At 41.2% G+C, this 57,671-nt stretch carries 61 protein-coding genes and 2 pseudogenes (2 of these 63 cut by a window edge); 17 read left to right on the top strand and 46 right to left on the bottom strand.

Going from position 1 to position 57,671, the window contains the following annotated elements:
• The 11 genes from EDD69_RS01540 to EDD69_RS01490 all read right to left on the bottom strand — a co-directional run.
• A protein-coding gene (locus tag EDD69_RS01540) for a FecCD family ABC transporter permease (RefSeq protein WP_132947198.1) crosses the window boundary here: on the bottom strand, positions 1–580 show its 5' portion. The gene continues 440 nt to the left of window position 1, outside the view; the window shows 580 of its 1,020 coding nt (coding positions 1–580); it begins with the start codon at positions 578–580; its stop codon lies beyond the left edge, outside the window.
• A complete protein-coding gene (locus tag EDD69_RS01535; protein WP_243643008.1) occupies positions 577–1,602 on the bottom strand; it encodes a FecCD family ABC transporter permease in 1,026 nt (341 codons plus the stop codon). The genes EDD69_RS01540 and EDD69_RS01535 overlap by 4 nt, the downstream gene beginning before the upstream one ends.
• A gap of 182 nt (positions 1,603–1,784) precedes the next feature.
• On the bottom strand, positions 1,785–2,753 hold the full coding sequence (locus tag EDD69_RS01530) for an iron-hydroxamate ABC transporter substrate-binding protein (RefSeq protein ID WP_243643007.1): 969 nt from the start codon (positions 2,751–2,753) through the stop codon (positions 1,785–1,787).
• Between the two features lie 231 nt (positions 2,754–2,984).
• Positions 2,985–3,287: an ArsR/SmtB family transcription factor gene (locus tag EDD69_RS01525; RefSeq protein ID WP_132947195.1), complete on the bottom strand. Its 303-nt coding sequence runs from the start codon at positions 3,285–3,287 to the stop codon at positions 2,985–2,987.
• Between the two features lie 153 nt (positions 3,288–3,440).
• Positions 3,441–4,301 carry a VOC family protein gene (locus EDD69_RS01520; protein WP_132947194.1) on the bottom strand — a complete coding sequence of 287 codons (861 nt, stop codon included), beginning with the start codon at positions 4,299–4,301 and terminating at the stop codon, positions 3,441–3,443.
• A 102-nt stretch (positions 4,302–4,403) separates the two neighbouring features.
• The gene (locus EDD69_RS01515) at positions 4,404–4,844 is read right to left on the bottom strand and encodes an Rrf2 family transcriptional regulator (protein ID WP_132947193.1); all 441 of its coding nucleotides are present in this window, start codon (positions 4,842–4,844) and stop codon (positions 4,404–4,406) included.
• Positions 4,845–4,942: 98 nt separating this feature from the next.
• A complete protein-coding gene (gene sugE, locus EDD69_RS01510) occupies positions 4,943–5,263 on the bottom strand; it encodes a quaternary ammonium compound efflux SMR transporter SugE (protein ID WP_132947192.1) in 321 nt (106 codons plus the stop codon).
• Between the two features lie 118 nt (positions 5,264–5,381).
• Positions 5,382–5,612, bottom strand: coding sequence for a thioredoxin family protein (locus tag EDD69_RS01505; RefSeq protein WP_132947191.1), 231 nt, complete (start codon positions 5,610–5,612; stop codon positions 5,382–5,384).
• Between the two features lie 15 nt (positions 5,613–5,627).
• A complete protein-coding gene (locus tag EDD69_RS01500) occupies positions 5,628–6,575 on the bottom strand; it encodes a permease (RefSeq protein WP_132947190.1) in 948 nt (315 codons plus the stop codon).
• Entirely contained in the window at positions 6,568–6,927 is a 360-nt protein-coding gene (locus tag EDD69_RS01495) for an ArsR/SmtB family transcription factor (protein WP_132947189.1), read from the bottom strand. The genes EDD69_RS01500 and EDD69_RS01495 overlap by 8 nt, the downstream gene beginning before the upstream one ends.
• A gap of 222 nt (positions 6,928–7,149) precedes the next feature.
• Positions 7,150–9,114, bottom strand: a complete 1,965-nt coding sequence (locus EDD69_RS01490; RefSeq protein ID WP_132947188.1) for a FapA family protein — start codon at positions 9,112–9,114, stop codon at positions 7,150–7,152.
• 190 nt (positions 9,115–9,304) lie between these two features.
• On the opposite strand from EDD69_RS01490, the gene EDD69_RS01485 reads away from it, so the two are divergent.
• On the top strand, positions 9,305–9,787 hold the full coding sequence (locus EDD69_RS01485; RefSeq protein WP_132947228.1) for a PCYCGC motif-containing (lipo)protein: 483 nt from the start codon (positions 9,305–9,307) through the stop codon (positions 9,785–9,787).
• A gap of 89 nt (positions 9,788–9,876) precedes the next feature.
• On the opposite strand, the gene EDD69_RS01480 is transcribed toward EDD69_RS01485, so the two are convergent.
• The 3 genes from EDD69_RS01480 to EDD69_RS01470 are packed head-to-tail and all read right to left on the bottom strand — an operon-like array spanning position 9,877 to position 12,394.
• Complete coding sequence (locus EDD69_RS01480) at positions 9,877–10,254, bottom strand: PH domain-containing protein (protein ID WP_132947187.1); 378 nt, start codon at positions 10,252–10,254, stop codon at positions 9,877–9,879.
• A gap of 12 nt (positions 10,255–10,266) precedes the next feature.
• A complete protein-coding gene (locus tag EDD69_RS01475) occupies positions 10,267–11,502 on the bottom strand; it encodes an ABC transporter permease (protein ID WP_132947186.1) in 1,236 nt (411 codons plus the stop codon).
• Positions 11,495–12,394 carry an ABC transporter ATP-binding protein gene (locus EDD69_RS01470; RefSeq protein ID WP_132947185.1) on the bottom strand — a complete coding sequence of 300 codons (900 nt, stop codon included), beginning with the start codon at positions 12,392–12,394 and terminating at the stop codon, positions 11,495–11,497. The genes EDD69_RS01475 and EDD69_RS01470 overlap by 8 nt, the downstream gene beginning before the upstream one ends.
• A 302-nt stretch (positions 12,395–12,696) precedes the next feature.
• Here EDD69_RS01470 and EDD69_RS15185 point away from each other — a divergent pair, with 302 nt between their 5' ends.
• From EDD69_RS15185 to EDD69_RS01460, 3 genes are all read left to right on the top strand, one after another.
• Positions 12,697–12,843 (top strand): hypothetical protein, encoded by a 147-nt coding sequence (locus EDD69_RS15185; protein WP_165871699.1) that lies wholly within the window; start codon positions 12,697–12,699, stop codon positions 12,841–12,843.
• A 317-nt stretch (positions 12,844–13,160) separates the two neighbouring features.
• Complete coding sequence (gene proB / locus EDD69_RS01465) at positions 13,161–14,285, top strand: glutamate 5-kinase (protein ID WP_132947184.1); 1,125 nt, start codon at positions 13,161–13,163, stop codon at positions 14,283–14,285.
• Positions 14,282–15,523: a glutamate-5-semialdehyde dehydrogenase gene (locus EDD69_RS01460; RefSeq protein WP_132947183.1), complete on the top strand. Its 1,242-nt coding sequence runs from the start codon at positions 14,282–14,284 to the stop codon at positions 15,521–15,523. The genes proB and EDD69_RS01460 overlap by 4 nt, the downstream gene beginning before the upstream one ends.
• 186 nt (positions 15,524–15,709) lie before the next feature.
• On the opposite strand, the gene EDD69_RS01455 is transcribed toward EDD69_RS01460, so the two are convergent.
• The 10 genes and pseudogenes from EDD69_RS01455 to EDD69_RS01410 form a co-directional block, all read right to left on the bottom strand.
• Entirely contained in the window at positions 15,710–16,198 is a 489-nt protein-coding gene (locus tag EDD69_RS01455; protein ID WP_132947182.1) for a DinB family protein, read from the bottom strand.
• Between the two features lie 359 nt (positions 16,199–16,557).
• Positions 16,558–16,935, bottom strand: a complete 378-nt coding sequence (locus EDD69_RS01450) for a hypothetical protein (RefSeq protein ID WP_132947181.1) — start codon at positions 16,933–16,935, stop codon at positions 16,558–16,560.
• Between the two features lie 79 nt (positions 16,936–17,014).
• Positions 17,015–17,800, bottom strand: a complete 786-nt coding sequence (locus EDD69_RS01445) for an SDR family oxidoreductase (RefSeq protein ID WP_165871698.1) — start codon at positions 17,798–17,800, stop codon at positions 17,015–17,017.
• A 48-nt stretch (positions 17,801–17,848) separates the two neighbouring features.
• Positions 17,849–17,995 (bottom strand): hypothetical protein, encoded by a 147-nt coding sequence (locus EDD69_RS15180; protein ID WP_165871697.1) that lies wholly within the window; start codon positions 17,993–17,995, stop codon positions 17,849–17,851.
• Between the two features lie 175 nt (positions 17,996–18,170).
• Positions 18,171–19,391 carry an IS110 family RNA-guided transposase gene (locus EDD69_RS01440; RefSeq protein ID WP_132947227.1) on the bottom strand — a complete coding sequence of 407 codons (1,221 nt, stop codon included), beginning with the start codon at positions 19,389–19,391 and terminating at the stop codon, positions 18,171–18,173.
• A 535-nt stretch (positions 19,392–19,926) separates the two neighbouring features.
• A pseudogene (locus tag EDD69_RS01435) lies at positions 19,927–21,082 on the bottom strand (IS256 family transposase).
• A gap of 183 nt (positions 21,083–21,265) precedes the next feature.
• Positions 21,266–22,456: a CaiB/BaiF CoA transferase family protein gene (locus EDD69_RS01425; RefSeq protein WP_132947178.1), complete on the bottom strand. Its 1,191-nt coding sequence runs from the start codon at positions 22,454–22,456 to the stop codon at positions 21,266–21,268.
• A 312-nt stretch (positions 22,457–22,768) separates the two neighbouring features.
• A complete protein-coding gene (locus tag EDD69_RS01420; protein ID WP_132947177.1) occupies positions 22,769–23,542 on the bottom strand; it encodes an enoyl-CoA hydratase/isomerase family protein in 774 nt (257 codons plus the stop codon).
• Positions 23,543–23,556: 14 nt separating this feature from the next.
• Positions 23,557–24,228 carry a methionine ABC transporter permease gene (locus EDD69_RS01415; RefSeq protein ID WP_132947176.1) on the bottom strand — a complete coding sequence of 224 codons (672 nt, stop codon included), beginning with the start codon at positions 24,226–24,228 and terminating at the stop codon, positions 23,557–23,559.
• A gap of 3 nt (positions 24,229–24,231) precedes the next feature.
• On the bottom strand, positions 24,232–25,245 hold the full coding sequence (locus tag EDD69_RS01410; protein ID WP_132947175.1) for a methionine ABC transporter ATP-binding protein: 1,014 nt from the start codon (positions 25,243–25,245) through the stop codon (positions 24,232–24,234).
• Positions 25,246–25,362: 117 nt separating this feature from the next.
• On the opposite strand from EDD69_RS01410, the gene EDD69_RS15630 reads away from it, so the two are divergent.
• Entirely contained in the window at positions 25,363–25,491 is a 129-nt protein-coding gene (locus EDD69_RS15630; RefSeq protein ID WP_279388119.1) for a hypothetical protein, read from the top strand.
• 23 nt (positions 25,492–25,514) lie between these two features.
• Here EDD69_RS15630 and EDD69_RS01405 read toward each other — a convergent pair whose 3' ends face one another.
• The 13 genes from EDD69_RS01405 to gabT all read right to left on the bottom strand — a co-directional run bounded on the left by EDD69_RS01405 (position 25,515) and on the right by gabT (position 37,521).
• Complete coding sequence (locus tag EDD69_RS01405) at positions 25,515–26,330, bottom strand: MetQ/NlpA family ABC transporter substrate-binding protein (RefSeq protein ID WP_132947174.1); 816 nt, start codon at positions 26,328–26,330, stop codon at positions 25,515–25,517.
• A 277-nt stretch (positions 26,331–26,607) separates the two neighbouring features.
• Entirely contained in the window at positions 26,608–27,114 is a 507-nt protein-coding gene (locus EDD69_RS01400) for a DoxX family protein (RefSeq protein WP_132947173.1), read from the bottom strand.
• 213 nt (positions 27,115–27,327) lie between these two features.
• Positions 27,328–28,200 carry a 5'-3' exonuclease gene (locus EDD69_RS01395; protein WP_132947172.1) on the bottom strand — a complete coding sequence of 291 codons (873 nt, stop codon included), beginning with the start codon at positions 28,198–28,200 and terminating at the stop codon, positions 27,328–27,330.
• A 79-nt stretch (positions 28,201–28,279) separates the two neighbouring features.
• A complete protein-coding gene (locus EDD69_RS01390; RefSeq protein WP_132947171.1) occupies positions 28,280–28,477 on the bottom strand; it encodes a hypothetical protein in 198 nt (65 codons plus the stop codon).
• A gap of 6 nt (positions 28,478–28,483) precedes the next feature.
• Positions 28,484–28,771 carry a ferredoxin family protein gene (locus EDD69_RS01385; protein ID WP_207893234.1) on the bottom strand — a complete coding sequence of 96 codons (288 nt, stop codon included), beginning with the start codon at positions 28,769–28,771 and terminating at the stop codon, positions 28,484–28,486.
• Positions 28,768–30,063 (bottom strand): FAD-dependent oxidoreductase, encoded by a 1,296-nt coding sequence (locus EDD69_RS01380; RefSeq protein ID WP_132947169.1) that lies wholly within the window; start codon positions 30,061–30,063, stop codon positions 28,768–28,770. Before EDD69_RS01380 ends, EDD69_RS01385 begins: the two co-directional genes overlap by 4 nt.
• Positions 30,056–31,105: an electron transfer flavoprotein subunit alpha/FixB family protein gene (locus tag EDD69_RS01375; RefSeq protein ID WP_132947168.1), complete on the bottom strand. Its 1,050-nt coding sequence runs from the start codon at positions 31,103–31,105 to the stop codon at positions 30,056–30,058. Before EDD69_RS01375 ends, EDD69_RS01380 begins: the two co-directional genes overlap by 8 nt.
• Before the next feature lie 12 nt (positions 31,106–31,117).
• On the bottom strand, positions 31,118–31,930 hold the full coding sequence (locus EDD69_RS01370) for an electron transfer flavoprotein subunit beta/FixA family protein (RefSeq protein WP_132947167.1): 813 nt from the start codon (positions 31,928–31,930) through the stop codon (positions 31,118–31,120).
• Positions 31,931–32,267: 337 nt separating this feature from the next.
• Positions 32,268–32,759, bottom strand: coding sequence for a hypothetical protein (locus EDD69_RS01365; RefSeq protein ID WP_132947166.1), 492 nt, complete (start codon positions 32,757–32,759; stop codon positions 32,268–32,270).
• Positions 32,737–33,081 (bottom strand): hypothetical protein, encoded by a 345-nt coding sequence (locus tag EDD69_RS01360; protein ID WP_132947165.1) that lies wholly within the window; start codon positions 33,079–33,081, stop codon positions 32,737–32,739. The genes EDD69_RS01365 and EDD69_RS01360 overlap by 23 nt, the downstream gene beginning before the upstream one ends.
• A gap of 175 nt (positions 33,082–33,256) precedes the next feature.
• Entirely contained in the window at positions 33,257–34,663 is a 1,407-nt protein-coding gene (locus EDD69_RS01355) for an APC family permease (RefSeq protein ID WP_132947164.1), read from the bottom strand.
• 60 nt (positions 34,664–34,723) lie between these two features.
• Positions 34,724–36,187: an aldehyde dehydrogenase family protein gene (locus EDD69_RS01350; protein WP_132947163.1), complete on the bottom strand. Its 1,464-nt coding sequence runs from the start codon at positions 36,185–36,187 to the stop codon at positions 34,724–34,726.
• The gene (gene gabT, locus EDD69_RS01345; protein ID WP_207893233.1) at positions 36,184–37,521 is read right to left on the bottom strand and encodes a 4-aminobutyrate--2-oxoglutarate transaminase; all 1,338 of its coding nucleotides are present in this window, start codon (positions 37,519–37,521) and stop codon (positions 36,184–36,186) included. Before gabT ends, EDD69_RS01350 begins: the two co-directional genes overlap by 4 nt.
• A 482-nt stretch (positions 37,522–38,003) precedes the next feature.
• Between gabT and EDD69_RS01340 the strand changes: the two genes are divergently transcribed.
• Positions 38,004–39,179 (top strand): CaiB/BaiF CoA transferase family protein, encoded by a 1,176-nt coding sequence (locus EDD69_RS01340; RefSeq protein WP_132947162.1) that lies wholly within the window; start codon positions 38,004–38,006, stop codon positions 39,177–39,179.
• Positions 39,180–39,182: 3 nt separating this feature from the next.
• Entirely contained in the window at positions 39,183–40,388 is a 1,206-nt protein-coding gene (locus EDD69_RS01335; RefSeq protein ID WP_207893232.1) for an acyl-CoA dehydrogenase family protein, read from the top strand.
• 127 nt (positions 40,389–40,515) lie between these two features.
• Here the strand turns inward: EDD69_RS01335 and EDD69_RS01330 are convergent, their stop codons facing one another.
• From EDD69_RS01330 to EDD69_RS01315, 4 genes are all read right to left on the bottom strand, one after another.
• Complete coding sequence (locus EDD69_RS01330) at positions 40,516–40,842, bottom strand: DUF3870 domain-containing protein (RefSeq protein WP_089097761.1); 327 nt, start codon at positions 40,840–40,842, stop codon at positions 40,516–40,518.
• 250 nt (positions 40,843–41,092) lie between these two features.
• Complete coding sequence (gene glsA, locus EDD69_RS01325; RefSeq protein WP_132947161.1) at positions 41,093–42,016, bottom strand: glutaminase A; 924 nt, start codon at positions 42,014–42,016, stop codon at positions 41,093–41,095.
• Positions 42,017–42,190: 174 nt separating this feature from the next.
• Positions 42,191–43,048, bottom strand: coding sequence for a Cof-type HAD-IIB family hydrolase (locus EDD69_RS01320; protein ID WP_132947160.1), 858 nt, complete (start codon positions 43,046–43,048; stop codon positions 42,191–42,193).
• Between the two features lie 172 nt (positions 43,049–43,220).
• A complete protein-coding gene (locus EDD69_RS01315; protein WP_132947159.1) occupies positions 43,221–44,531 on the bottom strand; it encodes a short-chain fatty acid transporter in 1,311 nt (436 codons plus the stop codon).
• Positions 44,532–44,813: 282 nt separating this feature from the next.
• Here EDD69_RS01315 and EDD69_RS01310 point away from each other — a divergent pair, with 282 nt between their 5' ends.
• Positions 44,814–45,578, top strand: coding sequence for an NAD-dependent protein deacylase (locus tag EDD69_RS01310; RefSeq protein WP_132947224.1), 765 nt, complete (start codon positions 44,814–44,816; stop codon positions 45,576–45,578).
• A gap of 78 nt (positions 45,579–45,656) precedes the next feature.
• Entirely contained in the window at positions 45,657–45,980 is a 324-nt protein-coding gene (locus EDD69_RS01305; protein WP_132947158.1) for a hypothetical protein, read from the top strand.
• 223 nt (positions 45,981–46,203) lie between these two features.
• Here the strand turns inward: EDD69_RS01305 and EDD69_RS01300 are convergent, their stop codons facing one another.
• On the bottom strand, positions 46,204–46,599 hold the full coding sequence (locus EDD69_RS01300) for a cytosolic protein (protein ID WP_132947157.1): 396 nt from the start codon (positions 46,597–46,599) through the stop codon (positions 46,204–46,206).
• Between the two features lie 847 nt (positions 46,600–47,446).
• On the opposite strand from EDD69_RS01300, the gene EDD69_RS15475 reads away from it, so the two are divergent.
• The 3 genes from EDD69_RS15475 to EDD69_RS01290 all read left to right on the top strand — a co-directional run bounded on the left by EDD69_RS15475 (position 47,447) and on the right by EDD69_RS01290 (position 49,463).
• On the top strand, positions 47,447–48,109 hold the full coding sequence (locus EDD69_RS15475) for an RNA-guided endonuclease TnpB family protein (protein WP_243643006.1): 663 nt from the start codon (positions 47,447–47,449) through the stop codon (positions 48,107–48,109).
• A gap of 29 nt (positions 48,110–48,138) precedes the next feature.
• Complete coding sequence (locus EDD69_RS15470) at positions 48,139–48,285, top strand: zinc ribbon domain-containing protein (RefSeq protein ID WP_243643005.1); 147 nt, start codon at positions 48,139–48,141, stop codon at positions 48,283–48,285.
• Between the two features lie 488 nt (positions 48,286–48,773).
• Positions 48,774–49,463 carry a transposase gene (locus EDD69_RS01290; RefSeq protein ID WP_132947156.1) on the top strand — a complete coding sequence of 230 codons (690 nt, stop codon included), beginning with the start codon at positions 48,774–48,776 and terminating at the stop codon, positions 49,461–49,463.
• Between the two features lie 52 nt (positions 49,464–49,515).
• On the opposite strand, the pseudogene EDD69_RS01285 reads toward EDD69_RS01290, so the two are convergent.
• The 3 genes and pseudogenes from EDD69_RS01285 to EDD69_RS01275 all read right to left on the bottom strand — a co-directional run bounded on the left by EDD69_RS01285 (position 49,516) and on the right by EDD69_RS01275 (position 51,198).
• Positions 49,516–49,841, bottom strand: a pseudogene (locus EDD69_RS01285) (pyrophosphohydrolase domain-containing protein).
• 22 nt (positions 49,842–49,863) lie between these two features.
• A complete protein-coding gene (locus EDD69_RS01280; RefSeq protein WP_132947155.1) occupies positions 49,864–50,850 on the bottom strand; it encodes an HNH endonuclease in 987 nt (328 codons plus the stop codon).
• A gap of 63 nt (positions 50,851–50,913) precedes the next feature.
• Positions 50,914–51,198, bottom strand: a complete 285-nt coding sequence (locus tag EDD69_RS01275) for a hypothetical protein (RefSeq protein WP_132947154.1) — start codon at positions 51,196–51,198, stop codon at positions 50,914–50,916.
• Between the two features lie 131 nt (positions 51,199–51,329).
• Here EDD69_RS01275 and dndB point away from each other — a divergent pair, with 131 nt between their 5' ends.
• The 5 genes from dndB to dndA are packed head-to-tail and all read left to right on the top strand — an operon-like array spanning position 51,330 to position 57,352.
• The gene (dndB, locus tag EDD69_RS01270) at positions 51,330–52,436 is read left to right on the top strand and encodes a DNA sulfur modification protein DndB (RefSeq protein ID WP_132947153.1); all 1,107 of its coding nucleotides are present in this window, start codon (positions 51,330–51,332) and stop codon (positions 52,434–52,436) included.
• Positions 52,427–53,809, top strand: coding sequence for a DNA phosphorothioation system sulfurtransferase DndC (dndC, locus tag EDD69_RS01265; protein ID WP_132947152.1), 1,383 nt, complete (start codon positions 52,427–52,429; stop codon positions 53,807–53,809). Before dndB ends, dndC begins: the two co-directional genes overlap by 10 nt.
• Positions 53,787–55,817: a DNA sulfur modification protein DndD gene (gene dndD, locus EDD69_RS01260; RefSeq protein ID WP_424565318.1), complete on the top strand. Its 2,031-nt coding sequence runs from the start codon at positions 53,787–53,789 to the stop codon at positions 55,815–55,817. Before dndC ends, dndD begins: the two co-directional genes overlap by 23 nt.
• 3 nt (positions 55,818–55,820) lie before the next feature.
• Positions 55,821–56,207, top strand: coding sequence for a DndE family protein (locus EDD69_RS01255; protein ID WP_132947150.1), 387 nt, complete (start codon positions 55,821–55,823; stop codon positions 56,205–56,207).
• Positions 56,204–57,352, top strand: coding sequence for a cysteine desulfurase DndA (dndA, locus tag EDD69_RS01250; protein ID WP_132947149.1), 1,149 nt, complete (start codon positions 56,204–56,206; stop codon positions 57,350–57,352). The genes EDD69_RS01255 and dndA overlap by 4 nt, the downstream gene beginning before the upstream one ends.
• A 124-nt stretch (positions 57,353–57,476) precedes the next feature.
• Here dndA and EDD69_RS01245 read toward each other — a convergent pair whose 3' ends face one another.
• Positions 57,477–57,671, bottom strand: partial view of a Rok-like winged helix domain-containing protein gene (locus EDD69_RS01245; protein ID WP_132947148.1) — the 3' portion only. 552 nt of this gene lie beyond the right edge of the window; only the last 195 of its 747 coding nucleotides appear in the window; its start codon lies off the right edge, out of view; it ends in the stop codon at positions 57,477–57,479.

The following is a 57,671-nucleotide window of genomic DNA, read 5'->3' as shown; positions in this document are numbered from 1 at the left end:
TTCCGGTCAACCATACCGCCACAAATTGATAAAGCTCTCGGCTCAACCGAAGAGAAAGAACCGTCATAAGCGCGCTCAACCCAGCCGCAACTGCCACTCCTGTTAAAACAAGACGCGTTGGCAACAACCCTTCATATTTTTCATAAGACAACCCAAACACAAGAGCAGCCGCTAACAAACCGCCGATAAACGCAAGAATCGGCAAAAATAAAACGGGAACGTCCAACTGTGTTGGGAAAAACGATAAATATAAAACGACCATTACCCCCGCTCCATGCGTAATTCCTAAAATGCTTGGATCGGCTAACGCATTGCGAGAAATGGTCTGCATAATGCAGCCCGATACGGCCAATCCGGCTCCGACAAGGAGGGAAATGACAATGCGAGGCAAGCGAAATTCAAACAAAATCAACTCTTGCTTTTCGGTTCCCATTCCAAATAGCGTTTGAAACACTTCAAGCGGAGATAGCCGACTGTATCCTGTGTTCATGCTGATCACAAACACAATGAGAATCAGAACAGAAAAAACTGCAAGTATGGCAAGACGCTGAACGTTCTTGCGTCGCTCCGTGCCATTCATGAAAATTCCCTCCTTCCTTTTCGCACTACATAAAGGAAGAACGGAACACCGATAAGGGCAAATAACACACCGATTGGCGTTTCGTAAGGAGGGTTGATCATTCTTGCACCAATATCAGCCATAATCATGAATACTCCACCGAGAACAGCCGAACAAGGAATAATCCAGCGATAGTCCACACCGACGAAAAAACGAGCAACATGTGGAACGACAAGTCCGACAAATCCAATCGGTCCGACCGCCGATACAGATACTCCTGCCAAAAGAAGCACAATCATCATGCTGAGCGCTTTGACCAAGCCCGTTTTTTGTCCTAGCCCTGTCGCTACGTCATCTCCTAGGCTCAGTAGCGTAATCGAACGCGACAAAAGCAATGCGCCTATTAAAGCCCCCGCAAGCCAAGGGAACATGATTTTCAGCTGGCTCCACTTGACTCCAGCCACTCCGCCTGCATACCAAAACGCTAATTCTTGACTTAACTGAAAATGAAGCGCAATTCCTTCGCTCAGCGCTGTTAACAATGCGCTTACGGCTGCTCCTGCCAACACAAGACGAACCGGCGTTAAGCCGCCTCGTGCCAACGAGCTAATCCCGTATACGAGCCCTGCTGCAACAGCTGCTCCTAAGAAGGAAAATAGAATCAAAGAATTATAGGACAATCCCGGGAAAAACGCGAAGCAAATGGCTACCATCAACGTCGATCCAGCGTTCAACCCCAAAAGTCCGGCATCTGCAAGAGGGTTTCGCGTCATTCCTTGCATGATTGCACCCGCTACCGCAAAGCTGGCGCCTACTAAAACATCCGCAAGCGACCGCGGAAGACGCAAATCTTGAATAATCGAATGTTCCGTTCGATTCGGATTGTAATGAACAAGCGCTTCCCATACGGTTGAAAAGTGAATGTCCGCCGCACCAACCGAAATCGATAACATGATCCCTAAAACGATCGCACCAAGTCCACCGACGAGTACCATCATCGCGATCCATGGCCGCGAATGCAGATTCACTGTATCGTTTTTCATGATTTTCACCTGTTTTCTCTTCATCTTATCTATAAGTGCAAAAAAAGAAGAACGCTTTTCTGCCAAGTTCGGAAAGAAAATCTTGTCGAACTGCAACAAAATCGGACAAATGAATTTGTCCGATTTTGTTCAAGAGATTGGCAGAAAAGTCTAAAAACTGATTTCATATCTATCATACCACATTATTTTTTATGATGGGAAAGCAATGTATCGACAACAAGATCAAGCTGATGTTCTAGCGAAATGGCGTCGGTAAACCATACATTTTCCATTTTCATTTCATATACATGATTGTTTTTGACGGCATTTAGATTTTTCCAGATGGCGCTATTTTTCATCTCCTTTTCTACTTGATCCGTTTCTTCTGTGCGGTATACTGTCCAAAACATATGATCAGCCGCATAATCAGGCAATGCTTCTAAGGAAATCATCTTCCATTGCTGCGGTCCTTCGATGACTTCTTTTTTAATCTTCTCCGGCGGAGTTAATTGCAACGCGTTATAAATGACTTGTCCTGCTCGTCCAAAATTATCGCCAAATATGTAAAAATCTTTTCCTTGCAGTTCATAAATGCCGACCGTCTCATCTTTGCCGATGACACCTTGTAACTTTTCACGAGCAGCAGCCGCTTTTTCTTCAAATTGTTTGATCCATTCTTCTGCTTCCTCTTTCTTTCCAAGGATGTCCCCAAACACACGAATTTCTTCTTGAATGCCTTTATAATGTCCAAACGGAATCACGACCGTTGGCGCAATTTTCGATAGCTGCTCATATTGATCATCTAAATATACAATAATTAAATCTGGGTTTAATTCTGTTACTTTCTCAAGTGAAATCGGATTTCCGACGTTTTCAATCCCTTTGATTTGATCTTTGATAAAAGGATTTTCCATCACCGCTTGCGTTGTTGCGATCGGTTTTACTCCAAGCGCCAACGCATTTCCTAAAAATTCATACGGCATCACGACTCGCTTTGGATGAGCTGGAATCTCCACTTCTTTTCCGTTTGCCATTTTAAATGTTCGTGTTGTCGCTTCTTCTGTTTTTGGCTGTTTTTGCTTATCAGACGCAACGCTCTCTTCTTGTTTTCCGCATGCGCCCATGAACAAAAGAAGTAAGAGTGAACATACTAGTAATAATCCTTTTTTCAAGTGTAATCCCCCTTTTTGTGTGATCACGATTATCAATCCCAATATAATGATAATGATTATCATTATATTTGTCAATCCATATAGCTAGATTTTCAAATTTAAGAAAATTCACCGACTTAGACAAATCGTTTCGCAAATGCATATCCAATCCCACTCGACATTCCTGTAATGAACTCTGTTTCATTTTTCATGTTGCATATAAATAAAAAATAAAATGCCTTTAGCGCACGGCTAAAGGCATTCTTGTTCAACGGATTGAATGAGTTGTTTCAACAGCTGCACAGCGTTGTCAAGCGAAAGCAAATAATAACGCTGCGTCCCTTTCTGTTCAACTTTCACAAGTCCGGCATCTCGCAAAATTTTTAAATGATGTGAAATGGCTGGCCTTGATAGGCGCGAATGCTCCGTAATCTCATTCACCGTCAACGCTTCGTGCTCCGCCAGCAACAAAATAATATCTTGCCGATGCGGATCGCTTAACGTTTGAAACAGCGGAATACACGCACGAAATAATTCCATCGCTTTTTCGCTCATCGTTTCATCTCTTTCTCGTTTCGTTTAAATGTTTAAACATTTTGTTTACCAGTGTACTCCCTCTTTTTCGATCTGTCAAGTGACATTCGATGTTTCAACGATGTCATGATGACGATCATACCGAGATGATGAGTAGATTTTCATGTGGATAAGCTACTGCTTAACTTGCAATTGAATTTGATTGCCTGATGGATCTCTGACGACTGCCTTTTCTTGCTCAAGCTCAACAGATGCACCAATCTTTTTCAGCCGTTCCACAACCTTTTTTAATTCTTCTTCATTCGGCAATAAAATCGAAAATAAACGTAGTCCCGTCGCATTCTCTGGCGGTTGAGGAGCACCGACTCCAGCCCATGTATTAACTCCAATATGGTGATGATAGCCGCCCGCAGATAAAAACAATGCGTGGTTCCCCATTCGTATCGTCGCTTCAAATCCTAATCCGTTACGGTAAAATACATCCGCTTCTTCAATGTTGCCAACATGCAAATGAATATGGCCGATTTTCGTTTCTTTTGGAAGACCTAACCATCGCTCATTCCCTGCTTCAGCTAATAAGTCCTCTACATTTAAAGGTTCGGTAATCCCTTTATATTCCCCGCTTTCTGTCCGCTCCCACTGTTCGACAGGACGATCAGCGTAAATTTCAATTCCGTTGCCATCAGGGTCTGTCAGATAAATCGCTTCACTAAATTGATGGTCGGAAGCGCCTTGCAATGGATATCCGCTTTGCAGCAAATGAAGGAGAGAACGAGCCAAACTTGCTCGATTAGGAACCAAAATGGCGAAATGATACAATCCCGTTGTTCGGGCCGGCTTTAATATCGCATCTTTTCGCTCTTCTAACACAAGTAAAGGCGTAACGCCATCTGTCGTTAACGTCGCCTTATTTTCTTCTTTGTTCAAAATCTGAAATCCAATCAAATTTTGGTAAAAACGGAGCGAGCGATCAAGATTTGAAACAATAAGATGAACGTGGCCAATTTCTGTTTCTGGGTGAATGATTTCATTCATGCAATATCATTCCTTTCTTTCGTTTAATTGATCATGAGAAGGTGGAAAGATCATCACGGCAGTTAGTTGTAACAATTTTAGTTACATCTAATTTAAAAAAAATTAATCACTCCCCTCTCCCATTTTTTGCGCTAAATTGGTGACTAACTCTTTTAAACGAATTTCTCCTAATACTTGTTCCATCGCCGTTTGTGCGCGTAATAAAAACACTTCGAGAACCGATTGAATGTTCGCCCCTACTGGACAATGAGGATTCGGATGATCGTGAAATTGGAACAATCCTCCTTCTCCTACTGCTTCAACGGCTTGGTATACATCAAGCAACGTAATGTCCTCTATATCTTTGGCAAGAAAAGCGCCTCCTGTACCAGGACGGACTTCAACTAAGCCAGCTTTTTTTAGCATCCCAATCACTCGGCGCACAACAACCGGATTCGTGTTGACACTTCTAGCAATCCATTCGGATGTGCAAAGCACATTTTTTTCCAACGCTAACAATGCTAAAATGTGGACAGCAACTGCAAATCGACTGCTAATTTTCATATATTTCCACCCCTTTGTAACCATTATAGTTACAACAGAAACAAAATGTCAAGAAATATTTGTAAAAGAACTCCTTCCCGCGAGGAGTTCTTCGTTGCTCAATGAGCAGATGTTAGTTTCAGGCCAATGATGCCAATTAAAATAAAAAGCAAAAAAATGACTCTTGAAGCGCTGACGGGTTCGTTTAACAAAATCATCCCAATGACAACTGTACTAACCGCTCCAATTCCTGTCCATACGGCATACGCCGTTCCAATCGGCAACACTTTTGTCGCCAGCGCCAAAAAGTAAAAACTAATGATCATTCCTACGATGGTAATAACGGACGGAACGAGTCGCGTAAATCCGAACGTATATTTTAAAGCGACCGCCCACACTGCTTCAAAAATGCCCGCGATGACGAGATATACCCATGCCATTTCCTATCCTCCCTTTCCTTTTAGTTTTTCCGTATTTATACAATTGAACATGATAAATGATTTGTATTTTTTTATCAAATGAAACGTAAAAGGCGCCGTCCTCATCGGATAGCGCCTTTTATGCTAATAACGCTTTAATTTCTTCGACAGAAAGCAATTTTCCGGCGGAAACAACTTTTTCGTCGATGACAAGCGCTGGTGTGCTCATCACACCGTAACGCATAATTTGTGGAATTTCTTCGACTTTTTGCACGTCGGCATTAATACCTAATTGAGCGATCGCCTCACGAACGTTTTGTTCAAGCTCTTTGCATTTTTTACAGCCTGTTCCCAATACTTTAATTGTCATCGTTCCTCTCTCCTTTTATAAAATAATGTTAAATATATATCCAATGGCGATGATGCCAATGGCTACCACTGCCACAAAGATGCCGATGAGCTTCGGCTTAATGACCTTGCGAAGCAACACCATTTCTGGAAACGATAAAGCGGTAATCGCCATCATGAATGAAAGAGCAGTCCCAGGAGCGATCCCTTTTAGCATTAATGCTTCAATCATCGGAAGCGAACCGACCGCATTTGAATAAAGCGGAACGCCAAGAACGACAGCGATCGGTACAGCGAAGAGATTATCTTTTCCCGCATAGCGAACGAGGAAATCTTCAGGGACATAGCCGTGAATCCATGCACCGATGCCGATCCCAATCAATAAAAACAACCATATTTTTTTCACCGTATCGACGGCATTATTTTTTGCATAAACTAGTCTTTGCTTGATCGTCATTTCTTCAATCGGTGTTTCTCCTAGTTTAATTTCATACACATAAGACTCTACATATTTTTCCATTCGTAATTTTCCGATCACCCATCCTGCGATGATCGCAAGAATAATGCCAAATAAAACGTATAACACAGCAATTTTCCAACCGAAAATCGAAAACAACATAACGAGTGAAATCTCATTCACAATCGGAGACGAGATTAAAAATGTAAACGTAATCCCGAGCGGAATGCCCGCTTCGACAAAACCGATAAAAAGCGGAACGGTCGAACACGAACAAAACGGAGAGACAACTCCTAACAACGCTGCTAAGACACTGGCGATGCCTTTTTTCTTTCCACTTAGCCACATTTTTACTTTCTCAGGCGGAACATAGCTTCGTATAAACGAAATAATAAAAACCATAACCAATAATAACGCTAAAATTTTCGTCGTATCATAAATGAAAAAATGAACGGCTCCACCTAGTTTCGATGTAACCGATAAATGCAATACATCTTCAACAAACCAATCAGCCAATTTTTTAAACATGCTCTTCCCTTCTTCCCAACAGGTGTGGAAGGACGAGCGCTTTATTCAGACGGTAGATCGTAAATTTTCCTTCCTTGCGTACCGTTACAACATTCCCACGTTCAAGCAGTTTGAGATGATGGGTTACCGTTGAAGGTGGCAATTGTAGTCCAGCTGTAATTTCGCACATGCACAAATCAGCATTCATTAACATTCCGATGATGCGTAAGCGCGTCTCATCGCCTAACGCTTTGAAAAATTCCGCACGCTCTTGTAACAATCGTTCTTCTGCAAGAAAAGGCAAGTGTTGTTTTGATTTTTCAATGATCTCTTTTACTTCGCATTCATCTTTTACTTTCCAAGCGTCCCCCATTCCGCTTCCTCCTTTCGTTTTTATTATAAAACTATTTTTCTAGTTTTATAGTGGCAAAAATGAATATTATGTGAACGTTCCGAAGAAGGTGAAAAAATAAAATGCCTTTAGCACACGGCTAAAAGCATTTTTGTTCAACAGAACGAATGATCTGTTTCAATAACTGCACGGCGTTGCCAAGCAAAAGCAATCGCAACGCTGCATCCATTCTCAGACATCGGATCAACTAGATGTTGAATGTAAAATAATATCATCTTTCTCATTATCCCACTTTGCTTCAATCAATCGCTTTTCTTCATAAAACGTATACTTTTTCTTTCCGATTTGAATAACCGTCCCTTCCCACACTCTATCCATTTGAATGGTTTCCCCTTTCGGAACGGCAAGCAACGTCGTAACCCCCATTGAAGAACCGACTTCTCTTACTTTTATTCCTTTCCGGGCGAACGCTTCTCCGCCTCTCAACACTCCGTTGACCTTTAACTCCCCTCCGGCATAAATATTGCAATTGTAGCAACCTTTTCCGAAAACAATGACATCTCCGCTACAACGAATGACGCTATTCATCGCATAGGACAGCTCAATTAAATCACTTTCATGCTGCTCGTGTTGGCTGATAAATATATTTAATTCACGCAACAAATTCTCAAGACCTTTATAAGAGTGGAAATGATTCGGCTTTTCAGCGAAGAAATAGGATTGTAATTTATTCCCCATTTCGATCCATTGTTCACTTATGTGCTCTCGCTTGTTTCGACAAATGTTTTGATATTGTTTCATCGTTTCAAAAAGCGAATGAAACTTAGTATCTAACATTCTTCTTATTAAAAAGTAAATATCTTTATCTTGCACTTTTGATGACATGATCATTTGTCGAATAGCCAAAATCATTCTCTCCAATTTTTGTTTAATTTCATCTAATAATAACGCCAATTCAGAGAGCACGATTTTATTTTCCCCTGAAATGACCGTTCCGCTGATGAGATTGCGATGAATGAATATCGATTGTTGCGCTTGAATTTTCGCTCGGTTCACGTTTTGAAAAATGACGACATTGCCGAGTGCCTCTACTTCCATCTCGTCTTGAACGTTTCCTGTAATTTCAATGTCCCCTTTAAAGCGAATGTTTCCTGTAGAAAGATCAACATCTCCTTGATGAACGAACTTCGGAATGATGGAGACAATCACAGTACGCCCTTTCTCGATGATTTCCGGGCGACCGGATTGAACGGCGACAATCTCCGTTCCGTCTTCGCTCATGGCCACCCCTTTTCCTAACTGCACGGTCACCGGGTGTGTTTCACGAAAAGGGATCACCTCGTTCGTGACGGTAATTCCCGGCACTCCAGGTTGTGGCGGGTGAACAACGGCGACCAATTGTCCATCTGAAACGTTTGTGATCATTTCCATTTCTCGAAAATCAACCGTCCCGTCTTCGCGAAGCTTCGGTCTTCTAGCATTCTCGTTCCCAACTTTTAACTCTACCCAGCCATCTTTTCCCTCCACAGGTTCGATTCCTTCAGCAATAACCACACTCGTTTTTTCAGTTGCTTGAAGCGCTTCCATAATGTTGGATTCTTTTATTCCGTATACGATGTGCAATTCCTTTAGTTTTTCAATGATTTGCTCATATTGCACATCATGTTCCACTTCCGTTTCCAGATGAGCTTGCAAATGCATATGCTTTGTGGGAGGAATATCCTTTAAAACATAGCGTCTTCGAACGGCAGGCTCAATCGTCAAAACCGCTTGGATTTTCCGTTTATCCATCGTCACATCCCATTTTGCATCTATTTTTTCATCTTCCTCGACGCTGATCTGCAGTTCGTCATTCTCCTCTAACTCAACCGTTCCGTTCACTTCTTCACCGTTTTTAAACAGTTTCACCCCTTTGCCGACTGTAATGGTCGGGCGTTGCGAAGAAGAACATCGATAAAACAATTTTCCATCTTTCAGCCATACTTTCCCTTCTAACGAGTCAGTCTCTTCTATTTCCTTTGTAACCGATTGCATCTGCTTTATTTTTGTAATTTTGACGATCGCCGGCCGCGAAACGATGCCAAACAACCTCTTTTTTTCAGCTTGGATAATTTCTACGGAAACTTCTTCACGTGCCGCATTCAATTCCTTTAATCCTGCGCGAATCGCTTCATCTACTGTGTTTCCTTTTGAAATAATACTCTCCACTTTCCTCTCCCCATCTTTCGCTGATTTTACTTTAATTCCATTATATACAAAAATTTTATTAGGAATAGTGTCAAAAGTCGGACAATCGTTCTCTTTTTTCTTTATTGAAAAAGCAATAACGATTTGCTCTTCCTCATTCCATATGGTAGATTCAAAATGTACGATGAGAGTTGAAAGGATGACAATCGCCATGCAGAAAAAAATATGGATTGGAACTTGGATCATGTCATTCAGTTTAGTTTTGAGCGCTTGCTCGACAAACGAAACAACCCATCCAGCAACGAAACATGTAACAAGTTCAGGAGATGTTCGCGAAACGACATCATCCGTTGACAAACTTCCTTCTTTTTTACACAAACATGACGAAAATATGACCCTTCTCTATCAACAAGCTGCCCAACATCAAACGTTGTTAGAACACATCCCTTGTTATTGCGGTTGCGGTGAATCAGCTGGCCACCAAAACAACTACGATTGTTTTGTATACGAAAACAAACAAGACGGCTCCATTGTTTGGGACGACCATGCAACCAAATGCGGTGTTTGCTTAGAGATCGCCGCAACGTCCATTCGTGAATACAAAAACGGAAAATCGATGAAAGAAATTCGCCAAATGATTGATGAAACCTATAAAGAAGGATACGCGAAACCAACTCCAACGAAGCCACTTTAAAAAAATCGAGCACACCTGCTTGGTTTTTTCGTTATTTCAACACATACGTCCCAAACCGCTGTAAAAAAACCGAGCACGGCTCGGTTTTTTTACTTCAACACATACGTTGCTAAGACGCGCTGAAGTTCATAAATGTTTAAGCTTTTGTTAAACTGCTTTTGAATCGGTGTGGCACTTCCGGAAATCCAAATTTTTAATTCAGCATCCAGATCGAAATTTCCCGCTGTTTCGATGCTAAAGTGAGTGATGCTGCGATAAGGAATGGAATGATACTCCACCTTTTTGCCCGTTAGCCCTTGTTTATCAACGAGAATTAAGCGCTTGTTTGTAAACAAAAATAGATCGCGAATAAGTTTATATGCTTTTTCAATCTGCTCCCCTTCTGCCAAAATGTTCGAAAACTCACGTTGCAATTCCGCTACATTCACTTCAGACGCATTTCCCATTAATCCATCCAAAAAACCCATTGTATATTCCCCCTATTTTTTTGTTAGTTGCCATGCGCGTTTCAAATCTTTCCAAGACGACGATTGGCCGTATAGGAGCACACCGCCGCGGTATACTTTTGCCCCAACAATCGCGAAAAACACAATCGTACCGACAAGCAAGAGAAGACTAACAGCGATCTCCCATGCAGGAACATTCAACATGCCAATGCGCAAAAACATAATCATCGGTGCGAAAAACGGGATAAATGACGTCACCGTAATAAATGGTGCATCAGGAGAATTTAACCCAAACATCGCAATGAAAAACGCACCGACGACAAGCATCGACACAGGGGTGGCGATTTGTTGAACGTCCTCAACACGGCTCACTAACGAACCGAGAAGCGCAAACAATGTTGCATATAAAAAATATCCAAGCAAGAAAAAGAGAATCGCATACAAGATCGTGCCAATCGGCATGTTTTCTGTCCCTAAAAGCTCCGCGAGTAAATCGCTGTTTTGCAACGATGTGTAACCGATCGTAAAGATGATGACGAACTGCGTTAAGCTAAGCAAAGCAACGCCTAAAATTTTTCCAAACATTTGTTGTACAGGCGGCGCGCTGGAGATTAATATTTCCATCACCCGTGATGACTTTTCCGTCGCCACTTCCATCATAATCATGCTGCCGTACATAATGACAAAAATATACATTGCAATTAAAAGCACATACATAATCGCGCGTGCTTGATTAATTTGTTCTTCCGTTTTTGCATTTTTTTCAAGCGCGATTTTGTTAAACACAATAGGGGCATATAGTTCTTTCATCTGTTCAGGTTTTAAACCTATTTTCGCTGTTGCCAATGTCATCTTCAACTGTTGAAGCGCCTGTTCAAGTTGTGTTGGAACGTCGCTACCAGCAATCGTCATCGCATAATACGTCGCTTTCGGCAGCTGCTTTTCATCATAATCAAGCACAACATAAGCGTACCATTCTTCATTTTGCACCTTTTTCTTTGCTTGCTCTTCGCTTTTATTGGATTTAACGACTTTGATTTCTTTCGCTCCATTTGCTTTCAGTTGCTCCTTGAGCGGTTCATACAATGCATTCGTTCTGTCGATGATGGCGATCGTTTTTTCGCTATCTTTATTAAAATGCTCAATAATGCGATCGATGTTTGCGATGCCAAAAACAAGCAAGGTCGTCATGATGGTGGAAATTAAAAATGATTTTGACTTTAATTTTGATACATATGTATGCGAAAGCACAATCCAAAATTTATTCATACGCCGCACCTACTTTCTCGATAAAAATGTCATTTAACGACGGTTCTTCGAGCGAAAATTTACGGATGAATCCTTTTTGCGAAATATGTGCAAGAATTTGCTGGGAGACTTCTTCGTTTTCAATTTGCAAGCGAATTCCTTCCGCCGTCGTTTCCGCTTTCACAACACCCGGAAACGTCCGCAGCTCCTCAAGCGAGAAATCGGCATGAATGATAATATTTTTTTTGCCAAACGAACGTTTAATTTCTTTTAACGAACCGTGCACGATCGGCTTGCCGCGATGCATAATGCACAAATGTTCACAAAGCTCTTCGACATGTTCCATGCGATGGCTCGAAAAAACGATCGTCGTCCCTTCGTTTTTCAAATCAATAACCGCCTTTTTTAACAGCTCGACGTTCACCGGATCGAGACCGCTGAACGGTTCGTCTAAAATTAAAAGCTTCGGCCGATGAATGACCGCGGCGATGAATTGAATTTTTTGCTGATTCCCTTTCGATAGCTCTTCGACTTTTTTATTCTCGTACTCCGGCACCTTAAAACGCTCAAGCCAACGTCTCATTTCCTTTACGATTGTTTCCTTATCCATTCCGCGCAATCGCCCTAAGTAGATGAGCTGCTCTTTCACTTTTAACTTTGGATACAAGCCGCGCTCTTCAGGCAAATAGCCGATGAGATGGCTGCTTTCATATGTAATCGGCTGATTGTTCCACGTAATTTCTCCTTCCGTCGGATCCAAGAGCCCTAAAATCATCCGAAACGTCGTTGTCTTCCCTGCCCCGTTTGCTCCTAAAAAGCCGAACATTTCCTGCTCGGGAATATCGATGGTCACATCATCGACCGCCACAAAATCGCCAAACCGCTTCGTCACATGGCGTAATCGTAAACCCATAAACAACACCTCTCCCCTTTTTCTTTTGTATGCATTACGACGAAAACAGGAAAAAGTTTCATAATTTTTCAGTCCTTTACTATTATAATACAAAATAATGGTTATAAAAGGATATTTATAAAAAATGTTATTATTTATTCACCTCAACTGCGCTCATAAACTCTCAAAAAATTCTTCTTTTTTATACGTTTGGTTTGCGGTCATCGCATCGTTTAGCATGCTATATTGATTCAAGTTGAGTTTCAGACACATCACATCATGAATAGAAGACCGCTTTTCTGCCATAGGCGGCAAGATTTTTCTTGCCGCCCCGGCATGCTAGAAGCATGCCGATTCCGAACGTAAAACGCATGACAGACAAATTCATTTGTCTGATGGCGTTTTCGTTCGGAGAAGTGGCAGAAAAGCTTGTTTATGTCGGAAAATTAAGCTTATCATATATATATTGATTTATAAGTCTTGACAAAATTCCTTTTTCGATGGATAATTTTCAGAAAAATCATTCATACAAAAAACGGTACGGGACTAGTAAATCTATGGAACGTGCAAGAGAATGGAACTCATAGGCTGGAAGGTTCCTCACGGGAAGTAGATTGAACCTGCCCTAGATGGCCGCTTATGCAAACATAAGCCGTCTTTCCCGCGTTACGGGACGAGAGTTGGGTGCACACGCACCAAAAAAGGTGGTACCGCGGAACGCTTTTTCCGTCCTTTTACAAGGAGGGGAAAAGCGTTTTTTATTTTAAAAATAAGAAAGGATGATGTTGTGAAAAAGAAGCGAGTGATCGTCAAAATCGGCAGCAGTTCTCTCACCGATGAAAAAGGCGCGCTTTCTGAACAAAAGCTTTTCGATCATGTCGAAGCGCTCGCCTATTTAAAACAGCTAGGCCATGAAGTCATTTTAATCTCTTCAGGCGCAGTCGCCGCTGGCTTCGGCTCGCTTGGCTATGCATCAAGACCGAAAACAACAGCGGGAAAACAAGCAGCAGCAGCCGTCGGTCAAGGTTTATTAATGCAAGGCTACATTTCTGTTTTTCGGCAATTTGGCATTGTAACGGGACAAATTTTATTGACGAGAGAAGATTTTTACAGCCGCGAGCGATTTCATAACCTATTTTCCACCATATCTAAATTGCTTGAGCGCGGGGTATTGCCCATCATCAATGAAAATGATTCCGTCTCTATTGAAGAGTTGACCTTCGGCGACAACGATATGCTATCTGCTCTCGTCAGCGGTTTTTTACATGCCGATGCGTTGATCATTTTAACGGATATTAACGGGTTGTACGATCGCAATCCGAAAACGAATAAGGATGCCAAAAAATATTCTTTTCTCGCTGAAATCACGGACGATTTAATCGAGAAAGCGGGAGGAAGCAGTTCGTCTGTCGGAACCGGAGGGATGAAATCAAAACTTCTCGCAGCGCAAAAAGCACTTTCATTTGGAGTTAGCGTGTTTGTCGGAACCGGCGAAGGAAAAGAAAAACTTCGTGACATTTTAGAAGGAAAAGGAAATGGCACATATATCGGCGCTCCGTTTCAACCTCACATGCAAATGCGTAAACAATGGATCGCCTATCATGCGCACGTTGCCGGGAAAATTGAAATCGACGGAGGAGCAGAGAACGCCCTTTTGCATAAAGGGAAAAGTTTGCTGCCAGCCGGTGTAACGAACATTTTCGGCACATTTCAAGCGCTTGATGTCGTCGAAGTCGTCAATCAGAAGGGAACCGTCATCGGCCGAGGGCAAATTTACTACTCTTCCGCCGACTTAGAAAAAGTGAAAGGATGGGCAAGCGACCAAGCAAAATCATATTCCATCCATCAACGCCCGGAAGTCATCCATCGCGATAACTGGGTACCGTTAAGAAAGGAGAGTTTTGTAAAATGAGCGAGCTACAAACAAAAGCAAAGCGATTAAAAGAAGCAGCAAAAACATTAGCGATTCGATCGGCCAATGAAAAAAATGAGGCGCTAGCCATGGTGGCCGACGCCCTGATGGAGCAAAAAGAATGGATTCTTCAAGAAAACGAAAAAGACGTTGCTCTTGGAAAAGAACATGGACTTTCTCCTGCTCTCATCGATCGCTTGCAATTAACAGACAAACGCATGATGCAAATGGTCGACGGCGTTCGTCAACTGATCGAATTGCCTGATCCGATTGGCGAAACCGTAGAAGAATGGACTCGGCCAAACGGATTGCGAATCAAAAACATTCGCGTTCCTCTTGGCGTCATCGGCATGGTTTATGAAGCGCGCCCAAATGTCACCGTCGATGCGGCGAGCCTTTGTTTAAAAGCAGGAAATGCGGTGCTGTTGCGCGGAAGTTCATCGGCGCTCCATTCCAATAAAGCACTCGTTCACGTGATGAAACAAGCTTTGAAACATTCTTCAATTCCTACAGATGCAATCCAGCTTTTAGAAGATACAAGCCGCGAAACCGCCCAGCAAATGTTTCGGCTGAATGAATATTTAGATGTATTAATTCCGCGAGGCGGCGCGAGCCTCATCCAATCGGTCATTCAAAACGCAACGGTCCCTGTTTTAGAAACCGGCGTTGGCAATTGCCATATTTTTATTGATGAATCCGCCCAAAAACAAATGGCCATCGACATTGCCCTAAACGCCAAACTCCAACGCCCATCGGTTTGCAACGCCGTCGAAACGGTTTTAATTCACGAAAACTGGCCTTATGTATCGGAGTTATTCGAGGCATTGCACAACCAAGGCGTCGAACTTCGCGGCGACCATACGCTTGCCTCCTCATACTCGTTTGTGCATCAAGCCAATGAAACGGACTGGAGCACGGAGTATTTGGCGCCCATTTTAGCCGTGAAACTGGTCAAAGATGTAAAAGAGGCCATTCAGCATATTGATCAATATGGCACGAAACATTCCGAAGCGATTCTTTCTGAAGATGATAAAAATGTAAACTTATTTCTTCAATCGGTAGATGCCGCCGTTCTTTACCATAACGCATCCACCCGCTTTACAGACGGCGAACAATTTGGTTACGGGGCAGAAATCGGCATTAGCACCCAAAAATTGCATGCCCGCGGTCCAATGGGATTGCGGGCGCTCACCACAACGAAATCGATTGTATACGGCACAGGACAAATTCGCTTATAACGATTTTACAATGAAAAAATGCCAGCCTCCGAAGAATGAACGAGCATCTGTCAAGTAGACAGCGCCACTCATGCGGCATGGGTTCGAAAAACAATCGGACTCATGCCGCATTTGTTTTGGATGCGCATTTCGTTATAAAGTAGGTAATGTGATGTGACGGTAGCTCATAGTCACTTGATCGTCATGCTATTCCTTGTCCGTGTTCCTTAAATAGTAAATATAATCTGTCGATACTCCTTGATAACCCAATTGCCTAATCATCGCTGCAATATTGCCGCGATGATAAGTTCCATGGTTCACGATATGGTAAACAATTTCACGGATGCTGTTACGAAAACGCTCTCCTTTCGTGTTCGTATAAATGACTGGTTGTTCCAAATCATCTTTAAGATCGAGAAATTTCAACATCTCATTGTGTAAATCAGTAAATGCATCATTTATTTCTTGTATGGTCTTAAATGGTTTTGATTCGATGGAATTCACACTTTTTCCGCTTATCCTTAGAAACCATAATTCATCGACAGCATACATATGTGCAAAAGTGTGTGAAATGGAAGGAAAAACGCTATTTACTTCCTTATTCATAGTTTCTTTTGGTAACTTGCTTAAATGTTCGATCAGTTGTTTGTTTGCCCATGAGTGGTAATCAAAAAATTGTAATGTTAACTTTTTCATTTTTTCATCCTCTCCCGATTTTTACAATATACAACCATTTCGCTTCATTTTTCAGAATTCCTACTACCTATCCCGGTTATTTTCTACTATAAGATTGGATGAAGCAATCTTTTTCAAAAGGGGTCGAACTTCGTGATGCCAACACGTTTGTTCATCAAGCAAATAAAACGGACTAGATCTAGGAATTAAAAAAATCGGGGGGCTTCCCCACATATGAATCCCCCGCTAACTTCTTATAAATCCGCCTTCGGAGTTTATACATTAATATAGAAGTTATTATACTGTTGCCGTAAAACATGTTTTTGAATTTTTTATTGAACACCTTTGTTTCTTATCAGAACATGACTATGTATCGTTTACTACACATGATTTCTACCTGCTACTCGCACAATCCACCTTACCAATAACTGTCCAATCAAATAAATAATCGCAATGAAAACAACTGCACCATTTCTCCCGACAACTGTAAACCAATATGGATCATTTGGAATAAAAGAAGCAGCCAAAAATAAAGAAAAAATCATGGTAATCAAATTAATTAAAAAAACAAGAATGATTTTTACTTGTGTAGCCGCAACTCCTGCTAAAATGATTGCCAACAAAAACCCGATCATTAAAAAAGGGGCTTCTTTCCTTTGGGAATGCTGTCCATATTCGTAAAAATGAAAAAGAAAAGGAACGGGAACGAAAGATAAAAAAAACCATGCAACTTTCATCCAATTGATTTCCTTAACCATCTTTCATCACCTTCATCATTCTCGTGACACCCTGTCATGCTAGGGCATGGCGCTTCCAAACATATTTAGTGGTTCACCGCTATCCTCTTACAAATCCGCCTTCCGAATGAATCACTTGACCCGTAATCCATTCTGCTTCGTCGCTTGCTAGAAAACGAACGAGTCGAGCCGCATCATGAGGTGTGCCAATCCGGCCAAACGGAAACTTAGGAAGGAGGTGTTGTTTGATCTCTTCATTCATCCAGCCTGTATCCGTTGGCCCCGGATTGACCGCATTAACAGTAATTCCTTTTGGTGCCACCTCGACAGCGAACGTTTTCACAAATGCGTCAATCGCCCCTTTTGTCGCAGCATAGGCAACCTCTCCCGGCATCGGTCCCAATGATTGCCCCGATGTCATCATCATGATCCGACCGCCTCGTTGTTTTTGAAATGCTTTCGCAAATTCAACGCTAAGCATGATCGGCGCCCTGACGTTGATGAAATAATGATGATCCAACATCTCGCTTGTCAAGGATGAATAATCTGTTGGATAAGAGTAACAGGCATTGTTTACTAAAATATCCGGCTCTCCTAGCGTATCTATGACTGCTTGCAATAATGTCTTTGGCGCATCTTCTTTTGATAAATCCAGCTCGAGACAGTGGCACGCCACACCTAATTCCTCTATTTTTCTTTTAATCAACTGCGGCTCGTTTCGTTCCACTCCCCATGGCATCGATTCATCATATGCTCGCCAATAGGTGAAAAAAATGTCCGCACCCGCTTCCGCTAACGCCTCACAAATCGCAGCGCCAATTCCTTTCATCCTGCTGACGCCTGTTACCACTGCAATTTTCCCTTGTAATGATAGCTCAACCAACAAAAACTCACTCCTATTCTTTGATCCTCTTTACAGCCTGAACCGCAGCAATCAAACTATATATGATAAGATTAATTTTCCGACATAAACAAGCTTTTCTGCCACTTCCCCGAACGAAAACGCCATCAGACAAATGAATTTGTCTGCCATGCGTTTTACGTTCGGAATCAGCATGCTTCTAGCATGCTGGGGCCGCAAGAAAAATCTTGCCGCCTATGGCAGAAAAGCGACCTTCTATTCACGATGAAATATGTCGGAAACTCAACTTGAATCTATCCTGAAAACACCATTTAAGACAAAAAACGGAACCCGTCTAGCCTTCGGAATTAAATTCCAAAGGAAGGTATTTCAGTATATATATGGTTAATAAGTGCTATGCACTCGTTTTTTCCAGTTTCACTTCGTACCCTAACCCCTCTAATCGTTTCACCGTTTGACGCACGATGCTCGCTTCTCGCTGCCGATCCCAGTAGTCGGCTCCCAACTCTCTATACGGTTCCTTTCGAGTTAAGATGTAATAGATCATTTCTAAAATCGTTCTCCCGACCGCGACACTCGCTCGATTCGCTCCTCTTCGTTTGGCGATCCGATGATACTTGGCCGATAGGTACGTGTTCTTCGTTCGGGCGGCGGCACGGGCGCATTCCACGAGGCACGACCTTAGCTTCTTGTTCCCTTTCCTCGTTCGACCTGACAACCGTTTCCCTGCACTCTCATGATTCCCGGGAGCCATTCCGGTCCATGAGGCCAAGTGCGCGTCGGTAGGGAACCGGCTCATATCCGTCCCGATTTCCGCTACAATTTGTTCCGCGCTTTGCCGCCCCACTCCCGGGATCGTATCGATGAGCTCCAGCGCTTCATGAAAAGGGCTCGTTCGTTCCTCGATTTCTCGATCCAACCGGGCAATCGCTTCATCTAAATACTCCACATGACGCCATTGCTCGGCCAGCATCATGCGTTGATGCGGCCCTATCATTCCTTTCAACGCGCGCCGGAGCTCTTCCGTTTTTTGTTTCAACCGCCCTTTGGCGAGCTGGGCGAGGGCCGCCGGATCGTCCTTTCCTTCGATAAGGGCGCGAATGATGAGCCGGGCCGATATCCCGTTGATGTCGGATACGACCGAAGAAAGTTTGATATTGGCTCCTTCCAGCACTTTTTGGATGCGGTTGAGCTCCCGTGCTCGTTCCTCGATCAAACTGCGCCGATAACGGACCAGTTCCCGGAGCTCCCGCTGAGCCCGATGAGGGATGTAACTCCCTTTTAGCAATCCATGGCGAAGCAAGTCCGCGATCCATTCAGCATCTTTGACATCGGTCTTTCGCCCGGGAACCGCTTTGATGTGTTGGGCATTGACGACAAGCACTTCGATCGGCTCTGCTTCGAGGAGATTATACACTGGCTTCCAATATACGCCCGTCGACTCCATGGCAACGTGCGTCACCTTTTTTTCTTTCAGCCAATCCACCAACTCCTCGAGATCGTCGGTCAGCGTACCAAACGTGCGAATCTCTTTTCCTTCAGGGGTAAGGGCGCAAGCCGTAATCGATTGCTTATGCACGTCCAATCCGCAACAGCGTTCATACAAGACGCGCATCAGTCTCCCTCCCTGCTTCGTTCTCAAAAACAGCTGGTGCAGTAGCCTTTGTTCAAGCATTCTATCCTGCGTGCTTCCCTCAAGGGAGCGACATTCCGTAGTGCACCAGACTACTGGGGTCCGTCTATATATCGGACTTTTACGTACCATAGATACAACGACCTCATGACCCCAGCTGCAAGGAGACCATTCGACAGAAGGTTGTTTTCATCCTTCCGATGGTGACGAAATTTTTTTGTCATGGGAGTCTATATAACAATAATAACTGCAATACCAACCATTTCCCCTATAACACTTCGCCATTCCATCCTATAACGTCCTTTCTTTTAAAATACTATCCATACAATTTTACACCATTATAATACAAAATTAGGTTTTTATAGGTACCGTCTTGTGTAATATAATGGGGGTAGGGTTTCTCTGAAATGGATTTGGAATGAATAGGGAACTAGTTTCCTCCACACAGGAGACTGAATATTCAGTCTCCTGTGTGGAAAGGGAGAATCCCCCTATTTTGTTTATTTACAGTATTTAGTTAATGATAACGTTCTTCAAACATTCGTTGAAGGGCTTCCTGTGCTTCGGCAAATCCTCGCAACTTTCGCTCTGCCCATTTCTCATTAAAATCTTGAATGGTCAAATACACGATTTTTTCAGCGGCTTCTAAACTATTCAAACTGTTCATCGGCTTTAGACGTTTCCGAATCTCCTTGATCGTTCGTTTGATGGCATTGGTCGTGTAAATCACACTTCGAATACTGCTTGGATAATCCATAAATGTAAGGAGGACATCCAACTCATTGGCCCAAGATTGGACTTCTCTCGGATATTTGCTGGACCATTTCGATTCAAACTGTTGAAACATCTGTAACGCCATCTCCTTATTCGGCGCGCGATAAATCAGCTTGAGATTCCTCGGCCACTTCAAATTGGTCTTTTTTCCGAACACGATTGAGCGTGTTACGGACTTTGTGAACGACACAACGCTGTACATCGGCTTTCGGATAAACCGCCTTAAAGGCTTCCTCCAACCCCGGTAGTCCATCGAATACGCCCAGAAGCACTTCCTTGACGCCTCTTTGGTAGAGGTTTTGAAGAATTTCCTGCCATACATAGGCGCTTTCTTGTCCTCCCACAAAGAAATCAAAAATTTCGCGATATCCTTCTTCGTTCACCCCTAACACCACATAAATGACTTCTTTCTCCACGGTTTCGCGACGAAGTTTTACGTATAAACCATCCAAATATAAGACGGAATAACGCTTGTGCAGTGGACGAGTGTGCCATTTCTCGATGTCTTCCTTCACTACATCGGTAATACGGCTGATCGTTGCAGGAGAATAGGCATTGCCTAAAATTCGTTCAATAAACTTGCCAATTTCACGTGTACTCATGCCACTTTGATACATCCTGATGATGGCTTCCTCAAGCCAGCCGGTGTGGCGTCGGTAATTGGGTTTGAAATTCTCCGTTTCGGTCTCTAGGGACCAAAAGAACTTCAATCCGGCCATATTGTGTATCTAGATTTCGTTGATAGTAGCCGTTTCTCATATTCGACGTTCCGGCCTGTTCTATTTCGAGGAAATTCTTGATTTCTTCCCGCATGATCAGTTCTAATTTTTCCTTTACAAATTGACGAATGGCGTTTCCAGTTGATTGACCCAGTCTAAATTCGGTATACTTTTAGACATAGGTAGGGTTCTCCTTTCTCTGGAATGTTTGGGTTTAATCAGAGAATACCCTACCTTTTTTCTTTTGTTCTAGCAAAATGCTTTACACAAAATTTTATACATCATCTTTTTATATGTTTGGAAGTGTCTCAAGAATTCGATTTTACCTATTATCTTTCAAAATATAACATTAGCGATCATTTACTATTTCACAATTCCATGATGCCGTAACTTTTCAATCTCTTCATCTGTATAACCCAGATCCTGCAATATTTCTTGATTATGTTGTCCGAGTAAAGGCGCGGGTTTGGTAAGTTGACAAGGTGTTTCCGAGAATTTAGCAGGAAACCCTAACGTTTTCATCACTCCACCGACTGGATGCGTATATTCAAGTATCATATCGCGCGCTTGAATATGTGGATCCGCTAGTGTTTGATCATACGAATAAACAGGTCCAGACGGAATACCGTATTCGTCTAACAATTTAAGCCAGTAGCTCGAATCATGATTCACTAACACTTGTTCAATCTCTTCTGTTAACTCCTCGACATGTTTTGCACGTAAACTATTTGTCAGAAAACGTTTATCTTCCAACCATTCAGGCTTTTTCACAACGTGTAAACAGAATATTTCCCATAGCTTTTGATTCGCAGCTCCAATTAATATAAATCCATCTTTTGTACGGAATCCTTGGTAAGGAGCTGACACGCGATGCGCCGTTCCATTCCGCCGCGGGACTTCGCCGCTACCAAAATAAGCTGCTGCTTCCCAAACGGTCCAAGCAAGTCCCGAATCCACTAGAGAAACATCAATATATTGACCCTCGCCGCTTTTCAAACGATGTATGTATGCAGCTAAAATAGACTGAAGAGCTGTTTGAGCGGCCGCAATGTCATGAATGGCAATGCCTACTTTAACTGGCTTTCCGTTCCGTTCTCCGGTCATGTCCATTATTCCTGAGAAGCCTTGCGCGATAATGTCAAACCCACCTTTTTCACGATAAGGCCCTGTTTGCCCGTAACCAGAAATAGAACAATAAATGAGAGAAGGATTCAATGCGCTTAGCGTATCATAATCAATGCCTAGTTTTTTCGTGACACCTGGCCGAAAGTTCTCGACAAACACATCTGCCGATTTTACGAGTTCAAGTAAAATACGTCTACCTTCTTCACTTTTTAAATTAATGCACATCCCTCTCTTATTACGATTGACCATCATGTACATATAACTTTCTCCATTAATAAACGGACCCATTGCACGGGTATCATCACCTTTTGGGAATTTTTCTACTTTAATAACGTCTGCCCCCATATCTCCAAGCACCATTGTACAGTATGGTCCCGCTAATACCTGCGATACATCAATAACTTTCATGCCTTGCAAAGGTTGTTTCACTGTCGATCTCCACCTTTTATAAGTTCACGATTTGGACGTTACGAAGATCTTCTATACTTGATGTGTACAATAATGAGAGGGGTCCTTTTTCTTCCAAATGGCTAAACCCCCCACTAACCTCGTTTGAAGTTTTGGCTTCTAAACGACTTGTATGTTATAGCCGAACGAATGCAGCAAATGGCGCCCACTGAGAGTTTTTCTTCGCAGCTTCCTCTTATTATTCAAAAGAGATTGGAAAGGACCATGTAGAGCTGATACTAGAAATGCGTCATTGCTTGTTGTCATCGTCATTTTTTTGTCAATCATCTTTCCTCAAAAGTTGGGCTTTCTCTTCTCCATAAATGCTTGGATACCTTCTTTATAATCATCTGAACAATAAGAAGCTAAAATGATTTCTGAAATAGCTTCTGATTCTTCATTTTCCCCGTCAACCACCGATTGAATGACTTTTTTCATTCCAGAAATAGCAACAGACGACTTTTGGATGATTTGTTTAGCAAATTCGAAGCATTTCTCTTCGATTTCCTCACTCGAATAAACGTAGTCGATTAAACCAATCTCTTTCCCTTCATTTGCGGAAATGAGTTTCGCTGTGTAAAGCAATTCTTTTGTTTTGGATAGTCCAATCAAATTGTATAATCGTTTTGTACTGGTTAAATTGTAGACAATACCAATATTTGCAGCCGTAATCCCAAGTTTGCTATTTTCTGCAGCAAAGCGAAAATCACATGAACTTGCTAACTCAAGTCCTCCGCCAATAGCTAAACCTTGTATGAGCGCAATCGTCGGTTTTGAAAATCGATACAACTTTTCAATGGATTCAAGCGCAAAATCGTTGTATTTTTTCGCTTTTTCTGCAGAAAAACGAACTTCTAAAAACTCGCTAATGTCGGCGCCAGCGGAAAAAGCTGTTTCATCTACTCCGCGCACAACAAGCACTTTGACATTTTTATCTGTCTCCAATTCATCTAATAAAGCTCCTAATTCCTTAAACATGGCTAGCGTGAACGCGTTTTTTTTCTGGGGGCGATTGATGACAATTGTCGCGATCGCCCCGTTTTTTTCTATATACAGTTCGTTTGACATCCAAAAACCTCCAATCAATCTTTTTTCATGCGAGTGGCAAGACGATTACCGATTGATTGAATGACCTGCACAAGGATAATCAAGATGATGACTGTCGCGTACATGACACCTACTTCATACCGCAAATAACCATAACGATACGCTAAATCACCAAGACCTCCAGCGCCAACAAGTCCTGCCATTGCTGTAGCTCCAATAAGACTGACGGTAGCAATGGTCAATCCTAAAATGATCGAAGGGCGTGCTTCACGTAATAAGACATGCCAAATAATATGTCTTCTTTTTATCCCCATCGCTATATATGCCTCGATAATCCCGCTTTCCACTTCTAGTAATGCCGATTCCATTAAACGAGCGATATATGGAGCGGTGTAAATAACCAGCGGGACAATCACACCTTTTACACCTATTGTTGTGCCTACAATGAATTTCGTAAAAGGCAATATAAAGAATAATAAAATGATAAACGGTATAGAGCGAATGATATTGATGACCAAATTCAAAATCTGATAAATCCATTTATTATCAAACAGTTGACCTGGTCTAGTTAACACAAGCAAAATGCCTAATGGAATTCCAATGATGACGGCAAAAAACAGAGAGATACTGACCATTTGAACCGTTTCAATGAATGCTTGTCCGATAATAGGCAGCCACTTTTCCGTAAATTGTCCGCTTCCGCTCATTGACTACCCCTCCAATTCCTCTGTACCAACGCCTTGGCTACGTAAATACTGTATGGCTGCTTGAATATCTTCCGATTCACCAATTAGATGGACGACAATATTTCCAACAATCCCATTTTTCAGCTCGATAATATTTGCAGCTAAAATATTTGGTTTCACGTTAAATTTCTGGCTAACCTCCGCAAGCAACGGTTTTCCCGTACTTTCACCAACAAACGTAAGTCTGGAAACAACACCGTTTACATTTAACTGTGAGATTAAGCTAGGTGATAATTTTCGCTGAACAATTGTGCTTAAAAATTTCTTTGTCGTATGATGGGTAGGATTCGTAAATAGTTCAATTGTTGTCCCATGCTCCACAATACGTCCTCTTTCCATCACGTACACATAGTCACAAATCTTTTGAATGACATTCATTTCATGTGTTATGAGCAAAATCGTAATGCCAAGTTCTTGGTTGATTTTTAGCAATAGATCCAGAATCGAATCGGTCGTTTCTGGATCTAATGCACTTGTTGCCTCATCGCTTAACAGAATTTCTGGCTCTTGAGCTAAAGCCCTTGCTATGGCTACCCGCTGTTTTTGTCCTCCTGACAGTTGACTTGGATATGCATGGTGTTTATCTTCTAATCCAACAATTGATAAATATTTTTCTACTCGTTTTTTCACTTCTTCTTTACTAAAACCAAGCAATTTTAGCGGGATCGCAACATTGTCATAAACGGTCGCCGTTTTTAACAAATTAAATCCTTGAAAAATCATTCCGATTTTTTTACGCACTTCACGTAATTCATTGTTCGGAAGCGATGTAATTTCTTGACCGTTAATATAAACCTTCCCTTTTGTTGGTCTCTCTAGCAAATTAACACAGCGGATCAAGGTGCTTTTTCCCGCACCACTGTATCCAATCACACCATGAATTTCACCTTTTCTGACATGTAAAGTAACCTCTTCAACTGCTTTGATGACACCATTTTTAGATGGGAACGTTTTCGATATATTTTCTAGTACAATCATGGAGATCATCCCTTTCCGAGTAACAAAACCATCTTTTATATAGATTCAAGATGAGTTTCCGACATATCTCATCGTGAATAGAAGACTGCCTTTCTGCCATAGGCGGCAAGATTTTTCTTGCCGCCCCGGCATGCTTCTAGCATGCCGATTCCGAACGTAAAACGCATGACAGGCAAGTTCATTTGTCTGATGGCGTTTTCGTTCGGAGAAGTAGCAGAAAAAGCTCGTTTATGTTCGGAAAATTAAGCTCTTATCATATAGTTAGTTCATCACCATGCAGGAATGACTGAACCTTGGAATTTTTCTTCGATAAAATTCTTTACTTCTTCGGACTGATATGCCTTGATTAATTTCTTCACAGCTTCATCATCTTTGTTTTCAGGACGTACGACAATGTAATTAACATAATCTGAATCTGGTGATTCTAATAAAATAGAGTCATCTCTTGGGCTAAGGCCTGCTCCTAAAGCAAAGTTCGTATTAATGGCTGCCAAATCTACCTCACTTAAATGTTTTGGAATTTGGGCTGCTTCTAATTCTATAAATTTTAGGTTTTTTGGATTTTCAACTATATCGTGAATCGATGCAGTGTATTTTTTATCCTCTTTCAACTTAATAATCCCTTCTTTTTCCAAAATATGTAATGCACGCGCGCCATTGGTTGGATCATTCGGCAATCCAAATTTCGCACCATCTTCCAATTCATCAATACTTTTATATTTTTCCGAATACACTCCCATTGGATTTAGCACTGTTTTTGCCACAGGAACGAGGTCAGTCTTATGATCTTCGTTAAATTGCTCTAAAAACGGTTTGTGCTGATAGCTATTAGCATCCAAATCTCCCTCTGCTAAAGCTGTATTAGGAGTAACATAATCTGAAAATACCTTCAGTTCTATTTCTAACCCATCTTTCTCAGCAACTTTCTTCACAACTTCCATGATTTCTTCATGCGGCCCTGCTGTTACACCTACAACCAGTTTTTTGTCGTTCAGCGGTTTACCTGATGCTTTATCATTTCCTCCACATCCTGCAATGCCCCCTACCAATAAAAATAATGATAGAAGAAGTCCTAATTTTTTCATGTTGATTTCCCCCTTTTTTTAGTTTTTTTAGAAAAATTATAAGAGAGACATTCATTGTATAATTAAATACAATGCTTCTCTCTTACAAATTCATAGTTAATTTATTGGAATTATCAAAAATAATTGATTATAAATATAAATAATCTTATAAAATTAGTCAATTGTTTTTCTTAAAATTTTTTAAATTTTCATTCTTAATAATATTAATTTAATAAAAAACAACATAAAACGACCATGCACTTCCAATAACAGGAAGTGCATGGTCGTTAGTTATATGTTATGAAGTCGGTGCAATATTTTGTCGAGGCTCTTTCTTTAAAAATTTACGAATATACGGAATGACCCAATAATCTAATCCGTATTTTCCAGCGTTTGCGCCGGCAACAAGAATGAAAAATGTGAGCAATATCATTTGCGGGTTGGTGCTTGTTGTTCCCGAGAACATAAACGCAAAGTTCATCACAGCTCCCATCAGTGCAGAAAACGTTGTGAATATACCGAGAAGCAACGCAATCCCTACTAACACCTCACCCCACGGTACTAAGAAGTTAAACAGCCCGACATTCGGCAATGCGAAATTTTCAATAAATGCTGCCCACCAGCTTTGCACCGCTGGATGTTCCCCAGAAGCTTTAGCAAGCGCCCCTTTTAAAAAGCCTGTTGCATCAAATTCACCTGTCACTTTATGCCATCCTGCTGTCAACCAAGCATATCCAAGATATAGACGAAACAACGTTAGCATTGCGGCCGCACTAACATGTTCTCTCAACCATTTAACTACCATCCTTTATCCCCCTCACTTGTTAATATTTCCTCTTATACTTATATCGTATCACTTTTCCTTGTAAATGAAATGAATTTGATCAATATTTCACAATTTATTAATAAAGTTATTACAAATTTCGTAAAGTTTTCAAAAACTATTTCATCAGTAAAGTAAGTCTCCCTTATCTATTGACAGCATAAAAAATCAAAAAGCCAGCAATGTCGCTGGCTTTTATCCATTATTTCGCGCAAATCCGCTTAACTCCAACATTTGCAAAGCATGTCGGATTTTATTTTCATCGACATTCCATCTCGCCTCTTCTAGACGCAAAGCAATCGGAATATCGCAGTAAATTTTCGCAAGCTTTCGCGAAAGATCCAACATGTCCAGATGCTCGCTTATTTTTTGTTGTTGCGCCTTCGTTAGCCTATGCATGTTTTCAACAATTCCTTCAATCGAGCCATACTGCTGTATAAGCTTTAAAGCCGTTTTTTCACCGATGCCGCGAACCCCCGGATAATTATCGCTGGCGTCTCCCATTAACGCTTTCACATCGGCGAGTTGATGCGGCAAAATTCCTTTCTCTTGCTGAAAACGTTCAAACGTATACACATCGTAGTTGCCAATTCCTTTTCCAAGCAAATATACCGTGACCCTTTCCGAAAGAAGCTGGAAAAGATCGCGATCCCCCGTCAAAATCGAGATAGGCAGCTCGCTTTCATATTGCTTTGTCAATGTTCCGATGCAATCATCCGCTTCCGCTCCCATAACACCAATATTCGGAATTTCAAGCGCGGCAACCACCTCTTTCACTAAATCAAACTGCGGCACAAGTTCAAGCGGCGGCTCCCCGCGATTGGCTTTATAGGCAGGAAACATTTCCGTCCGAAACGTCGTGCTTCCCATATCCCAACAACACACCACATGCGTTGGCTGAATCGTGCGGACAGCCGCTAATAAATGTTTAACGAACCCGTGGATCGCATTCGTCGGAATGCCTTGGCTATTGAACATAAAATGACCGCTTGGCGCCGTCGCATAAAACGAACGAAACAACAGCGCCATTCCATCGACCAATAACAAGTGAGAATGGTTTGTCTTCATTTAAAAATTCCCTTTCCTGCAATGCTTTTTAACTGTCTAGATGGATTATAATGCGATATAAACGAAAAGACCACCCCTTTTAGGGATGGTTCATTTTCGAAGGAACGGAAATTTTCTGGGCTTTCGTCAATTTCTCGTCGACCGTTAACAGCTCTTTTTTCTCCCAACTGACGAAATAATCTTCCCACATGACATGGCAAGAATCATTGGTAACATCTAATACCATGCCTCTTGCTCCGTCAAGGGCAAAAATGACGCAATCTCCCACTCGAAACATGGCTGATCACCCAAGTCGAAAGACGATGCCATGACCGCCCCGAGGATATTCCCACTTAATGTTTTCGTACGGACAGCCGATTCGACAACTCCCGCATTCGTGACATCCCTCGTAGCCGACATGCATCCGAATTTCTTCCCATTTATATACAGACGCCGGACAGAAAATGGTACAAATTTTATCGGGACATTTCGTTAAACAAATATTCGGGTCGAGAACGTGAAGATGTGATTTCGTATCGGCATTGAAGCGAACTAAATATTGTTTTTCTTCAATCGTTTGATTTTTCATCATTTCATCACCCTCCACGCCTTAATCACATCACGTGCCAGCTTCAACTTTTCACCCGTTGAACCGAAGTCGCGCCAAATTTTTTTCTGTTTTTCCCATTTGGACGCTCCGTCAACAGTAAACATTTGGCTTGCCGCGCGGTTCATCATCGGAATATACCGTTCGAAATATTGCGGAAACGCATCAAAATGGTGGGTCGCATCTTTGTATTTTTTCAAATCTTGACCGATGAAGCTTTCCATCAGTTTCATCCGATAGTGATCGAGCATGCTTTCTGAAAAATCATTGTACTCCTTTGCCATGATGATCGTTTCAGCTGCTAATCGCCCAGACGTCATCGCCATATTCGATCCTTCGCGATGAATCGCATTCACAAGCTGAGCCGCGTCTCCGACAACAAGCACACCATGCCCCGCTACTTTCGGAATCGAATGATAACCGCCTTCTGGAATGAGATGGGCTAAATATTCGATCGGTTCGCTGCCTTGAATGTAAGGGCGAATCATCGGATGGTTTTTCACATATTCAAGCAGTTCGTACGGCTTGATTTTATGCTTAATCAATCCAGAAAGTAACGTGCCCACACCGATGCTTAACGTATCTTTATTCGTATACAAAAACCCCGTCCCCAATATTCCTTTTGTCGCATCGCCGAACAGTTCAATCGTACATCCTTGCCCTGGTTCTAAATTAAAGCGATCCTCAATAATGCCTTTGTCGAGCTTTAAAATTTCCATCGTCGCTAACGCTACTTCATCCGGGCGCCACTCGCGATGAAACCCAAGCTGTTTCGCCAGTAACGAATTGACGCCGTCTGCAAGGACGACAACGTCGGCATATACGTCTCCGTCAGGACGGTCTGTCCGAACACCGACGACACGACCGTTTTCCACGATACATTCGAGAGCGACCGTTTCACAAACGAGCAACGCCCCTTGTTCGACCGCTTTTTCCGCAAACCATTGGTCAAATTTTGCGCGCAATACGGTAAAGTTGTTGTACGGCTCCCGTCCCCATTCTAACCCTTTATAGCTAAACGTCACGGCTGATTCTTTATCCATCATCATAAATCGTTGTTCGACAATCGGCCGTTCCAACGGTGCTTCTTTATAGAACTCAGGAATGATGTCCTCCATCATTTTCCGATACAACACGCCGCCCATCACGTTTTTAGACCCCGGATACTCGCCGCGCTCTAACAGTAAGACGTTCACCCCTGCTTTCGCCAACTCATACGCACAAGCTGTTCCAGCCGGACCTGCCCCGACGACAATGCAATCAAATTTTTCAGGCATGGTGTATTTCCTCCTTCAACTTTGACGCTGTTTTTATGTTCGGAAGCTCTTCTTTGATCCGCTCAATCAGCAGCGGCACAATTTCAAGCGCATCACCGACAATGCCGTAATGACACGATTGAAAAATCGGGGCATTCGGGTCTTTATTAATGGCGATAATGAGTTCTGAGTTTTGCATGCCGACGACATGTTGAATTGCTCCGGAAATGCCGATCGCAAAATAAATTTTCGGCGTCACCGTCACCCCGGTTTGTCCGACTTGATGATGGTGATCAATCCATCCCGCTTCAACGACATCGCGGCTCGCTCCAACCGCGCCGCCAAGGGCGTCCGCGAGCTGATGAATGAGCTGAAACCCTTCTTTGCTTCCCATCCCTTTTCCGCCGGCCACGACGATGTCCGCTTCATCAATGCGCACTTTTTTCGTTGTTTCTCTTACAACCTCTAACACTTTTGTTCGCATTTCTTCCTCGCGAAGCGATATGTGCTCCTCAACGATTTTCCCTGTTCGATTCGGTTGTGGTGATAGCGCTTTCATCACTTTCGGACGAACCGTGGCCATTTGCGGGCGGTATTTTTTACATAAAATCGTCGCCATAATGTTTCCGCCAAAAGCCGGGCGGCTCGCTAATAACAAGCCTGTATCTTCTTCAATATCGAGCATTGTCGTATCAGCCGTCAAACCGGTTGGTAAATCGGTGGCGATGGCGCTCGCTAAATCTTTTCCTGTCGGCGTCGCGCCGTATAAAAGAACCTCCGGTTTATGCTTTTGACAGCAATCATGCAAGGCCCTCATGTAAGGCTCTGTTCGGTAATGTTCAAAAATCGGGTCGTCATATACATAAACTACATCCGCTCCATATACAAACGCCGTGGATGCCAATGGTTTCACATTGCTTCCAATCAACACTCCCGCTAACTCGGTTCCTCTTTTGTCAGCGAGCTTTCTTCCTGCTCCTAACAGTTCGAGCGAAACAGGGGCTATTTTCCCATCTTTTACTTCCAAGTACACCCATATTCCCCGATAGTCGTCGAAATTCATCGCGCTCCCCTCCTATTGAAACAGCTCTTTTTTCTCAAAAATGATGGAAAGTAGCTTATTGACTTGTTCTTGTGCGGTTCCTTCAAGCAGTTGGCCGCCTTCTGGCTTTGGCGGTGCCCATACTTTTGATACAATGGTTGGAGATCCTTTCAGTCCTAGCTGTTTGCGGTCAACATTTTCTAAATCGTCTGCGGTCCAAATCGTTGGTTGATAACGTGCGGCTTTAATCATGTTCGGCAAAGGGGCAAATGAAATGTCGTTAATTTCTTTTTCAACGGTAAACAAACACGGCAACGTCGATTTGACGACTTCATAACCGTCTTCTAACTTTCGTTGAACGATCGCATAACCTTTTTCTTTATTTATTTCAACAACTTTTTTCACGCCTGTAAGGGGAGGAATGTTTAAACGGCGAGCGATCCCAGGCCCGACTTGACCCGTATCTCCATCGATCGTCATTTTTCCGCAAATCACCAGATCGATCGGTTGATGTTTCGCGATTTTTTCGAGCGCTTTCGTCAGCGCATAGCTTGTTGCTAACGTGTCCGCTCCGGCAAACGCACGGTCGGAAATCATATATCCTTCATCAGCGCCAAGTTCAATACATTTTTTAATCGCTTTCACCGCCGGAGGAGGTCCCATTGTCAACACCGAAACCGTTCCTCCGTACTTCTTTTTCAGCCGAACGGCCTCTTCTACCGCATGTGCATCATACGGATTTAAAATCGCTGGGGCGCTCGCCCGGTCCATCGTGTTCGTTTTCGGGTTCATTTTAATAATTTTTGTATCAGGAACTTGCTTAATACAGGCTACAATATGTAGCATAAACTCACCTCCAATGTCTTGTTATTTTTGATTTTTTGCTCGTTTGTTCATATGGATATGTTCTGCTATATCCCCTCCACTCTATTGTTATTTTTTGATATGTATGAATATTCTAGCATATACAGCAAATTCCTTGGGATAATTGTAAGAAAATTTAATATTTTGTTCACAAATAAAAAAATTGACCGCTTGGGGCTGTTGTGCAAAACGAACAAAACAACAGCACCATGCTGTCAATTAGCAATAAATCGTTTAACATGTTCACCGAGAAGTCTCCCACCTCTAAACAACGTGTAGGTGGGAGAGGTTCATTCTTCTAAACTTCATGTTTTATGATTCAACCAATCATCCGCTGAAATCGTTTCAATAGTAAATCAATCACAAAAACATGAACAAGCACGCCAATGACAAATTGCAGCCAAAACCATTCATCAGTGCTGCTGATGAACAGTTTCACAGCCCAATATGGCGGCAACAACATGCCAAGCATCGACCATTTCGAATCGACAAAATGAATGATGAGCGGAGTGGTGAGGAGAAATGTCGTTACTTTCGCTAACGCCAATCCTTCTACCTTATTTTTTGCAAAGCTGGCGATAAATAGGGCGACAACGGGAGCTTCAAACATCATCAACCATAGGACAAGGCATCGTTTCCAATCGATCGGCACTAAATGAACAATGAACATAACGATCAGCGATACAACAAAGCCGATCAGCATCGGAAAGAATAAGCGGTACAATAAAAACCCTTTTTTCGTTAGCGGCGCAATCGCATAATACGTTAACATCTCGCTGTCGCGCTCTTCAAGCAGCATCAATCCGCTCATCATTCCAATCAAGACAGATTTGTTGTTCATGAATGAGCGCAAAATAATAAGCGCGAATGACACTCATAATGACATCATGATTCGCTTCTTTTAAAACCCCCTTTTTCTCCCACTCATCCAACAGCGGAAAAAGAGCATGGGCATCTCTCTCCATGTGAGCTTCCATTCGTTCCTTCGGCAGTTTTCGCAGCAGCATGTCAAGTTCTCCTTCAAAATACACGCGGTGAATGATCGGATTGTTTCGCACTAGCTCGAGCCCTCTTAACAACAATTGCGCGAAATCGCCGCTTCCAATCTTCTCTTTTTCCTTCATTTCCTGCAAGAGCATTTCTTTGATCGTTTGTTCCTCGCGTTCAATAATTTCAAAATAATATTCATAAATAAAAGCAACAAAAAAGGGATTCCTTCATCAGAAATCCCTCTTTTTTACATAAAATTGCACTCTTCTTTTAGTTTTTATTTCCAAATATTGAAATTTTGACCAGGTATTTCATCCATTATAATTCTTCTGCTTCTTGAACTTCTGCCGTCCACTGTCCACTCTTTTTCATTCTATTGATTCTTATAAGAAAAACAATACCGATCACCCACCAACCGAGAAAAATAGCCCATTCGTAAGGCCAGACAAGCTGTGAAGGCATTCCCGGCATATAAAGAAGAATAAAACCGATTGTAAAAGCAAGAGCGATCCAGCCGACAATTGGAAGTCGTCCCGCTTGAAACGGCCGAGGCATATCAGGTTCTTTTTTCCGTAAGACAATAAAGGCCCAAGCAACCATAAAATATGCAATTGTTATTGTTAACCCACCTGCATCGACAAGCCAGACAAGCATTGGTCTTCCAAGAAACGGGGCAAATGTTGATAAAATTCCAATAAACCAGATTGAATTAGATGGTGTTTTATATTTCGGGTGAATGTAAGCAAACCAACGAGGGAGAACGTTTTCTTTTGCCATCGCATAAAGGATGCGGCTACCACCGATGATAAAGGCATTCCAACTAGTTAAAATCCCAGCAAGCCCCCCGATGATGAGCACCTTCGCAAAGAAAGGATTTCCAAAAGCAGCAGCCATTGCATCGGCAGTTGGCAGTGAAGAATTCGCTATTTCATTTAAAGGAAGCACATAGGAGACACCAAAAATGACAGCCACATAAAACAAAACGGCAAGCACAACGGATAAAATAAGGATTCTTCCAATCGATTTAAACGGAATATTCATCTCATCAGCCGCCTGAGGAACGACATCAAAACCGACAAACATAAACGGAGTCATCAGCATCACAGAAAATAATCCAGCCCAACCATCTTTAAAAAATGGCTTTAGAAGCATGGTTTCTCCGTTTACTAACGAGCCTCCTAAAAGCAACATTCCGACAAGAAAAATAGCGATCGTTAACAACGTCTGAAAGAAAGCAGCTTCTTTAATCCCCCTATGGTTAATGGCTGTAATGAACAATGATCCAACGACTCCGATCAAAACCCAAGATGCATACACATCCCATCCAGCAACTGTCCAAAGATAACCGAATTTAAAGTTTGGAAATAAATATTCAATAACCGTTGGTAACGCTACAGCCTCAAAAGCAACCACGGAAATGTATCCTAGAGCAATAGCCCATGCCGCAATGAATGCAGCTTTCGGGCCAAGCGCTCTAAGAACAAAATAAAGACCACCACCGGCTTTCGGAATTGCAGAAGACAGCTCAGCATATGTTAATCCTACGAATGTGACAAGCACTCCGCCAATGAGAAAAGCAATAATCGCTCCGATCGAACCTGCACTTATAATCCATTCTCCTGATAAAACGACCCAGCCCCATCCAATCATAGCACCAAAAGCAAGAAACAACACATCAATTCTTGTCAATACTCGGTTAAACTGTTGGTCTGTTTTTTTCTCCATCTATTCCTCTCCCTTCATTTAATTTTTTATATGTGTTTTCCGAACTTCCCTTAGAAATCTTTATCCTTTGAACGGCTGGGGACGAATGGCAACCGTTTTATACGTTGTAAAAAACTCTACTGCAGCCTGTCCCTGCTCCCGTGTCCCTGAACTGGATTGTTTCATGCCGCCAAATGGGGCTTGCGGTTCAGCACCGCCCGTTTCTCCATTCACTTGAACCATGCCAGCTTCAATTCGATCGACGAAATAAAGAGCTTTGGACAGGTCGTTTGTAAACAGGGATGCGCTCAGTCCATAAATTGTATCGTTTGCCATGGAAATCGCTTCATCCAAGGAAGCGGTTTCAATAATAGACAAAACGGGTCCAAAAATTTCTTCTCTTGCGATGATGGCCGTGTTTGACACATGATCAAACACCGTTGGTTCAATATACCAACCATTTAGGTGCGGGCATGCTTTCCCTCCTGTGATCAGTCGGCCTTCCTGTTTCCCGATTTCGATATAACGAAGAATGGTCTCATATTGATTTTTGGAAACAACTGGTCCCATCGTGACATTCGGATCCATCCCATCTCCAACGCGAATGCGCTGAACTTCTTGAATGACCTTTTCTCTGAATGCTGATATCACTTCTTTTTCCACGAAAACGCGGCTTGTAGCTGTGCAGCGTTGACCGGTCTGCTTCATAGCCCCTTCCACGACAAGACGTGCAGCGAAATCCAGATCCGCATCTTTTAAAACAATAGCGGGATTTTTTCCGCCTAGTTCAAGCTGATATTTCGCCCCGCGCGCTGCAGCCTTTTTCGCAATTTCGCATCCAATCGCATTCGACCCCGTAAACGTGATAGCATCTACTTTCTCGTGCTGCACAAGGGCATCGCCAATTCGGCTTCCTCGACCGATGACGAGATTAACGGTTCCAGGCGGAAATTGGGCTTCTTCGAAAATTTCGACTATGCGAGCGCCCGTTGCACTTGCTTCAAGCGCCGGTTTAAAAACGACCGTATTCCCGTATGCAAGAGCTGGAGCCATTTTCCAAACTGGAATGGCCAATGGAAAATTCCAAGGAGCAATGACAGCTACTACGCCGACAGGCACCCGTTTGCTAAAAAATAGATTAGATGGATCGGAAGAAGGGAGCACTTCTCCCAATTTCCGAAATCCTTCTCCCGCATAATAACGGAGAATCGAAGCACTCCTCTGCACTTCCGCTTTCGTTTCTGCTAAACGTTTGCCCATTTCTTTCGTCGCAATCTCTGCCAGTTCATCCGCATATTTCTCAAACAGATCAGCCGCTCTTTGAAGACATGCGGCTCTCTCTGGTCCAGACGTGAGCGCCCATTTTTGTTTGGCGGCTGCTGCAGCTTCAACAGCGAGATTCACTTCTTTCTCCGAAGAGTTTTGAACAACGGCAACCAGTTCATCGTAATTGGCCGGGTTAAAAAGTTGGATCGGTTCATCCGCTGCTGAAAGCCACCGTCCACCGATAAAATTCTTTGCCTCTCTCACGATCGTTTGCTTCATCGTGACACTCCCCTTTTTTGTACTTCCTCGAAAAGTTCCTCAAGAATCGAAAATCCTCGATCAAGCTGTTCATCTGTCATGACAAGCGGCGGTAAGAAACGAAGAACGTTGCTGTAAATGCCGGCGCTGAGGAAAATCGCGCCTCGCTTCCAAGCATTTGCCACGATGTATGCCGTTTCTTCCTTGGCAGGTATTTTTTCGTTGCGATCTTGAACGAGTTCGACCGCACACATCGGCCCAAGACCGCGAACATCGCCAATGATTTCATATTTTTCCTGCATCGCTTTCAAACGAGCTTTCATCTTCTCGCCAAGTTCTTGACTTTTTTCCACTAGATTTTCTTCTTTAATCACCTCAAGAACCGCAAGAGCTGCCGCGCAACCGAGAGGGCTTCCGGAAAAAGTGCCGCCAAGCTGCCCGACTTCAGGTGCATCCATCATCTCAGCTCTTCCAATGACTGCACTGATCGGAACTCCTGCTCCCATTGACTTCGACATCGTCACCAGATCGGCTGCTACTCCGAAATGCTCCATCGCAAACATCTTTCCTGTACGGGCAAAACCAGTCTGAATTTCATCTGCAATCATGACAATCCCATACTCATCACAAATATCGCGAATTGCCTTCATAAAACGACGTGATGGAACGATAAATCCCCCTTCTCCTTGCACAGGTTCAACAATGATCGCAGCAACATCTTCAGGAGCTACTTCAGCGATAAAGAAATGACGAAGCCTCTTAATCAATTGGTCATCGACCTCATCGGCAGTCATGCCATCTGAACGGTAATAATAAGGAAAAGGAAGTTTATAAACTTCAGGCGCAAACGGTCCGAATCCTTTTTTGTACGGCATCACTTTGCTCGTCAGTGACATCGTAAGCAGCGTACGTCCGTGATAGCCGCCGGTAAAGGAAAGAACTGCTTGGCGTCCCGTATATTTGCGTGCGATTTTAACAGCGTTTTCCACAGCTTCTGCGCCGCTGTTTAAAAAGATTGCTTTTTTTGGAAAATCCCCTGGCACAAGGGAGTTCAGTTTCTCAGCGAGTTCGACATATGATTCATATGCGGTCACATGAAAGCATGGATGAATAAATGACTCTGCTTGCCGCTTTACGGCCTCCACCACTTTTGGGTGACAATGACCAACGTTCTGAACGCCGATCCCACCGGCAAAATCAATGTACTCCTTTCCATCAACATCGGTAATGATGGCTCCTTTTGCTTCCTTAATAAAAATCCCTGTCACGTGATACGGAGCTCTCGAAACCGCCTTCAATCTTCTTTCCATCCATTTTTCAGATTGTGATGCAGAATACGTATGTGACATTGACATAAAAACTCCCTCCTTAAAAATGATTAAAATAGAAAAAGGCCAGCTTAATCATCGAAAATAATGATTAAACTGGCCGGTATCTATTGTGCCTCTCGCCTGCAGGGCGAGTAGAATAGATTCCACAGTTTTTCTATATATGCTATTTTCAGTTGCTTCTATTGTAAACGAGATATACGGTTATTGTCAAATTATTTTTAATATTTTAATTTTACAAAAAATATTTACAATAGAACAACCTTCCCTTATAATAAAAAGCAAAAGTAACCGTCTCTTCAGTCGGTTTTAACAGCCGACGGTGTGCGAGCGGTCGATTGAAACAAAAACTTCATAATTGTTTTTTCTTAAAGAACTGTTTCGATCCGACAGCCGTTTCTTTGCCGAAGCGCTCTCTCGGATCGTTAAGCCGGTTCCTTTCCTAATCGTTAAGCTGTCAAGGAAGGAATCGGCTTTTTTATTTGCTTGCTGAAACAGGAGGTGAATGCATGACAGGAGCGCTGGACGGAATTCGCATTCTCGACATGACTCGAGTTCTCGCCGGTCCTTACTCGACGATGATTCTTGGCGATCTTGGAGCAGACGTTATTAAAGTCGAAGCGCCTGGCGGATCGGATGACACCCGTTTTTGGGGACCGCCATTTCAAAACGGTGTCAGCGCCTATTACATCTCAGCCAATCGAAACAAACGAAGCATCACTGTCAACCTAAAGACAGAAGAAGGAAAGGAAGTGATCCGCCGTCTTGCCAAAACAGTAGACGTTGTCATTCACAATTTCAAAACGGGGACGATGGAAAAGTTTGGTCTTGATTATAACGCTCTTTCTTCACTCAATCCGCAACTCATCTACTGCTCCATTACCGGATTTGGTGAAACGGGCCCTTATCGTCATCTACCGGGCTATGACTACATCATTCAAGCGATGAGCGGATGGATGAGCATTACAGGCACAGAATCTTCCGGACCGCTGAAAGTGGGGGTCGCCATCACGGATGTATTTACCGGCCTATACGCTGCCATTGCTGTACAGGCTGCCTTACTCGCCAGGGAGAAAACAGGCCGCGGACAAAAAATTGACCTTTCCTTGTTCGACTCAGCGATCAGCACACTCGTAAACGTAGCTTCAAACTACTTAATGTCAGGAGAGGTTCCAAAGCGTCTCGGAAACGACCATCCAAACATCGTCCCGTACTCTACGTATGAAGCAAGCGACGGCTTGCTTGTCATAGCTGTAGGCAATGATCGACAGTTTCAGTCGCTTTGCGAGCTTCTTTCCGATCCAACGATTGGAAAAGATCCGCGCTTTCAAACGAATCCTGGCCGTGTTGCCTACCGTGATGAACTGAACCAGCGCCTAAATGAAGAAATCAAAAAGAGGACAAAGGCGGAATGGCAACAGCTTCTTGCAGAGAAGGGCGTCCCATGCGGACCAGTCAACACGCTTGATCAGCTTTTTCAAGATCCTCAAACGCTTGCAAGAGAAATGGTTGTAACAATGGAGCACCCAAAAGTCGGAACATTGAAACTTGTTGGGAGTCCGCTGAAAATGTCAGATACGAAAGTTTCTTATCGGATCCCGCCTCCTCTTGCCGGGGAACACAACGATGAAATTCTAAAAGAAATTGGCTTGATTTCAACATTTACTAATGAAATGGAGGAATAACGAATGATGAATTTCGATTTTACGCCAGAACAAGAAATACTCCGAAGCACCGTCCGAAAATTTGTGGACAAAGAAATTATGCCTTACATTAAAGAATGGGATGAGCGTGGTTATTTTGACCCGAATATTATGAAACGGCTAGCTGAATTAAATCTCATGGGAGTTTGCATTCCTGAAGAGTACGGCGGTGCCGGCATGGATTATAACTCCCTTGCGATCGTCTGCGAAGAACTCGAAAGAGGAGATACTGCCTTTCGCACGGCCGTTTCCGTCCATATCGGATTGAACAGCCTAACTCTGTTGCAATGGGGAACGGAGGAACAAAAACAAAAATATCTTGTTCCGCAAGCGAAAGGAGAAAAAATTGGCGCATTCGGTTTGACTGAACCCGGCGCCGGATCTGACGTTGCCGCCATTTCCACAACTGCGGTTCGCGATGGAGATTACTATATTTTGAACGGACAGAAAACGTGGATTTCTCTCTGTGATATCGCTGACCATTTTATCGTTTTTGCCTATACAGACAAATCCAAAAAGCACCACGGCATTTCTGCCTTCATCGTTGAACGGACGATGCCGGGATTCTCTTCGAAAGCAATTAAAGGAAAGCTTGGCATTCGCGCTGGAAACACTGGGGAATTGTTCTTTGACAACGTCCGTGTACCAAAGGAAAACCTTCTTGGGCACGAAGGTGAAGGATTTAAAATTGCCATGTCCGCTCTTGATAATGGCCGCTTTACCGTAGCGGCAGGAGCCGTTGGCTTAATTATGGCCTGCCTAGAAGCAAGCGTAAAATACTGCCATGAACGGAAGACATTTGGCAAAGAAATCGGCCGCCACCAACTCGTCCAGCAAATGATTGCCAATATGGAAGCTGGGCTTCAGATAAGCCGACTTCTGGTCTACAAAGCAGGCTATCTGAAAAATCAAGGGAAACGAAACACCCGGGAAACATCGCTGGCTAAGTGGATTGCATGCGATTTCGCCAACAAAGCAGCTGATGACGCAGTACAAATTCACGGGGCATACGGTTACTCAAACGAATATCCGGTTGAACGCTATCTCCGCAACTCAAAAGCACCGGTCATCTACGAAGGAACTCGAGAAATTCATACGATTATGCAAGCAGAGTATGTCCTTGGCTACCGTAAAGATAAACCGCTGCGAAAAATGCTTCCAGCGTGGAACCCTGAATCAGTCAAGCTTTAAATTTCCAACATAATCCAATCCTCGAACAGAAACGCAATCGGATCAATCCATTTGTCCGTTCCAAGCGTTTCATGTTCGGGGAATATTTTCATTACAAAAAAAAAACGGAAAAATCCGTTTCGCCGAATTACTTCTCCATATGCGCTTTTTCTTCAATTTGACGATACTGTTTATATAAATCTTTCAGCGCAGCTGCTAGAGCTTGATTCGCCTTCCCAAGATATCCGTTATTCAACTGGGCAAGCGGCTCCTCAATGCCATCTTTTAAAGAGTGCCCCTTCAAAAGACGTGCAACATAATCTCGTCCATGTTCTGTGGCGAGCGTACAAGAAGCATCAATAATGACCCCATATTTTTTATCAATCTCAGCTGTAATGGTAAGCGTATCAAACACACTTTTTGCTGCCATTCCTCCAGGCAATCTGGCATGTCCAGCAATAAACTGTGTGTTCATTCACCTTCATCCCCCTTATGCAGTGAATATACCAAAAATTTTTAATTATCTAACATAAAATTATACGAAAAAGAATCGTACACGTTATTTATTCTAAAAGTATTATAAAGCATTTTTTATAAGAATTTTTCAAAATCATCCGACAAATTTCGATATGGATCAAATGAATTTACGATGCGAATAAAATCAGCGAACATAAAATAGCCCATGCATTGAAACCTCTTCGCATTTTCATGGATGAAAGCTGTGCCTAAAATATGCTTAACGAATACGTTTTTGATAACAGCTCTAATAGTTTTATGCCGGTAATGCTGTTTCCCTTCTCATCTAATGACGGTCCAAAGATGCCGATGCCAAATCGGCCTGGGACAGCCGCGAGAATTCCGCCTGAAACGCCGCTTTTGGCTGGAATGCCAATTTTAATCGCAAACTCTCCTGAAGCGTTATACATGCCGCATGTCACCATAAATGTTTTGCAAATCCGTGCGATGTGAGGCGGCATGATTGGATCGTTTTGGATCGGATCGAATCCGTCCATCGCAAAAACAAGCCCGATTCTCGCTAAATCGATACAGTTCATTTCGATGGCGCATTGTTTCGTATATAAATCCATTAACGGTTCAACATCCTCATCAATGATGCCGTGCTGTTTTAAAAAATAACATAGAGAACGGTTCAAAAACGCCGTTTCAAACTCCGATTGCGCCACTTCTTTTGAATACGTAATCGCTGAATCTCCCGCCAAACGATGCACAAACGTCAACAAACGATGAAACCGTTCGTCTACATCAGCTCCATCAATCATATGCGTAACCGCTAATGCACCCGCGTTAATCATCGGATTGAGCGGTTTAGGCGGTTGCTTTTCTTCTAATTTAGCAATGGAATTAAACGGATCCCCTGTCGGTTCCATTCCAACTTTTTTAAATACCTCTTCCTCCCCGCGATTCATTAACACAAACGCGAGCGCGATAATTTTCGAAATGCTCTGCAGCGTTGCTTTTTCTTGCGTATCTCCCGCACAAACAACCGTTCCATCAGGGGCATAAATCGCGATCGATAAATCATTTGGATCCGCCTTGCGAAGGGCCGGAATATAATCAGCCACCTTCCCGTATTTCGCATATGGTTTGGCTTGTTCTACAAATTGTTGCAATTGCGTCTCATTATACATTGTTCATCACCGTTTTTATTATGACCAGCCAAACCTTCGATATGTATAACGATCCCAAATAAAAAATCATAAGGAGCTGTCCAAATGAATGGATCAGCTCCTGTCTATATTTCATCGTTTATTCCGATTTTATTTCCACTTAACCTGCCATGCATATTGATCCAGAAACGAAATCTAGCTTAGCGATCCCTTTTTTGCAAGGTTCTCTAAAACAAGTGCCACTCCATCCTCATCATTCACCGCTGTCACAAAGTCGCTACGCTCTTTGACCTCATCCGAAGCATTTCCCATCGCCACACGATAACCGGCAACCGCAAACATCGAAAGGTCATTGTGACTGTCTCCCATCACCACGGTGTCTTTCAGATCAATCCCGTAATAGGAGGCCAGTTTGGCGAGCGCACGCCCTTTCGTCGCCTGTTCATGGTTCACTTCAATATTATTGGGATGGGATGAAGTGACCGTTACATCCGAAATCTCCGCAAACTTCGATGAAGCCGATTTTAATAGATCTTTATTCAACGAAAAAATAAGCACTTTATAAAAAGGCGCATCCTCTTGCAGCCATACTTCTTGAATATCGTTCACATACGTCACACGCGCCTGTTGAAACTGTTTTTTCACAATCCGCTTTAAATCGGGATATTCTTCACTCATTCGATCCGCGAGCGCCTCTAAATGTTCGCGATTATGTAAGCCAACATAAACGGCTTCGTTTGTATAAATTTCACAATATAAATCTGGCTGTTTTCGAACCCACTCAAGCACAGGAATGAGCTTTTGTTTTTCTAGAGGAATATCGCCGATGATCGTCCCATCCGCAAGCGTGATCACCGCACCGTTCAGGCTCATAATCGGACAAACAATCCCCGCTTCTTTCAATGGCGCATACGCGTCTTTATACGCTCTCCCTGTCGCAATGGAGACGACATGCCCAGCCGTTTGCGCTTGAATAATCGCTTCTTTGTTTCTTGGGCTGATTTGTCCATTCGAATTCAGCAACGTTCCATCCATGTCTAATGCAATGAGCATCGGTTAACCCCTCGTTTCTTTGTGGGATTTGGGTTTAAAATCGCCATATTGATCGCTGACTAGAAAAACCCTCCATCATTATAATACAAAACTAGAATTTTGAGGGTGGAATAACATAAAAAGGCGATCTCCACTCCCGATGGATCGCTTAACATTTTTTCATCCATGTACATCAAAACAGCAAAAATACAGCACCAATGATGATTCCTGTCACAAATAGATTAATCAAACAGAAGCCCATGATGTCTTTCGCTTTTAGGCCAGCGATCGCCAAGACTGGAAGCGCCCAAAACGGCTGAATTAAGTTCGTCCAAGCATCTCCCCACGCAACAGCCATGGCCGTCACAGCAGGCGCAATGCCTAAGTCCGCACCAGCTTCCAACATAATATGCGCCTGTACGGCCCATTGTCCTCCACCCGATGGGACAAAAATGTTGACGATCCCCGCGCTAATAAACGCTAATAAAGGAAACGTCACTTCATTTGAGATTGAAACAAACCATTGAGAAATTCTCTCAGCCAACCCTGAGGACACCATCATTCCCATAATTCCCGCATAGAACGGAAATTGAATAATGATTCCGCTTGCACCTTTCACCGCATTTTGAACCGACTGCAAGAAGTTGCGCGGACGAAAATGGAACAAAATCCCTAAAAACAAAAATGTGAAGTTTACAATGTTTAAATCCAACTTAAATCCATTTGTCACAAAATGATGAATCACAAAAACAAGACCGATCCCGCCAATCAATACCGATACAAGCCAGCTATTTTCCAATCTCTCAGCGGGAGTCACCGGCTGAAATTTCCCTTTTTCCGTTGGTTCCTCTAATAACTTCGGATTAATCACGACCGCTTCTTTCTCATTGTACATAAAACGATTGGCGATCGGCAAAATGATGGCAACGGCGAAAACAATCACAAGATTAAATGTAGAAAAAAGCGTTTCGCTCGTTGGAATAATCCCAATGATTTCTTGCGTAAAATGTCCTTCCGTCGCAATCGTTAATGGAATAGATCCGCTTAATCCGCCGTGCCAAACAACAAATCCTGAATAAGCGCTGGCAATCAATAACCGATAATCTACCTTTACTTGTCTCGCTAATTCTCTAGCAAATAAAGCGCCAATCACCAAACCAAATCCCCAGTTAATCCAACTTGCAACAATCGAAATGAATGTTACTAAAATAATGGCAGTTGAAGGAGATTTCGCAATAGAAGCCAGTTTTCCTAACAACGTTTTAAAAATTGGACTGTTCGCTAATACATATCCGGTTACAAGGATGAGAACCATTTGCATGGAAAAAGTAAGCAAATCCCAAAATTTACTTCCCCACATGATGACTAATTCTTTCGGTCCTGAAGGCGTCAACATCAACGCAAACAGAAACACAACAAACGTTAACAACACAACGAATAAATAAGGATCCGGCAAATACCGCTGCACAAGCTTATTCGATAAGGAAGTCAATTGCCGAAACATAACAAAATCCCCTCCCTGACAAGTAAAATTGAGTAAGAAGTCCGTTTACTACCTATAAATAGTGGGACAACCATGGAAATATTCCACAAAAACAAAAAGAACATCTTGCTTGAAGATGTTCTGACGTTTTTAATAAAAGGAAAAGCGTTTCCTTTTTGCTTTGTAAGACTTGATCCCAGTTTTTATACTAAAAATGAGAAGAACAAACCGCTTAAAAATCGATCACTCCGAATATCCATAATCGAAAATAGAGGTAATAATAAAAAAGAAAGGGGTGTATTCATGGAAAAAATAAAAGAACTTGCTCAGCTCATTCAAAATGCAAAAAACATTACCATTTTCACCGGAGCAGGAATGAGTACTGAATCGGGAATTCCGGATTTCAGAAGCAAAAATGGGATTTATTCGCAAGAAGAAAACGTAGAGCATTATCTATCAGAATACTACTTTCATAAAAACCCGAAAGATTTTTGGGCAAAATTTAAACGAATTTTTTCTTTGAAATTAATGGGGAATTTTGAACCAAACAAAGGGCATCTATTTTTAAAAGAATTAGAAGATATGGGGAAAAACGTAACGATTTTAACGCAGAATATTGATGGATTACACCATAAAGCAGGAAACTCGAACATTATTGAATTGCACGGAACTCTTCAAACCGCTACATGCCCAAAATGCAAAACAAAATACGATTTAACATTTATTAACGCACACGATCTTCCAAGATGCCATAAAACAAACGAAAAGGGAGAAATTTGCAATTTTATTCTGAAACCGGATGTGGTGCTGTTTGGCGGTATGGTTCAACGTTTCGACGAAGCGTTAAATAAAGCTTTCAACAGCGATCTTTTTATTGCAATGGGAACAAGTCTGGAAGTATCTCCTGTTAACCAAATTCCTGTTTATTTATCTTATGAAGCTCCGAAAGTCAAAAAAGCCATTATTAATAAAACCCCAACCAAAATGGATCATTTATTCGATCTTGTGATTCATGAAGGAATAGGAGCTACCGTCACAAAAATCAATCAATACTTTCATAAAAAGTAAACAAGCAGTAGATTCATCTTTTCTAATTTTGCCGCTTCCTTTATAATGAGTATAATGAGCCATAAGGGAGGTGACAAAATGGAACAAAACACAATAGTGAAAGAAATTTTAAAAGCATTGGATCTTCATGCAACCCAACTTCGCGCACAAATGGTTGAAATCGAAACAAAGATGCAAGAGATGAATGATCGATTGGAAGCAAAGCTACAAGAGATGAATGATCGATTGGAAGCAAGAATCGACCGGCTAGAGAATGAGATGAACGAACGATTCAACCGACTAGAAACAAAAGTAGACAACTTGCGCACCGAACTAACAGAAACGCAAGAAACGGTCGACTTTCTTTCAAGCAAAACCATTCAGCATGAGCGAAAAATCCGCGAGCTATACCGGCAGCAGTAAGCCACTTTTCATCCCCTCATCAGCTGCCTTTTCGTTTCTCTTTCCCCAGCGATGAAAATCACCCACAAAATAGGCAAGCCACCATTCATACATAGGCTTGCCTTCTTTCCATCTATATCATCTCTCCATCGTGTTTGAAATTCTTCACCTTTTGGCTATTCGTATTGAAATTGCTGTAACATCATGGATCCTGGATCAAAGGGAATTGATCCAGGATATTTGATCACACTTCTACTGTTTTTCCTTCCTCGACAATGTGATACATGAGATGAGCCAGGTGGTGAATAGGTCCATATTCCTCTTCTTCTTCATTGATTTCATCACTAAATTCTAAATCGTTTAAATATAACGCAGCGAATTCGTAAAAATCTTTTAATTCAAAGGAATAGCAAGCGATTGGGTCTTCGTTGTCCTCTTCATATTGAAGCATAAGATACGATTCAGTCCCATTCGCATCTTCCGCATCAAAAAACACAAAATAACCCATATCCGTGTCCAAATCAAACAAATGTCTTGTTCCGCCTTCTGTTGCCTTATGGTAATCGTCCGCATTTAACTTCTGAACCGTGATGCCTTCCATCTGATCTTCGCTATGAAAATTCACTGTAAACGATTTCATCACAACACCTCCAAGTTATGTCTACTTCTATAATGACCGTATATGGGAAAACTTAAACGGAAAAATTTTGTTTGCGATCATCCTCATCGCTTTCGTTATGTAAGACTTTCCAACAAACTTACTTAACCGGTAACCATTTTAGTTCCTGAAGAACGACAGAAAGAAGGAGCGCAATAATGAACGAAATCATCCATATTTTTGGCTGAACTTTTACCGACGATATATTCAACCATTGGAAAATAAATTTGCTTCCTGTAAAAAATGCTGCAATGATTAGAGCAATAACAAGCGATTGAGACATTGGTGAATGAATATATAAATCAACATAATATTCAATTGTTCTACCAAACAATAATGTAAATAGTAGAAAGCTGAAAAATTTAACATGTTCACCGAGCCACCTCTAAGCGAAGTATAGGTGGGAGATGAATCGGTAATTTTTTCTTCCAAAAATCGAACATATGTGCTATAATACTTTCATTACAAATTTGATGAAAGAAGGAATCTCTATGCTCCGTGGGAAAAAGTGTCCTTTCGTGCATCGAAAACGGATCTCAAGCGGCTCTATGCCTGCAATCGTGAGTCCGCTCTTGTTTGGAATGAGTGCCTCCGATTAGCGAAGGAATCCTTCCTTCAGTATGGCCGATGGATCTCGAAAAGCGAACTGCAAAAACAAACAAAAGGAAAGTTCCATCTTCACAGCCAGTCCATCCAAGCTGTATGCCACAAATATGTCTTCGCTCAATAATCCGCTCAAAAAGCCATCTAACAAGGACTTCGCCAGGCTCGTTATCCCTACAGGAAAAAGAAGCACTTCAACACAAAATGGGCGAAAGACGGTTTCAAAGTGTATGAAAATGGAAAAATCGAACTGTCGATGGGCATCCATAATGGAAAGAGAGAAAAACCTATCATCGCCTATGCTTCGAATTTACCTCAAGGAATGATCAAAGAAATCGAATGTTGTTACGATAACGGTTGGTATTTGGCCGTCACTTATGAAGATGGCCAGGAAGCGAAAGCCTATCAACCGGGTCATATGGTCGGTGTGGATCTAGGCGAAATTCATACGATGGGGGCGTTTTGTGAAAACGGCCAAGCCCTTCTCATCACCGGAAGAAAAGTGCGCTCTCTTCATCGGCTGCGGAATAAAAAACTCGCCGAGATTCAGCGCCGTCCATCCAAGTGTCAAAAAGGTTCCCGTCAATGGAAGAAGTACGAGCGGGCGAAACGGTATGTCTTATCGAAATCAGAGCGACAGCTGCGGGATGCGCTTCATAAAACAACGAAGCAGTTTGTCGACTGGTGCCTCGCTCAATCTGGATCGGATGTATACATTGGAAAAGTCGAGGGAGTCCAGCGAAACACCAGAAAGAAAAAGCGAGCCAACCGGAAACAAGCGCAAAAGATCTCGAATTGGTCGTTCGGGAAAGTCAAGCAATATCTTGCGTACAAATTGGCGCAGCACGGCATTCGCCTGAAGGAAGTAGAGGAAACGTATACAAGATAGACTCACCTGTCTGCCAGAAGAGAAGAAAAGTGTCCACCCGAATCTTTGCTTGTTCCTGTGGATACGAAGAACATCGGGATGTTCATGGGGCCCGAAACATCTTAAGCAAGGCGGTGCATCAAAAAATCATTCCTTGGAAGGTACCGACGAAGCTGACGTATCTACGGATTGCGTAAGCAAGAAGTAGTAGATGGGTTGTTCCGTCCCATCGGTGGAAAGCCGATGTTGCTTACTCATCGATCGAAAAGGCTTCCGATGAGTTCATCGAGCAGGAGAAGACAGCCTTCTTCTGCGTTGAAGCTTCTTCGATGGAGTTGGTAAGAAACTCCCGCCTCTCAACAACGTGTAGGTGGGAGAGGTTCATTTGTATCGATGATGTTTTGCTTATGCGTCCGTTTGACCCGATATAAAATAAGCATTTCTGAATATAGGATGTATTCTAGAGCTGAGTCACTTTACTACCTAACTTCTAATAGATCCATTGAATGGCTGAACGGATAAGGACTCCCTTGAGAGCCCCTATCCCCTAGAGCACTTTATATTCTTTAATTAATAAATACCCGTGGTGCTAGATAAGATAAAATCAGACAAGCATAAAAATAGCCCTTGCATGAGGATCTCCTTAAAATGAAAGTGCGACCAAACATTTAAAAGGAGAATTCACATGCAAGAGCACTTTTATTTTACAACAAATCGAGCCAAACTTCAAAAACAATATGCAGCGATTTTGTCTTTTGTATCGGCTCAACTATCGAGTATCCAGATTCATCTTCAACGTCGAAATCGTCATTTGTTGAAACAGGAAGACGAGGTCATCATCACCGTCCATGTCCTCGGAAAATTGTTGGGCTTCACTTCCGAACGGGCTTGGCATCGGTTTGTGATCGGGAATTTGTTCCCTAAGGCCTTGTTCCCTGAGCGTTCTCACTGCCGAGCGCTTGGCTTTGCGATCAAGTGGGTACGACACCAGCTGGCCAAGCGCGGGCAACACCATGCGTATGCGGTCGTGGACAGCTTGCCGATCGAGCTGTGTCATTCAGCCCGAATGTATCGCGTCACGTATAACCTAGGTGACAAAGGGTATATCAGCCAAAAGCTGCAAAAGAAGCTGTACGAAGAGCATCGAGTCGCTTTTTGGACGACTGTTCGAAAAAATCAGCGAATTCGCCAATCGGACGCATGGAAACATTGGATGAAACGAAAACGCAAAGTGGTTGAAACCGTGTTTTCGATTTTAGTCGATCCGTATCGGATCACCGAGATTCGAGCTAACTCGGTTTCCGGATTTGAAACGGCACTGGATGGTATTTTACTGGCTTACTCGCTTGTTGTTCTTGGGCTAGTTGAGCGTTAAGACTCAACTAGCACCACGGGTGTTTTATATTTATTTTGTAACCAGTTAAAGATTACATATCCTCAACCTCTATTAAAAAAATTTTTTCCTTAAATCCCCCTCGCTTTTCCGCTTTTTGTGCACGAACTTCTTCTAATTTCTCGAGCGACACCCCATGATATTCTGCTAAAGCATAAATAACTTCCAGCACATCTGCCAATTCCTCAATCGTTGCTTCATCATCTTTCACAGACATGTATTCTTCTAATTCTTCAAATACTTTTTTCTCAATTCACGAACGTATTCATCTTCATGTAAAATTCGAATCTTACATAACTTCCCACTAGACTTAATGATTTCTGGAATACGGTCACGGACGAGTTTGTTATATACTTTCACTATTTTTCACTCCAGATTACCACTAATTTGGACTCCATTGATGTTCAAAACCATTAACAATTGAATAATGATACAGATCTTGCAGTTTCTCTGGTCGATAAAATTTAAATTCCTTTATTATTACCTCTTCATTTGATTCAGCAAGCTGTTCGTTTCGGTCAATTAGAGAATTTAAAAATACTTGTTTAGCTATTCGATCTCGTTTCGAAAGATTACAACTTCGACACGCTAACACTAAATTCCATAAATGATCCGTTTGCACAAAACTCCAAGGAATGAAATGGTCTACATGAGCTACCGTTCGTCCATCTAACGTTTTTCCGCAATAAAAACATGTTTTTTCTCCAAAGGAAATGAGTATATTATAAAACCCATCAAGCGAAGACCTTTTAGACACATTTTCTACCTTCATTAACATATGCACTGTATTTTCCGCTTTGTTATACTTTTCTAAAAACAAAGCAAGATGATAATTCGTCAAATATGTAAGGACCTTTTGATGCTTTAGCATAAATTTGTAGACGGCTTCATTCATTCTCATATACTCTTTTTTTAAATCAAACTCATAAATAACTCCTTTTGAATCTCCATACAGAGCTCCAATCACATATTTATTTCCTTCCTTTTTTACCTGCTGAACAAGCTTTAGCTGCAGATCATGAGGCAGTTTATCGAACTTGAAATCATTTGGAATTCGGTGTTCTTTTTGAAAATTCATTAAAACTTTTTCAACCGCTGAATTCATCGATGAGCTATTGCTCTGTTTTAATTGATGATGCACCACTAGATTCCAATAAATTTTCGTGAACGACTCAAATAACTGATAATAATTGACCTCTAAATTTTCGTTTACGTTATACAAGTTTTCGATTAGTGATTTAATAAGGCCAAATTTATAAGTCATTGTATTTTTGGATTTTGGCGAAAAGAACGTATTGAACATTTGCCAAATTTGTTGTTCATTTAAATACTGTTCTTTAATTTCTCCGATTTTTAGGTTCCAGCTCATCTTTAACACCCTATAAGTAATTATAGAAGAAGCTTAAGAGCTGCTTCTCTTATTAATTGGTTATTAAAACCAACTCTCTCCTTCTTTTGGGTCTAATGGTTCTAATAAATATTCGCCATAATCAGTATGTTCTTCACCCTTGTCACAATAAAACCATGCTATATCATCATCGATTCTTACTTTTAGTTTTGTTCCACACTCATCACATACAAGGTTTTCTTTTTCTACTTTTTCTTCAAAAATTTTAACTAAACATTCCTCACAAACTTTTTCGATGTGATTAATTCTTAAATCTCCTGTTTCTAATAATTCAACACCTGAACGATTGCACTTTACACACTTTTCCATAAATAATCCCCCCTAAACACCATATACACAAGTTATTATAGATGCAGAAGGAAAAAGTTGTCGATGGTTGTGATCTATGATAAATTAAATAGAGTAACATATTACGTACGTAATAGGAGAGGATTACATATATGGATTATAATTTTACGTACAACTTCCCAGCCGTCCGAGGTATTCAAGCAAATCGTGAATATTACGTAGCCATGTGCCCTTTAAAGCTAATACCAAAAATTTTTTTATTCGACGAGGAAGAAATCCCCGCCGAATTCCGTGCTCAACGTTTGCTAAATAAGCATAGAATTCCTGAAATAACCAGGTACATTTTGGAGAATCCGAATGACTATGTCTTCTCTTCTATTACTGCTTCGGTAGATGGTGAAATGCATTTCATTCCTTTTGATGAAACGACTAACAAAAATATCGGTAAACTTGTTATTAATATGGATGCTCGTTTTTTAATTAACGATGGTCAACACCGTAGAGCAGCTATTGAAGAAGCAATTAGTATAAATCCCGATCTTGGAAACGAAACAATTTCAGTCGTATTCTTCCACGATCAAGGTTTGAAAAGAAGTCAGCAGTTATTTGCGGATCTAAATAAACATGCTGTGAACTCTACAAAGTCTATCGGGATCTTGTACGATTGGCGTGATGAGCTATCGATTATTACGAAAGAAATCATTCAATCAAATGATCTATTAAGAACCTTAACAGATATGGAGAATTCTTCCCTATCCAAATTTAGTCCAAAAATATTTACACTTAGTGCAATTTATTCTACTAATAAACGTTTAGTAAACTTAAAGAAGGGCTCTACGATTTCGGAAGAGACAAAGGAATTTCTTAAGCAATTTTGGATTACTTTAACAAGCAGTATTCAAGAATGGAATCTTGTGTTAAATAAACAAATAACTGCGCATGAATTGCGTACTAATTATTTGTGTTCGTATGGAATCACTCTTGAAGCAATCGGTATGATTGGCTACGAGCTCTACATAAGCAACAAAAAAGATTGGATAAATATACTTAAAAAACTTGGTAAAATTGATTGGAGTCGTTCCAACACTTCACTTTGGTTGCATCGGGCGTATAATAGAAATGGTCGAATTAACAAGAACCAACAATCAATTAAGTTAACAAAAAATCAAATTAAGCTTCAGTTAGGATTGCCGTTAACCGAAGAAGAACAACAATTAGAACAGGAATTTTTAACAAAGGAGTTTCAAAAATGGCGCTAAATTATTTTGCCAAGCATAAAAAAGAGGATTTATATAGAAGTGTTCAAGAAGTTTATAAATCTGATGATCGTCCATGGGTCGTCGGGTTTAGCGGCGGGAAAGACTCTACCGCTGTCGTGCAAATTGTGTTCTATGCACTATCCTCAATGAGCAAGGGGGATCTAACAAAACCTGTATACATTATTTCATCTGATACAATGGTAGAAAACCCAAAAGTACTAAAACATATCGACGAACAATTGTTGAAAATGAAAAAAGCAGCTAAAGAATTAGGATTACCTATTCATGTCGAGAAAGTCATGCCCGATATAAAAAATACGTTTTGGGTTAATTTAATTGGCAGAGGCTACCCTGCACCAAGACAAAAATTTCGCTGGTGTACGGATCGTTTAAAGATTGATCCAGCAAATGCATTTATTTTAAATAAAGTATCTGAATTTGGTGAAACAGTTGTTGTTCTTGGCGTACGTAAATCAGAAAGCTCAACACGCGCACAAGTAATGAATACTCATAAAATTGAGGGAAAAGTTTTACGCAGACATACTAAACTACCAAATTCATATGTTTATGCTCCAATTGAAGACTTTTCATTAGATGATGTTTGGACTTATCTCATGCAAATTCCAAATCCTTGGGGAGCAGATAACAGTGATTTGCTAGCCCTATATCAAGATAGTCAAGGGGAATGTCCACTTGTCATTGACCAGTCAACCCCTTCTTGCGGTAATAGTCGCTTTGGCTGCTGGGTATGTACAGTTGTTCAAGAAGATAAATCTTTGAAAGGATTTATCGAATCTGGTGATGAATGGTTAATCCCTCTGCTTCGCTTTAGAAATTGGCTTTTAGAAAATCGCGATAACCCAGATTATCGGGAAAAGAAACGGATGAACGGATCCGTTTACTTAGTTGGAGATGATGAGAACAAACGGAAAGGTTTAGGACCATATACACTTGAACATCGCAAGGAAATTCTTAAAGAACTATTAAAAACGGAAAAAGAGTTACAACATCCTGACCATCCGAAATATGAATTAATTACCTTAGAAGAATTAAAAGAAATTCGCCGAATCTGGTTTGATAAAGGTGATTGGGAAGATTCCGTTTTAACTATTTACGAAGAAGTATACGGAACACGTCCAGACTGGGATATTGAACAAAGCAAGTTTTTAGAAAGCGAAGATATTAAAACATTAAAACGCCTCTGTGACGAAGAAGAAGTAGAATTTGAATTAATTCAAAAGTTAATTAATTTGGAATTTGAGCATTACGGTTATAAACACCGTTATGGCATCCTAAAGGATATAAACCGAATTCTCAACGAAGAATGGCTACATTTTGATAAGTTAAAAGGTGAAAAATATGCAGATCAATAAACTTGTAATTAACAACTTTGGTATTTATTACGGACGTAATGAATTCTCATTTGGCAGCAAAAAAGGTCGAAGTAATATTATTCTAATTGGTGGTGAAAACGGATCTGGTAAAACCACATTTTTATCTGCTATTAAACTTGCAATCTACGGTCCATTATTTCTTGGATACAAATCAGTAAACACAAAATATATGGACTATATTAAAGACAAAATAAACCTTTATGCACTGGCTGAAGGAACTAACGAAGCAAGTATCGAAATTCAGTTTACTATTCGAAATCATGGAGAACCTGAACATTATAAAATTATTAGGCAATGGAAGCTCATTAATGAGTCTGTAAAAGAATATGCACAAATCTTTAAGGGAGATCTTATTCTTAACGAAAGAGAAACAGAAGAATTTTATCACTTCTTAAGACGTTATTTACCGCCAAGTTTATTTGACTTTTTCTTCTTTGATGGGGAAAAAGTTCAACAATATGTTCTTGACCCACGTTTCGAATCAAACGTAAAAGAAGCATTTATGACTCTCTTTAACTTAGACCTTTTTGACATTCTTAAAGAAGACTTATTAAAATACTTAAAACAAGAAAATATTTTTGCTAATTTAACTGAAGAACAGAGACAATATACACAAATTGAACACGATCTTCGTAATCAAGAAAATATAATAAACCGTTTAGAAACTAGAATTGCCGAATTAAAAGAAAAGTTAAAAGATACTCAAGTAAAAATTCAAGAACTCGAACGTGAATTTTCTAATCAAGGCGGTATTATGGCCCGTGAACGCGAAGAATTAAACAATAAAATTTTCGCAATGGAACAAGAAAAGAAACAAATCTCTGAAAAAATTAAAGAAATTGCAGCAAATCTTTTACCATTTGTCATTACACAAAAACTTGTTCAAAAAGTCGTTACACAAATAGAAAATGAAGAACGAGTGCAAAGATATGAAACATTAAAGGAAGAACTCGGAAACGAAACCCTTCCACATGTATTAAAAAGCTTATCTCATAAATTTCATATCACTGACCAAAGCGGAAATGAGGCGACTTCTTCTTTTATTGCTGAAATAAACAAACGTTTGTTTGATTTACTGAAACCAATAGGTGTCAATTTAGATAAATTTAAAATAATTCATGAAATGACAAAAGAGCAAAAACATGCTATGCACGAGTTATTCAAACAAGTGCAAAAATTTGATGGAAAAGAGATTAACAACTACTTCGCTCGAATGGAACAACTCACAAACGAGATTTATAATGCTAAAAAACAAATTGAACATAACTTAAAAGACGATGTGTTAAAAGATATTGTTAACAAACTTAACGAACAAACCCGTATTCACGAACAAATTAAATACGAAATTGAAGCCAATGAAGCTAAACTTGTGGAAGCAAGAAAGTTTTATAATGAACTTATGATTCAAAAAGAAAAGGCTGCAAAACGTGTGTACCAAGCTCAAAAAGATGGTAACATTTTTGAGTTATGCCAAAAACTAAACCGGGTATTATCAAAATACCAAGAAATACAAATTAATAAATACCTTGGAACTGTTGAAACATATTTCTTACAAATGTTTAACTCATTAATGAGAAAAGGACAATTTTTAAACTCTTTTAAAATCGATCCGCATACTTTCGAATTAACGATGTTAAATCATGCAAATAGCCCTGTATTTAAACATTCTCTCTCTGCTGGAGAAACACAAATTTTCTTTTTATCGTTGTTATGGGCTTTGTTAAAAGCATCGAAACAACAAATTCCATTAGTGTTAGATACCCTATTTGGTCGTCTTGACCATACACACAAGGAAAATCTTATTAAAAAATATTTACCAGTCGCAGGTGAGCAAATCATCATTCTCTCAACAAATACTGAGATTGATGAACATTACTACAACAAAATTAAACCTTATATTCAACAAGAATTTTTACTAAATTTCAATCGCGATACAAACCGTGTAGATATAAGCAACAACTATTTCTTTCAAAAGGTGATGAATTAACAAATGCAGTTTCGTCTTAAAACATCGAAAGAAACAATGGAAATTTTAAAACAAATGCAAACGAACACGAACTTAACACCAAATATTCTTGCACGTTTAGCTATTTCTCTTTCTTTACTACTTGACGAACCAATTGAACAATTTGAATCTGATACAAATGGTTTAGAATTCAACCGTAACACCCTAACCGGTACACAAGATTTTGCATACAAAGCAATAATTGCCCAACAGCTTGGTCGGGCAATTACGGATGAAGAGTATTTCCCTATCCTTATCAAAAAACATTTAGATCGCGGTGCGAAGTTACTGGAAAACGAATACAAATACGCGGGTAATTATGAAAAATTCATTAAGAGTTTAGCTAATTTTGAAATGGAGATGGTACGGTGATCTATTTAGATAATAGCGCTACAACTCCAATTGATCCCGAAGTAAGTAAAGCCATGTGGCCTTATTTAACCGAAGAGTACGGAAATCCTTCAAGCAAATACTACACATTAGCAGAAAATGCAAAAAAGGCAGTTGAAGAAGCGAGAAGCCATGTTGCCTCCCTTCTCTCCTGCCAACCAGATGAAATTATTTTTACAAGCTGTGCAACTGAAAGCAATAATTTTGTGTTAAAAGGCATCGTCCACTACTACAAAAATAAAGGGAAACATATTATTACTTCTAAAATTGAACATAAGTCAATACTGGAAACATGCAAATTTTTAGAAAGTGAAGGCTACGAAGTAACATACTTAGATGTCGATCAATATGGTCAAGTCCAACTAGAGACACTTAAAAATGCGATCCGTGAAGATACAATATTAGTGTCGATTATGTGGGGGAATAATGAGATCGGTACACTTAACAACATTGAAGAACTAGCAAAATATGTGAAAGAACATCATCCACATGTATTTTTTCATACTGATGCCACACAAGTATTAGGAAAAATCGAAGTTGATTTATCGAAAGTACCCGTTGATTTCCTTTCATTATCTGCGCATAAAATGTATGGACCAAAAGGGATTGGTGCATGCTTCATTCGTAAACGTGAGTTAGGATTGCGAACAAAAATAACTCCTCTTCTCCACGGTGGAAATCAAGAAGATGGTTACCGTTCTGGTACTTTAAGCGTCCATAATATCGTCGGTCTTGGAAAAGCTGCAGAAATTGCAAAAGCCAATTTAAAAGAACATCAAACCAAATTATTAGAACTCGAAAAACAGTTAGTTTCAGCACTAAAAGAAAATTTTCCAAACATAAAATTTAATGGTCACCCTAAACAAAAAATTCCTGGAGTTATTAACTTTACAATACCAGGAATCAACAATGAGTTAATCATTCGAAGTCTTAAAGATGAATTTGCCATTTCCACCGGTTCAGCTTGTTCAATCAATGAGCCGTCTTATGTATTGAGTGCGATTGGTTTAAATGTGATGGAAGTAAAAAGTTCGTTTAGAGTATCACTTAATAAATATATAGATTATAATGAAATAAATAACTTTTGTATAAATTTCAAGAAAACTGTTGAGAATTTAATGATTTAAGATTTAGCATTAGATTGTTACAGATAAAGGAAGCTTTATGCTACAGCTTCCTTTTTGTTTGGATACTGTTAAAATCCTTTTCCTATTAGAAAGTTAGAAAGGATTCTAATTTAATTGAATTTTCCTATTTAAATAAACGTGAATACCTCAACTCATTGATAATTTCATTGACATAAAACATATCCGGCTCGTTCTTATTCGCTCTGGCTCTGATCTGAAAATTTGGATTTTCAGGATCTAGTTTGTTGAATAATATCAATCCTATATCATTTATTCTACAAAGCGCATCTATTCGCCGAATATCTTCTTCCGGAGAATC

The sequence above is a fragment of the Thermolongibacillus altinsuensis genome, assembly GCF_004341205.1.
Classification (GTDB): Bacteria; Bacillota; Bacilli; order Bacillales; family Anoxybacillaceae; genus Thermolongibacillus; species Thermolongibacillus altinsuensis.
The sequence above is the reverse complement of the archived record's forward strand: the minus strand, read 5'-3'. Positions and strand labels throughout refer to the sequence as shown.

Coding starts and splice junctions, on each gene's coding strand:
- EDD69_RS01535 (WP_243643008.1), bottom strand. CDS start 1,602: ATGAAAAACGATACAGTGAATCTGCATTCGCGGCCATGGATCGCGATG.
- EDD69_RS01525 (WP_132947195.1), bottom strand. CDS start 3,287: ATGAGCGAAAAAGCGATGGAATTATTTCGTGCGTGTATTCCGCTGTTT.
- EDD69_RS01520 (WP_132947194.1), bottom strand. CDS start 4,301: ATGAATGAAATCATTCACCCAGAAACAGAAATTGGCCACGTTCATCTT.
- EDD69_RS01515 (WP_132947193.1), bottom strand. CDS start 4,844: ATGAAAATTAGCAGTCGATTTGCAGTTGCTGTCCACATTTTAGCATTG.
- sugE (WP_132947192.1), bottom strand. CDS start 5,263: ATGGCATGGGTATATCTCGTCATCGCGGGCATTTTTGAAGCAGTGTGG.
- EDD69_RS01505 (WP_132947191.1), bottom strand. CDS start 5,612: ATGACAATTAAAGTATTGGGAACAGGCTGTAAAAAATGCAAAGAGCTT.
- EDD69_RS01500 (WP_132947190.1), bottom strand. CDS start 6,575: ATGTTTAAAAAATTGGCTGATTGGTTTGTTGAAGATGTATTGCATTTA.
- EDD69_RS01495 (WP_132947189.1), bottom strand. CDS start 6,927: ATGGGGGACGCTTGGAAAGTAAAAGATGAATGCGAAGTAAAAGAGATC.
- EDD69_RS01485 (WP_132947228.1), top strand. CDS start 9,305: ATGCAGAAAAAAATATGGATTGGAACTTGGATCATGTCATTCAGTTTA.
- EDD69_RS01480 (WP_132947187.1), bottom strand. CDS start 10,254: ATGGGTTTTTTGGATGGATTAATGGGAAATGCGTCTGAAGTGAATGTA.
- EDD69_RS01475 (WP_132947186.1), bottom strand. CDS start 11,502: ATGAATAAATTTTGGATTGTGCTTTCGCATACATATGTATCAAAATTA.
- EDD69_RS01470 (WP_132947185.1), bottom strand. CDS start 12,394: ATGGGTTTACGATTACGCCATGTGACGAAGCGGTTTGGCGATTTTGTG.
- EDD69_RS01460 (WP_132947183.1), top strand. CDS start 14,282: ATGAGCGAGCTACAAACAAAAGCAAAGCGATTAAAAGAAGCAGCAAAA.
- EDD69_RS01455 (WP_132947182.1), bottom strand. CDS start 16,198: ATGAAAAAGTTAACATTACAATTTTTTGATTACCACTCATGGGCAAAC.
- EDD69_RS01450 (WP_132947181.1), bottom strand. CDS start 16,935: ATGGTTAAGGAAATCAATTGGATGAAAGTTGCATGGTTTTTTTTATCT.
- EDD69_RS01440 (WP_132947227.1), bottom strand. CDS start 19,391: ATGCGCGTCTTGTATGAACGCTGTTGCGGATTGGACGTGCATAAGCAA.
- EDD69_RS01420 (WP_132947177.1), bottom strand. CDS start 23,542: ATGTCAAACGAACTGTATATAGAAAAAAACGGGGCGATCGCGACAATT.
- EDD69_RS01415 (WP_132947176.1), bottom strand. CDS start 24,228: ATGAGCGGAAGCGGACAATTTACGGAAAAGTGGCTGCCTATTATCGGA.
- EDD69_RS01410 (WP_132947175.1), bottom strand. CDS start 25,245: ATGATTGTACTAGAAAATATATCGAAAACGTTCCCATCTAAAAATGGT.
- EDD69_RS01405 (WP_132947174.1), bottom strand. CDS start 26,330: ATGAAAAAATTAGGACTTCTTCTATCATTATTTTTATTGGTAGGGGGC.
- EDD69_RS01400 (WP_132947173.1), bottom strand. CDS start 27,114: ATGGTAGTTAAATGGTTGAGAGAACATGTTAGTGCGGCCGCAATGCTA.
- EDD69_RS01395 (WP_132947172.1), bottom strand. CDS start 28,200: ATGAAGACAAACCATTCTCACTTGTTATTGGTCGATGGAATGGCGCTG.
- EDD69_RS01390 (WP_132947171.1), bottom strand. CDS start 28,477: ATGTTTCGAGTGGGAGATTGCGTCATTTTTGCCCTTGACGGAGCAAGA.
- EDD69_RS01385 (WP_207893234.1), bottom strand. CDS start 28,771: ATGATGAAAAATCAAACGATTGAAGAAAAACAATATTTAGTTCGCTTC.
- EDD69_RS01380 (WP_132947169.1), bottom strand. CDS start 30,063: ATGCCTGAAAAATTTGATTGCATTGTCGTCGGGGCAGGTCCGGCTGGA.
- EDD69_RS01375 (WP_132947168.1), bottom strand. CDS start 31,105: ATGAATTTCGACGACTATCGGGGAATATGGGTGTACTTGGAAGTAAAA.
- EDD69_RS01370 (WP_132947167.1), bottom strand. CDS start 31,930: ATGCTACATATTGTAGCCTGTATTAAGCAAGTTCCTGATACAAAAATT.
- EDD69_RS01365 (WP_132947166.1), bottom strand. CDS start 32,759: ATGAGCGGATTGATGCTGCTTGAAGAGCGCGACAGCGAGATGTTAACG.
- EDD69_RS01355 (WP_132947164.1), bottom strand. CDS start 34,663: ATGGAGAAAAAAACAGACCAACAGTTTAACCGAGTATTGACAAGAATT.
- EDD69_RS01350 (WP_132947163.1), bottom strand. CDS start 36,187: ATGAAGCAAACGATCGTGAGAGAGGCAAAGAATTTTATCGGTGGACGG.
- gabT (WP_207893233.1), bottom strand. CDS start 37,521: ATGTCAATGTCACATACGTATTCTGCATCACAATCTGAAAAATGGATG.
- EDD69_RS01340 (WP_132947162.1), top strand. CDS start 38,004: ATGACAGGAGCGCTGGACGGAATTCGCATTCTCGACATGACTCGAGTT.
- EDD69_RS01335 (WP_207893232.1), top strand. CDS start 39,183: ATGATGAATTTCGATTTTACGCCAGAACAAGAAATACTCCGAAGCACC.
- EDD69_RS01330 (WP_089097761.1), bottom strand. CDS start 40,842: ATGAACACACAGTTTATTGCTGGACATGCCAGATTGCCTGGAGGAATG.
- glsA (WP_132947161.1), bottom strand. CDS start 42,016: ATGTATAATGAGACGCAATTGCAACAATTTGTAGAACAAGCCAAACCA.
- EDD69_RS01320 (WP_132947160.1), bottom strand. CDS start 43,048: ATGCTCATTGCATTAGACATGGATGGAACGTTGCTGAATTCGAATGGA.
- EDD69_RS01315 (WP_132947159.1), bottom strand. CDS start 44,531: ATGTTTCGGCAATTGACTTCCTTATCGAATAAGCTTGTGCAGCGGTAT.
- EDD69_RS01310 (WP_132947224.1), top strand. CDS start 44,814: ATGGAAAAAATAAAAGAACTTGCTCAGCTCATTCAAAATGCAAAAAAC.
- EDD69_RS01305 (WP_132947158.1), top strand. CDS start 45,657: ATGGAACAAAACACAATAGTGAAAGAAATTTTAAAAGCATTGGATCTT.
- EDD69_RS01300 (WP_132947157.1), bottom strand. CDS start 46,599: ATGAAATCGTTTACAGTGAATTTTCATAGCGAAGATCAGATGGAAGGC.
- EDD69_RS01290 (WP_132947156.1), top strand. CDS start 48,774: ATGCAAGAGCACTTTTATTTTACAACAAATCGAGCCAAACTTCAAAAA.
- EDD69_RS01280 (WP_132947155.1), bottom strand. CDS start 50,850: ATGAGCTGGAACCTAAAAATCGGAGAAATTAAAGAACAGTATTTAAAT.
- EDD69_RS01275 (WP_132947154.1), bottom strand. CDS start 51,198: ATGGAAAAGTGTGTAAAGTGCAATCGTTCAGGTGTTGAATTATTAGAA.
- dndB (WP_132947153.1), top strand. CDS start 51,330: ATGGATTATAATTTTACGTACAACTTCCCAGCCGTCCGAGGTATTCAA.
- dndC (WP_132947152.1), top strand. CDS start 52,427: ATGGCGCTAAATTATTTTGCCAAGCATAAAAAAGAGGATTTATATAGA.
- EDD69_RS01255 (WP_132947150.1), top strand. CDS start 55,821: ATGCAGTTTCGTCTTAAAACATCGAAAGAAACAATGGAAATTTTAAAA.